The sequence below is a fragment of the Streptomyces sp. NBC_00090 genome (assembly GCF_045160815.1).
Classification (GTDB): domain Bacteria; phylum Actinomycetota; class Actinomycetes; order Streptomycetales; family Streptomycetaceae; genus Streptomyces.
On record NZ_CP108224.1, the window covers coordinates 6,098,898 to 6,156,568 of the forward strand.

General features: G+C 72.1%; 42 protein-coding genes (1 of these 42 only partly in view). 26 read left to right on the forward strand and 16 right to left on the reverse strand.

Going from position 1 to position 57,671, the window contains the following annotated elements:
• On the reverse strand, positions 1-1,647 hold the 5' portion of the coding sequence (locus OG361_RS27535; protein WP_405857710.1) for an ATP-binding protein. It extends 198 nt beyond the left edge of the window; the window shows 1,647 of its 1,845 coding nt (coding positions 1-1,647); it begins with the start codon at positions 1,645-1,647; the stop codon falls past the left edge of the window.
• A 163-nt stretch (positions 1,648-1,810) separates the two neighbouring features.
• Between OG361_RS27535 and OG361_RS27540 the strand changes: the two genes are divergently transcribed.
• Positions 1,811-3,220 carry a cation:dicarboxylate symporter family transporter gene (locus OG361_RS27540; RefSeq protein ID WP_405857712.1) on the forward strand — a complete coding sequence of 470 codons (1,410 nt, stop codon included), beginning with the start codon at positions 1,811-1,813 and terminating at the stop codon, positions 3,218-3,220.
• 87 nt (positions 3,221-3,307) lie between these two features.
• Here OG361_RS27540 and OG361_RS27545 read toward each other — a convergent pair whose 3' ends face one another.
• Together OG361_RS27545 and OG361_RS27550 are read right to left on the reverse strand one after the other, a co-directional pair.
• Positions 3,308-4,204, reverse strand: a complete 897-nt coding sequence (locus OG361_RS27545) for an aldo/keto reductase (protein WP_405857714.1) — start codon at positions 4,202-4,204, stop codon at positions 3,308-3,310.
• Positions 4,204-5,190, reverse strand: a complete 987-nt coding sequence (locus OG361_RS27550) for an NAD-dependent epimerase/dehydratase family protein (RefSeq protein WP_405857716.1) — start codon at positions 5,188-5,190, stop codon at positions 4,204-4,206. Before OG361_RS27550 ends, OG361_RS27545 begins: the two co-directional genes overlap by 1 nt.
• A 67-nt stretch (positions 5,191-5,257) precedes the next feature.
• On the opposite strand from OG361_RS27550, the gene OG361_RS27555 reads away from it, so the two are divergent.
• The 4 genes from OG361_RS27555 to OG361_RS27570 all read left to right on the forward strand — a co-directional run bounded on the left by OG361_RS27555 (position 5,258) and on the right by OG361_RS27570 (position 9,283).
• Complete coding sequence (locus tag OG361_RS27555; protein ID WP_405857718.1) at positions 5,258-5,788, forward strand: Lrp/AsnC family transcriptional regulator; 531 nt, start codon at positions 5,258-5,260, stop codon at positions 5,786-5,788.
• A gap of 294 nt (positions 5,789-6,082) precedes the next feature.
• Positions 6,083-6,523 (forward strand): MerR family transcriptional regulator, encoded by a 441-nt coding sequence (locus tag OG361_RS27560; RefSeq protein ID WP_405857720.1) that lies wholly within the window; start codon positions 6,083-6,085, stop codon positions 6,521-6,523.
• Positions 6,524-6,528: 5 nt separating this feature from the next.
• Positions 6,529-6,867, forward strand: a complete 339-nt coding sequence (locus OG361_RS27565) for a thioredoxin family protein (RefSeq protein WP_405857722.1) — start codon at positions 6,529-6,531, stop codon at positions 6,865-6,867.
• Positions 6,868-7,027: 160 nt separating this feature from the next.
• On the forward strand, positions 7,028-9,283 hold the full coding sequence (locus OG361_RS27570) for a HelD family protein (protein WP_405857724.1): 2,256 nt from the start codon (positions 7,028-7,030) through the stop codon (positions 9,281-9,283).
• On the opposite strand, the gene glgB is transcribed toward OG361_RS27570, so the two are convergent.
• The 5 genes from glgB to OG361_RS27595 all read right to left on the reverse strand — a co-directional run bounded on the left by glgB (position 9,270) and on the right by OG361_RS27595 (position 18,475).
• Complete coding sequence (gene glgB / locus OG361_RS27575) at positions 9,270-11,537, reverse strand: 1,4-alpha-glucan branching enzyme (RefSeq protein ID WP_405857726.1); 2,268 nt, start codon at positions 11,535-11,537, stop codon at positions 9,270-9,272. The two genes, OG361_RS27570 and glgB, sit on opposite strands and share 14 nt — an antisense overlap.
• A 213-nt stretch (positions 11,538-11,750) precedes the next feature.
• Entirely contained in the window at positions 11,751-13,100 is a 1,350-nt protein-coding gene (locus tag OG361_RS27580; RefSeq protein ID WP_405857728.1) for a maltokinase N-terminal cap-like domain-containing protein, read from the reverse strand.
• A gap of 233 nt (positions 13,101-13,333) precedes the next feature.
• Positions 13,334-15,028, reverse strand: a complete 1,695-nt coding sequence (treS, locus tag OG361_RS27585) for a maltose alpha-D-glucosyltransferase (protein WP_405857730.1) — start codon at positions 15,026-15,028, stop codon at positions 13,334-13,336.
• Positions 15,025-17,010, reverse strand: a complete 1,986-nt coding sequence (locus OG361_RS27590; RefSeq protein ID WP_405857732.1) for an alpha-1,4-glucan--maltose-1-phosphate maltosyltransferase — start codon at positions 17,008-17,010, stop codon at positions 15,025-15,027. Before OG361_RS27590 ends, treS begins: the two co-directional genes overlap by 4 nt.
• A 523-nt stretch (positions 17,011-17,533) precedes the next feature.
• Positions 17,534-18,475: an SDR family oxidoreductase gene (locus OG361_RS27595; RefSeq protein WP_405857734.1), complete on the reverse strand. Its 942-nt coding sequence runs from the start codon at positions 18,473-18,475 to the stop codon at positions 17,534-17,536.
• Between the two features lie 117 nt (positions 18,476-18,592).
• On the opposite strand from OG361_RS27595, the gene OG361_RS27600 reads away from it, so the two are divergent.
• From OG361_RS27600 to glgP, 6 genes are all read left to right on the forward strand, one after another.
• Positions 18,593-19,585 carry an AraC family transcriptional regulator gene (locus OG361_RS27600; RefSeq protein ID WP_384568322.1) on the forward strand — a complete coding sequence of 331 codons (993 nt, stop codon included), beginning with the start codon at positions 18,593-18,595 and terminating at the stop codon, positions 19,583-19,585.
• Between the two features lie 225 nt (positions 19,586-19,810).
• Positions 19,811-21,241 carry a 4-hydroxyphenylacetate 3-hydroxylase family protein gene (locus OG361_RS27605; protein ID WP_384568325.1) on the forward strand — a complete coding sequence of 477 codons (1,431 nt, stop codon included), beginning with the start codon at positions 19,811-19,813 and terminating at the stop codon, positions 21,239-21,241.
• Positions 21,242-21,291: 50 nt separating this feature from the next.
• Positions 21,292-22,845, forward strand: a complete 1,554-nt coding sequence (locus tag OG361_RS27610) for an MFS transporter (RefSeq protein ID WP_405857736.1) — start codon at positions 21,292-21,294, stop codon at positions 22,843-22,845.
• Between the two features lie 181 nt (positions 22,846-23,026).
• Positions 23,027-24,133: a monodechloroaminopyrrolnitrin synthase PrnB family protein gene (locus OG361_RS27615; RefSeq protein WP_405857738.1), complete on the forward strand. Its 1,107-nt coding sequence runs from the start codon at positions 23,027-23,029 to the stop codon at positions 24,131-24,133.
• 20 nt (positions 24,134-24,153) lie between these two features.
• The gene (locus OG361_RS27620; protein WP_405857740.1) at positions 24,154-25,485 is read left to right on the forward strand and encodes an FAD-dependent monooxygenase; all 1,332 of its coding nucleotides are present in this window, start codon (positions 24,154-24,156) and stop codon (positions 25,483-25,485) included.
• A 212-nt stretch (positions 25,486-25,697) separates the two neighbouring features.
• Complete coding sequence (gene glgP / locus OG361_RS27625) at positions 25,698-28,262, forward strand: alpha-glucan family phosphorylase (protein WP_405857742.1); 2,565 nt, start codon at positions 25,698-25,700, stop codon at positions 28,260-28,262.
• A 6-nt stretch (positions 28,263-28,268) separates the two neighbouring features.
• Here the strand turns inward: glgP and OG361_RS27630 are convergent, their stop codons facing one another.
• The 4 genes from OG361_RS27630 to OG361_RS27645 form a co-directional block, all read right to left on the reverse strand.
• Positions 28,269-29,789 (reverse strand): sensor histidine kinase, encoded by a 1,521-nt coding sequence (locus tag OG361_RS27630; RefSeq protein WP_405857743.1) that lies wholly within the window; start codon positions 29,787-29,789, stop codon positions 28,269-28,271.
• Positions 29,782-30,438: a response regulator gene (locus OG361_RS27635; RefSeq protein ID WP_405857745.1), complete on the reverse strand. Its 657-nt coding sequence runs from the start codon at positions 30,436-30,438 to the stop codon at positions 29,782-29,784. The genes OG361_RS27630 and OG361_RS27635 overlap by 8 nt, the downstream gene beginning before the upstream one ends.
• Before the next feature lie 103 nt (positions 30,439-30,541).
• A complete protein-coding gene (locus tag OG361_RS27640) occupies positions 30,542-32,572 on the reverse strand; it encodes a M4 family metallopeptidase (protein ID WP_405857747.1) in 2,031 nt (676 codons plus the stop codon).
• A 203-nt stretch (positions 32,573-32,775) separates the two neighbouring features.
• Positions 32,776-33,330 carry a TetR/AcrR family transcriptional regulator C-terminal domain-containing protein gene (locus OG361_RS27645; protein ID WP_405857749.1) on the reverse strand — a complete coding sequence of 185 codons (555 nt, stop codon included), beginning with the start codon at positions 33,328-33,330 and terminating at the stop codon, positions 32,776-32,778.
• 376 nt (positions 33,331-33,706) lie between these two features.
• Between OG361_RS27645 and OG361_RS27650 the strand changes: the two genes are divergently transcribed.
• Complete coding sequence (locus OG361_RS27650) at positions 33,707-35,080, forward strand: RNA-guided endonuclease InsQ/TnpB family protein (protein ID WP_405857751.1); 1,374 nt, start codon at positions 33,707-33,709, stop codon at positions 35,078-35,080.
• Positions 35,081-35,149: 69 nt separating this feature from the next.
• Here OG361_RS27650 and OG361_RS27655 read toward each other — a convergent pair whose 3' ends face one another.
• Positions 35,150-37,006 (reverse strand): ABC transporter ATP-binding protein, encoded by a 1,857-nt coding sequence (locus tag OG361_RS27655; RefSeq protein ID WP_405857753.1) that lies wholly within the window; start codon positions 37,004-37,006, stop codon positions 35,150-35,152.
• Complete coding sequence (locus OG361_RS27660) at positions 37,003-38,835, reverse strand: ABC transporter ATP-binding protein (RefSeq protein ID WP_405857755.1); 1,833 nt, start codon at positions 38,833-38,835, stop codon at positions 37,003-37,005. Before OG361_RS27660 ends, OG361_RS27655 begins: the two co-directional genes overlap by 4 nt.
• A gap of 167 nt (positions 38,836-39,002) precedes the next feature.
• Between OG361_RS27660 and OG361_RS27665 the strand changes: the two genes are divergently transcribed.
• Genes OG361_RS27665 through OG361_RS27680 form a run of 4 tightly spaced genes read left to right on the forward strand, consistent with a single transcriptional unit; the run spans position 39,003 to position 42,679 of the window.
• A complete protein-coding gene (locus OG361_RS27665) occupies positions 39,003-39,908 on the forward strand; it encodes an ABC transporter ATP-binding protein (protein ID WP_405857757.1) in 906 nt (301 codons plus the stop codon).
• Entirely contained in the window at positions 39,905-40,684 is a 780-nt protein-coding gene (locus OG361_RS27670; RefSeq protein ID WP_405857759.1) for an ABC transporter permease, read from the forward strand. The genes OG361_RS27665 and OG361_RS27670 overlap by 4 nt, the downstream gene beginning before the upstream one ends.
• 43 nt (positions 40,685-40,727) lie before the next feature.
• The gene (locus tag OG361_RS27675) at positions 40,728-42,038 is read left to right on the forward strand and encodes a sensor histidine kinase (protein WP_405857761.1); all 1,311 of its coding nucleotides are present in this window, start codon (positions 40,728-40,730) and stop codon (positions 42,036-42,038) included.
• Entirely contained in the window at positions 42,035-42,679 is a 645-nt protein-coding gene (locus tag OG361_RS27680; protein WP_405857763.1) for a response regulator, read from the forward strand. The genes OG361_RS27675 and OG361_RS27680 overlap by 4 nt, the downstream gene beginning before the upstream one ends.
• Positions 42,680-42,687: 8 nt before the next feature.
• Here the strand turns inward: OG361_RS27680 and glgX are convergent, their stop codons facing one another.
• The gene (gene glgX, locus OG361_RS27685) at positions 42,688-44,889 is read right to left on the reverse strand and encodes a glycogen debranching protein GlgX (protein WP_405857765.1); all 2,202 of its coding nucleotides are present in this window, start codon (positions 44,887-44,889) and stop codon (positions 42,688-42,690) included.
• Between the two features lie 153 nt (positions 44,890-45,042).
• On the opposite strand from glgX, the gene OG361_RS27690 reads away from it, so the two are divergent.
• From OG361_RS27690 to OG361_RS27725, 8 genes are all read left to right on the forward strand, one after another.
• Positions 45,043-46,281: an Ig-like domain-containing protein gene (locus OG361_RS27690; protein WP_405857767.1), complete on the forward strand. Its 1,239-nt coding sequence runs from the start codon at positions 45,043-45,045 to the stop codon at positions 46,279-46,281.
• 232 nt (positions 46,282-46,513) lie between these two features.
• A complete protein-coding gene (locus OG361_RS27695; RefSeq protein WP_405857769.1) occupies positions 46,514-47,782 on the forward strand; it encodes an Ig-like domain-containing protein in 1,269 nt (422 codons plus the stop codon).
• A gap of 85 nt (positions 47,783-47,867) precedes the next feature.
• Entirely contained in the window at positions 47,868-48,635 is a 768-nt protein-coding gene (locus OG361_RS27700) for an enoyl-CoA hydratase/isomerase family protein (RefSeq protein ID WP_405857771.1), read from the forward strand.
• Between the two features lie 71 nt (positions 48,636-48,706).
• Positions 48,707-49,213: an ATP-binding protein gene (locus OG361_RS27705; RefSeq protein ID WP_405857773.1), complete on the forward strand. Its 507-nt coding sequence runs from the start codon at positions 48,707-48,709 to the stop codon at positions 49,211-49,213.
• Between the two features lie 441 nt (positions 49,214-49,654).
• A complete protein-coding gene (locus OG361_RS27710; protein ID WP_405857775.1) occupies positions 49,655-50,470 on the forward strand; it encodes a polysaccharide deacetylase family protein in 816 nt (271 codons plus the stop codon).
• A complete protein-coding gene (locus OG361_RS27715; protein WP_405857777.1) occupies positions 50,470-51,654 on the forward strand; it encodes a YncE family protein in 1,185 nt (394 codons plus the stop codon). The genes OG361_RS27710 and OG361_RS27715 overlap by 1 nt, the downstream gene beginning before the upstream one ends.
• 175 nt (positions 51,655-51,829) lie before the next feature.
• Positions 51,830-52,045, forward strand: coding sequence for an EF-hand domain-containing protein (locus OG361_RS27720; protein WP_405857779.1), 216 nt, complete (start codon positions 51,830-51,832; stop codon positions 52,043-52,045).
• A 67-nt stretch (positions 52,046-52,112) separates the two neighbouring features.
• Entirely contained in the window at positions 52,113-53,021 is a 909-nt protein-coding gene (locus tag OG361_RS27725; protein ID WP_405857780.1) for a CopD family protein, read from the forward strand.
• 22 nt (positions 53,022-53,043) lie between these two features.
• Here OG361_RS27725 and OG361_RS27730 read toward each other — a convergent pair whose 3' ends face one another.
• A complete protein-coding gene (locus OG361_RS27730) occupies positions 53,044-53,607 on the reverse strand; it encodes a hypothetical protein (protein ID WP_405857782.1) in 564 nt (187 codons plus the stop codon).
• 434 nt (positions 53,608-54,041) lie between these two features.
• Here OG361_RS27730 and OG361_RS27735 point away from each other — a divergent pair, with 434 nt between their 5' ends.
• On the forward strand, positions 54,042-56,171 hold the full coding sequence (locus tag OG361_RS27735) for a family 20 glycosylhydrolase (RefSeq protein WP_405857784.1): 2,130 nt from the start codon (positions 54,042-54,044) through the stop codon (positions 56,169-56,171).
• A 639-nt stretch (positions 56,172-56,810) separates the two neighbouring features.
• Positions 56,811-57,317 carry a hypothetical protein gene (locus tag OG361_RS27740; protein WP_405857786.1) on the forward strand — a complete coding sequence of 169 codons (507 nt, stop codon included), beginning with the start codon at positions 56,811-56,813 and terminating at the stop codon, positions 57,315-57,317.
• Positions 57,318-57,671 lie beyond the last annotated feature (354 nt).

The following is a 57,671-nucleotide window of genomic DNA, read 5'->3' on the forward strand; positions in this document are numbered from 1 at the left end:
GTCGTCGGCCCCGGCCCCGGCGGTCGCCCTCCCGCCGGCCGGCGGGAGCGCCGTGTCCTCGCGCGGCAGGGGCAGCCGTACGGTGAACTCCGCGCCGCCCTCCTCCGCGTCCGTGACGTCCAGGGTGCCGGAGGCGCGGGAGACCGCCTGACCGACCAGGGCCAGGCCGAGGCCCCGGCCGGGGCCGCGGGTCGACCAGCCGCGGCCCAGGACCGCGTCCCGGTCGGCCGGGCGGACGCCGGGGCCGTTGTCCCCGACCCGCAGCAGCAGCTCGCCGTCGCCCGTCCGGGCCGCGACCGTGACGGTCACCCGCGCGTGCGGGGTCCCGCCGGCCGCCTCGACCGCGTTGTCGATGAGGTTGCCCAGGATCGTGACCAGGTCGCGGGAGGGCAGGGCCGCCGGCATCCGGCCGTCGTCGATCCGGCTCTCCTCCGTCAGGACGAGCTCCACGCCCCGCTCGTTGGCCTGCGCCGCCTTTCCGAGCAGCAGCGCCGCGAGGACCGGTTCGCCGACCGCGTCGACGACCCGGTCGGTGAGCGCCTGCGCGAGCTCCAGTTCCGCCGTCGCGAACTCCACCGCCTCGGCCACCCGCCCCAGTTCGATGAGCGACACCACCGTGTGCAGCCGGTTCGCCGCCTCGTGGGCCTGGGAGCGCAGCGCCTCCGTGAACCCCCGCTCGGAGTCCAACTCACCGGACAGCGCCTGGAGTTCCGTACGGTCCCGGAGGGTGACGACGGTGCCGCGCCGTTCCCCGCCCACCACCGGGCGGGTGTTGACCACGAGCACCCGGTCGGCCGTCAGATGCGTCTCGTCCACCCGTGGCTCGGAGGAGAGCAGCGCGCCCGTCAGCGGCGCGGGCAGGCCGAGTTCGGCGGCCGGGCGGCCGACGACCCCGTCGTCCAGACCGAGCAGCTCCCGCGCCCCGTCGTTGATGAGGGCGATCCGCCGCCGCCCGTCGAGCATCACGAGCCCTTCCCGTACCGCGTGCAGGGCCGCCTCGTGGTAGTCGTGCATCCGGCTCAGCTCGGCCGCGTTCATGCCGTGCGTGTGGCGGCGCAGGCGCGCGTTGACGACGTACGTGCCGGCGCCGCCCAGCGCGAGCGCCGCGCCCGCCATGCCGAGCAGGGCGGCGACCTGCTCCCGTACCTGCTCGCTGATCTTCTCGATCGTGATGCCCGCGCTGACGAGGGCGACGACCCGGCCGTCGTCGTAGACGGGAGCCACGGTCCGTACGGACGGGCCGAGGATCCCCAGGTGCGTCTCGGAGAAGGTCCGGCCCCGCGCCGCCTCCTCGATGTGGCCGAGGTACGTACGGCCGATCTGCGCCGGCTCGGGATGCGTCCAGCGGGTCCCGTCGGGGGCCATGATCACCACGAAGGCGACGCCCGCGTGGCGGCGCAGCGACTCCGTGTACGGCTGGAGCACCGCGGTGGGGTCGGCCGAGCGGGCCGCGGCCACCACGGAGGGGGAGTCGGCGACGGCCGCGGCGGTCGCCGTGGACTGGCGCCGCGCGGTCTCCTCGGCCTGCGCCCGGTCCGTGACGTACGCGAAGGCCGCGCAGCCGGCCACGACGACGGCCACGAGCACGACCTGCATCGCGAAGAGCTGGCCGGCCAGGCTGCGGGGGCGGGGACGGGGAAAACGCATGCGGGTAAGTGTGCACGGCGGAATTTGCGCCGGGGCATTGCGTTCCCGAATCGTTCTCTTGCCACACCGGGCCCCGACCTCGGCCCTGCCGCCCCTCCCCGGACCGGCGTGATGTTTCGGTCGTGAACGAAACGTACGCAACCGTGACCCCGGTCACAGGCTGATGGATAGTCGCGGAGTCCACCGGGACGTGGACACCCATCAGCGCGAGGAGGACCCCGTGGCCGCACGACGGGACCGTACCCACTATCTCTATCTGGCCGTCATCGGCGCCGTACTGCTCGGCATCGCGGTCGGCTTCCTGGCGCCGGGCGTCGCCGTCGAGCTCAAGCCGCTGGGCACCGGCTTCGTCAATCTGATCAAGATGATGATCTCGCCGATCATCTTCTGCACGATCGTCCTCGGCGTCGGTTCGGTCCGGAAGGCGGCGAAGGTCGGCGCCGTCGGCGGCCTCGCCCTCGGCTACTTCCTCGTGATGTCGACCGTCGCACTCGCGATCGGCCTGGTCGTCGGCAACCTCCTGGAGCCCGGTTCCGGCCTCCACCTCACCAAGGAGATCGCCGAGGCGGGCGCCAAGCAGGCCGAGGGCGCGAGCGAGTCCACGCCGGAGTTCCTGCTCGGGATCATCCCCACCACCCTCGTCTCCGCCTTCACCGAGGGCGAGGTCCTCCAGACCCTCCTCGTCGCGCTGCTCGCCGGCTTCGCGCTCCAGGCGATGGGCGCCGCCGGTGAGCCGGTGCTGCGCGGGATCGGCCACATCCAGCGGCTCGTCTTCCGCATCCTCGCGATGATCATGTGGGTCGCCCCGATCGGCGCGTTCGGCGCGATCGCGGCCGTCGTCGGCGCGACCGGCGTCGACGCCCTCAAGTCCCTCGCCGTCATCATGATCGGCTTCTATCTGACCTGCGGGCTCTTCGTCTTCGTCGTCCTCGGCGCGATCCTGCGACTGGTCGCCGGTATCAACATCTGGACCCTCCTGAAGTACCTGGGCCGGGAGTTCCTGCTGATCCTCTCCACCTCCTCCTCGGAGTCCGCGCTGCCGCGGCTCATCGCGAAGATGGAGCACCTGGGCGTCAGCAAGCCGGTCGTCGGCATCACCGTGCCGACCGGCTACTCCTTCAACCTCGACGGCACCGCGATCTACCTGACGATGGCCTCGCTCTTCGTCGCCGAGGCGATGGGCGACCCGCTCTCGCTCGGCGAGCAGATCTCGCTCCTCGTCTTCATGATCATCGCCTCGAAGGGGGCGGCGGGCGTCACCGGCGCCGGCCTCGCCACCCTCGCGGGCGGCCTCCAGTCGCACCGGCCCGAACTGGTCGACGGGGTGGGCCTGATCGTCGGCATCGACCGCTTCATGAGCGAGGCGCGCGCCCTCACCAACTTCGCCGGCAACGCCGTCGCCACCGTCCTCGTCGGCACCTGGACGAAGGAAATCGACAAGGCACGTGTCGCGGAGGTCCTCGCCGGACACATCCCCTTCGACGAGAAGACCCTCGTCGACGACCACGCCCCCGCCCCGGTCCCCGACCAGCGGACCGAGGAGGGCGAGGAGAAGGCCCGCGCGGGCGTCTGACCCCGACCGGGGGGGCCGCGTCCTGCCGGATCCCGGGCCTTGAGCCGGATCCGGGCTCCGGGAGGACGCGGCGACATCCCGTGCGGGTCAGCCGGAGGCCGGCGGCGCGCCGTCCAGCTCCGCCAGCTCCTCCGCCCCCAGGTCGAGACCGGCCGCCGCGGCCGAGTCCCGTACCGTCTCCGGCCGGCTCGCTCCCGGGATCGGCAGCACCGTCCCCGACCGGCTGAGCAACCAGGCGAGCGCCACCCGCTGCGGGCTGACGCCCCGCTCCCGCGCCACCCGGTGGAAGCCCCCGAAGTCCGGGTCCTCCTCCAGCGCGGACGCCCCGTCCAGCGAGCTGCGGGAGATCCCGCCCAGCGGACTCCACGGCAGGAAGGCGAGACCGAGCTCCGCGCAGAGCCGCAGCTCCGCCTCGCTCTCCCGGACCGCCGGCGAGTAGCGGTTCTGTACGGAGGCCAGCCCGTCGCCCAGGATCTCGCGGGCCAGCAGGATCTGCTCCGTGTCCACGTTCGAGATCCCGGCCAGCCGGATCGTGCCGGCGTCGAGCAACTCCCGTATCGCACGCAGTGATTCGGCGTACGGGACGGCCGGGTCCGGCTTGTGCAGCTGGTACAGGCCGATCGGGGTGGAGCCGAGCCGCCGGGCCGAGGCCTCCGCCGCCCGCCGCAGGTGCGCCGGCCGGCCGTCCACGGTCCAGCCCCCGTCCGCCGTCCGCCCGCGCCCGCCCTTCGTCGCGACCAGCACGTCGTCCGTACGGCCCCCGTACGAGGCCAGGGCCCGGGCGACGAGCAGCTCGCCCTCGCCCGGCGAGCCGTCCGGCGGGTGGTAGGAGTCGGCGGTGTCGAGAAGCGTCACGCCCGCGTCGAGGGCCGCGTGCAGGGTGGCCGCGGCCCGGGCCGCGTCGGGGCGGCCCTCGATGGAGAGCGGCATCGTGCCGAAGCCGATCGCCCCGACCCGTACGTCCCCCAGCGTCCTGAGCCGCATCAGCGCGCCGCCGCGGAGTCCGCCGCCCCGACGTCCGCCGCCCCGAGGTCCGTCGCCTCGGAGTCCGCCGTCTCAACGTCGGCCGCCTCGAAGCGCATCGCCCCGACCGTCTCGGAGAGCGCCCGCGGAAGCCACTCGGCGCAATGCCGGAAGGAATAGCCGAGTGCGGTGGCGCGGGAGTTGTCCATCCCGTACGAGCGGGCGAAGGAGAAGGGCGAGACCTCGCCGACCTCCACCTCCCGGAAGACCGTCCGGCCGCCCGTCAGCTTCTCGATCTCCGCGCAGATGTCGGCCGTGGAGAGCAGACCGTGGGAATGGGCGTTCACCGGCCCGGTGAATTCCGCCTCGACCGCCCAGGCGAGGAACGCGGCGATCTCCTCCACGTACACATAGGTCGCCGGGTGGTTCACCACGGGCACGGTGATCGGTTCGCCGGCCCGGATCCGCCGCGCGTAGTGGTCGATCCGGCCCGTGAAGTCGTCGTCGCCGCCCACCACGTGCGCGACCCGCACCGAGGTCCAGGCGAACGGGGACCCGGCCGCGAACACCGCCTCGGCCTGCCGCTTCCCCTCCCCGTAGTGCTCCTCGCGGAACTCCGGATCCTCCCAGGCCAGGCCCGTGTCGACGGTGACCGCGGCCAGGTCGAGGACGGACTCGGCGACCGGTACGGGCGAGTCCTCGTACCCGTACACCTCCACCGTCGACGTCATCACGTAGCGCCCGGTACGCGTCCCGAACACCCGCAGGGCGATCTCCGCCTGGCGCGGGGTGTAGCAGACCTGGTCCAGGACGACGTCGAAGGAACGGCCCGCCAGAACGGATTCCAGGGCGGCCTCGTCGTCACGGTCGGCCACGAGGTGCTCGATTCCCCCCGGGGTGCCGGAAGAACCCCGGTTGAGCACCGTGATCCGATGTCCGGATTCCCGCAGCAGGGCGATGACCCGCTTTCCGAAATAGCGATTTCCGCCGATGAGCAGAATGTCCATCACTCTCAACTCCCTTGATTCGCAGGACAAGTGTTACGTTGTCCGCTCGCTGCCTGAAGGGGGAATCATGGGAGTCCTGGCCGCCGCACCGAAGGAACCACGGCCTGCGCGCCCCGCCGCCCACGAATCCTCGGCTGCCGCTTTCGACCCCATCGACCGGCAGATACTGGACCTCCTGCAGAGCGACGGCCGGATCAAGCTCAGCGAGCTCGGCCGCCGCGTCCGGCTCAGCCCCGCGGCCGTCACCGAGCGGGTCCGCCGGCTGGAGGCGAGCGGGGCGATCACCGGCTACGGCGCCCATGTCTCCCCGGCCCGGCTCGGCTACGGCATCCAGGCCTTCATCCGGGTCGACCCGCACGGCGGCTACACCCTCAAGCACCCGCGGACCCTGGAACTGACCGCGCGCCCCGAGGTCCTGGAGGTCCACCACGTGGTGGGCGAGGACTGCTGGATCCTCAAGGTCGCCGTCACCGACACCGTCCACCTCGAAGACGTCCTGGAGCAGACCTCGGCGCTCGGCAGGACCACGACGTCGATCGTGCTGTCGTCCCCGGTGGAGCGGAAGCCGCTGCTGCCGCCCGACGGAACTCGTCCTTGACAGCCCCGAGGGCCTGCGGTTGAGATGGAGGAACTCGCGTCGCGTGTCGGTCCGTGCCGGAAAGCGGAGACATGGAGGCAAGAGGACGGTTGGGACGGCTTTGCCTCTCCACTTCACCACACAGATCATCGATGAATTCCGCACCGGCGCCGGGAAACCCGGCGGCCCCTTCGAGGGACGGGTGCTTCTCCCTCTGACCACCGCCCCGCCCGAGGCCGGCGACCGGGTGGCCCGGTGAGCCCTTCGAGGTCACTTCTTGCCTTGACGTCGGCGTCAAGGCTTACGTTCGGGGACATGCGCATCGGAGAGCTGGCCGAGCGGGCGGGAACCACCACGCGGACTCTGCGGTACTACGAGTCCCGTGGCCTGCTGCCCGCGCGGCGCACGGAGCAGGGGTACCGCACGTACGACGAGGACGACCTGCGGCTCCTCCAGCAGATCAGGACCCTGCAGGACTTCGGGTTCGAGCTGGAGGAGACGCGGCCGTTCGTCGACTGTCTGCGGGCGGGGCACCCCGCGGGGGACGCCTGCCCCGCGTCGATCGCCGTCTACCGGCGGAAGGTCGCCGAGCTGGACGGGCTGATCGCAGAGCTCCGGGCGGTACGCGCCCAGGTGGGCGCCCAGCTCCTGCGGGCCGAGGCGGAGTTGCCGCACGGCCCGGAACCCCGGTGCGAGCTCGGTTCGGAGTGGGACACGGAGACGGATCCGGAGACGGGTCCGGACAGGGAGGGGTGACGGGGATGACGACGCACACGCAGGGCGTGGCCGAGGTCACGGACGCGGACTTCGGCACGGAGGTGCTGGGCGCCGGGCTGCCGGTCCTGGTGAAGTTCACCGCGGTGTGGTGCGGGCCGTGCCGGCAGCTGACGCCGGTGCTCGCCGCGATCGCCGCGGAGGAGTCGGAGCGGCTGCGGATCGTCGAGATCGACGTGGACCGCAACCCGGAGACCACGACGAGGTACGGGGTGCTCGCGACCCCGACGCTCATGGTCTTCCGGGCGGGCGAGCCGGTGAGGTCGATCGTCGGGGCCCGCCCGAAGCGCCGCCTCCTGGAGGAGCTGGAGGACGTGCTCGCCTGACCGGGCCGGTCCGCGAGACTTTCGCCAGGGCATACAGAAATACCCCGACTAGAATTGACAGTCGGGGTATTGCCTCGCGTATATTAATGGATTCCGTGCCCGGACATACCGAAAGCACGGAGAAGTTCAATAAACGCACTGTATCGCGCCGGGAGTCGAATTGTCAACCGAGGAATTTCGGAACGAGCAGCAATTCATCACCGATCTGTACGCACGACTCGACGACCTGAGGGACCGGGCCGAGGCGGCCGTCGCCCAGGCCCTGCGCACCCCCGGGGTGGGCAGCAACCAGGGCCGCCTCGAACGGGACGTGACGGTCGCCGAACAGTCCGGGCTGCTCGCCGCGTTCGACGCGGGGGAGAGCGGGCTCTGCTTCGGCCGGCTCGTCTTCCGCGACGGCCGCGACCACCACATCGGACGGATCGGCATCCGCAGGGACGACCCGAACCGCACCCCCCTCGTCGTCGACTGGCGCGCCGAGGTCGCCCGGCCCTTCTACCTCGCCACCGGGTACGAGCCCATGGGCCTCTCCCGCCGCCGGCACATCAGCACCCGGGGCCGCGAGGTCACCGCCCTCCACGACGAGGTGCTCGACCTCGCCGACGCCACCCGCACCGGGCACGAGAGCCGCGACGCCGACGAGGTGCTGCTCGCCGCGCTCGACGCCGCCCGCACCGGCCGCATGCACGACATCGTGCAGACCATCCAGGGCGAGCAGGACGCCATCATCCGCTCCCCGCACCACGGCGTCCTCGTCGTCGAGGGCGGCCCCGGCACCGGCAAGACCGCCGTCGCCCTGCACCGGGCCGCGTACCTCCTCTACGCCCACCGCGAGCAACTCGCCAAGCGGGCCGTCCTCATCGTCGGCCCCAACCCCGCCTTCCTCGGCTACATCGGCAACGTCCTGCCCTCCCTCGGCGAGACCGGCGTCCTCCTCGCCACCCCCGCCGAACTCTTCCCCGGCGTCCGCGCCACCGGCACCGACACCCCGCGCGCCGCCGCCGTCAAGGGCTCCGCGGCCATGGCCGGGGCGCTCGCCGCGGCCGTACGGGACCGCCAGCAGGTCCCCGAGCGCGGCGCGCCCCTCGTCGTCCCGCACGAGGACGGGGACCTGGTCATCGACTGGGACATGGCCCTGGAGGCCCGCCACAAGGCCCGCGAGACCGTCCTCCCGCACAACCTCGCCCGCCCCTACTTCGTCTTCCGCGTCCTGGACGCGCTCGCCGAACAGCTCGCCGACCGCATCGGCGCCGACCCCTACGGCGGACCCAACTTCCTCGGCCCCGACGACCGCGCACTCCTCGCCAAGGGCATCGCCGCCAACCCCGACGTCCACGCCGCCGTCGACACCCTCTGGCCCGCCCTCACCCCCCAGGAGTTCCTCGCCGACTACCTCGCCGAGCCCACCCACCTCGACGACGCGGACGCGGCGGCGATCCGGCGCGACTCCGGGGAGTGGACCCCCGCCGACGTCCCCCTCCTCGACGAGGCCGCCGAACTCCTCGGCGAGGACGACTCGGCCGCCCGCGCCGCCCAGGAGGCCGAGCGGCAGCGCCAGATCCAGTACGCGCAGGGCGTCCTCGACGTCTCGTACGCCTCGCGCACCTACGAGTTCGAGGACAAGGAGGAGCTGGACGAGGACGCCTCCGAGGTCCTCTCCGCCCACGACATCATCGACGCCGAGCGCTTCGCCGAACGGCACGAGGAGGCCGACCACCGCACCGCCGCCGAACGGGCCGCCGCCGACCGCACCTGGGCCTTCGGCCACATCATCGTGGACGAGGCCCAGGAGCTCTCCGCGATGACCTGGCGGCTCCTCATGCGCCGCAGCCCGACCCGCTCCATGACCCTGGTCGGCGACCCCGCCCAGACCGGCGACCCGGCCGGCGTCGGCGCCTGGGAGCGGATCCTCGACCCGTACGTGCAGGACCGCTGGGAGCACGTACGCCTCGGCGTCAACTACCGCACGCCCGCCGAGATCATGGCGGTCGCCGCCGAGGTGCGAAGGACCGCCGACCCGGGCTTCGAACCGCCCCGGTCGGTGCGCTCCACCGGCGTGGAACCCTGGGACCGGACCGTCGACGACCCGGTCAAGGAGGCCGCCGACGCGGTCGCCGCCGAGCTGCGGTCCGAGGGCCGGCTCGCCGTGATCGCCCCCGAGGAGCTGCTCCCCGGCCTGGTCGCCGCCCTTCCGGACGCCGCCCACGGCACCGCCCCGGACCTCACCCGGCCGGTGGTCCTCCTCGACCCCCGGCAGGCGAAGGGCCTGGAGTTCGACACGGTCCTCGTCGTCGACCCGGAGGGGATCGTGGACGGCGCCCCGCACGGGGTCAACGACCTGTACGTGGCGCTGACCCGGGCGACCCAGCGACTGGGTGTGATCAGGAGGGCCGCCCCGGCCGTCACGCCGGCCTGAGCCAGACCGTCGCCAGCGGCGGCAGCGTCATCCGCACGCTCGACGAACGGCCGTGCCACGGCACCGACTCGGTCTTCACCGGGTCGGTGCCCACCACGTCCCCGCCGCCGTACCGGGCGGCGTCCGTGTTCAGGACCTCCGCCCAGGCGGCGAAGGTGTCCGGCACCCCGAGCCGGTAGTCATGCCGGACGACCGGCGAGAAGTTCGACACGGCGAGCAGCGGCGAACCGAAGCCGTCGAAGCGCAGGAACGCGAAGACGTTGTCCTCCGCCGCGTCCCCGGCCACCCACTGGAAGCCGTCCGGGGCGGTGTCCCGCTCCCAGAGCGCCGGGTGCGCCGCGTACACCGTGTTCAGGTCCCGCACCAGGTCCCGGACGCCCCGGTGGTCGGGCTCCGCCCCGTACGCCGGGTCGAGCAGCCACCAGTCGGGCCCGTGCTCCGCCGACCACTCCGCCCCCTGCGCGAACTCCTGACCCATGAAGAGGAGTTGCTTGCCGGGATGGGCCCACATGAAGCCCAGGTAGGCCCGGTGGTTGGCCCGCTGCTGCCACCAGTCGCCCGGCATCTTCGAGACCAGCGACCGCTTGCCGTGCACGACCTCGTCGTGCGAGATCGGCAGGATGTAGTTCTCGCTGTACGCGTACACCATCGAGAAGGTCATCTCGTGGTGGTGGTACTTGCGGTGCACCGGCTCCTTCCCCGCGTAGCCGAGCGAGTCGTGCATCCAGCCCATGTTCCACTTCATGCCGAAGCCCAGACCGCCGAAGCCGCCCGGCCCGACCTGGTCCGTCGCCCGGGTCACCCCGTCCCAGGCCGTGGACTCCTCGGCGAAGGTGACGATCCCCGGGCAGCGCCGGTACACGGTCGCGTTCATCTCCTGGAGGAAGGCCACCGCGTCCAGGTTCTCCCGCCCGCCGAACTCGTTCGGCAGCCACTCGCCGTGCTCCCGCGAGTAGTCCAGGTAGAGCATCGAGGCCACCGCGTCCACCCGGAGCCCGTCGAGGTGGAACTCCTGGCACCAGTAGACCGCGTTGGCGACGAGGAAGTTCCGCACCTCCTTGCGCCCGTAGTCGAACTCCAGGGTCCCCCAGTCGGGATGGTGCGAGCGGCGCGGGTCCTCGTGCTCGTACAGCGGACGCCCGTCGAACTCGGCGAGCGCCCAGTCGTCCTTCGGGAAGTGCGCCGGGACCCAGTCCATCAGGACCCCGATCCCCGCCCGGTGCAGGGCGTCGACCAGGTGCTTGAAGTCGTCGGGAGTGCCCAGCCGGGCCGTCGGCGCGTAGAAGCCGGTGACCTGGTAGCCCCAGGAGCCGCTGAACGGATGCTCGGCGACGGCCATGAACTCCACGTGCGTGAAGCCGAGGTCGCGGACGTAGTCGGGCAGCTGCTCCGCCAGCTCGCGGTACGTCAGCCCCGGCCGCCAGGACGGCAGGTGGAGCTCGTAGACGGAGAGCGGGGACTCGTGGTGCGGGCGGGCGCCGCGCCGGTCCATCCACTCGGCGTCGTCCCACGCGTGGTGCGAGGCGGTGACGACCGACGCGGTGTTCGGCGGGCACTCGGTGCGGCGGGCCATCGGGTCCGCCCGCACGGTGTGCGAACCGTCCGGGCGGGTGATGTCGTACTTGTAGACGGCGCCCTCGCCGATGCCCGGCAGGAACAGCTCCCACACGCCCGTCGATCCGAGCGAGCGCATCGGCAGCCCCGTGCCGTCCCAGTGCGTGAAGTCACCGGTGACCCGGACTCCGCGCGCGTTCGGCGCCCAGACGGCGAAGCGGGTGCCGGTCACGCCCTCGTGGGTCAGCGTGTGGGAGCCGAGCGCCGTCCACAGCTCCTCGTGCCGCCCCTCGCCGATCAGGTGCAGATCGAGCTCACCGAGGGAGGGCAGGAAGCGGTACGGGTCGACGACGGCGAGCTCGTCGCCACCGTCCTCGTAGCGGACCCGCAGCTCGTACGCGGGCACCTTGCGCAGCAGCGGCAGCAGGCACGAGAAGAGCCCGTCGCCGTCGTCGTGAAGCGCGACGCGACGACCCTTGGCGAGGACGGCGACCTCCTTCGCCCACGGGCGCAGCACACGCACCACGACCCCACCGCGCACCGGGTGCGCACCGAGAACGCCGTGCGGATCGTGGTGCTCACCGGCGAGCAGCCGGGCGCGGTCGCCCGGATCGAGGGGTGGCGCCTTCCGCACGGCGGTCCGGTCCGATGCGGGCGTCTTCCTGGCGCGCGACGTCTTGCCTGCGGATCGGGCGGTCACGGGGGTGCCTCCTGGAGGGCGAGGGGAACAGGGGTACGGGGTAGGCAACGGTGGGGTGCGGGTACGGGACACTCGGCCGAACGGGGCGCGTGGCGGTCGCCGCAGGCGAGAGCGGTAGGGGAGAGGGCGACGATTGGGCCGAACGGGTCGCCCCCGCCCGGCCGGTGCCCCCGCCGGCCGTCGGGCGCGGGCGGGGCGGGGGCTCGTGGTGGGTCATGGTGAGGTCGCGAGGCGTTCGATCGCGGACATGGGGACCGGGAGCCAGTCCGGTCGGTGGCGTGCCTCGTAGACGACCTCGTAGACCGCCTTGTCGGTCTCGTAGGCGCGGAGGAGCGCCGGGTCCGTGCGCGGGTCGGCGCCCGACACCTCCGCGTAGCCCGTGCAGTAGGCGGCCCGGCAGCGGGCCGCCCAGTCCGCGTTCCACGGACGGTGCGTGCGGGCCGCGTAGTCGAAGGAGCGGAGCATTCCGGCGACGTCGCGGACCGTGGGCTGGGGACTCCGCCGCTCGTCCAGCGGCTTCGCCGGTTCGCCCTCGAAGTCGATGACCGCCCAGCCGCCGTCGGAGCCCCGCAGGGTCTGCCCCAGATGGAGGTCGCCGTGGATGCGCTGGAGGGCGCCCGCGCCGGGGGCGTCGCCGGCCGCCGCGAAGACGGCCCGCAACCCCGGTACGTACGGCAGGAGTGCGGGCACCGCCTGCGCCGCCGCGTGCAGCCGCCGGTCCATCGCCGCGGCGAGGTGCTCGGTCTCGGACCGCCGCAGTCGCCGGGTCGGCAGCGCGTCGGCGAGCGCGAGGTGCACCTCGGCCGTGGCCCGGCCGAGGGCCCGCGCCTCGGTGGCGAACTCCCGCCCGTCGGCGAGCGCGTCGAGCGCGAGCCGCCAGCCGTCCCGGGAGTCCCGCAGATAGGGCTGGAGGACGCCGAGGGTCGCGGCCCCCGACTCGAACCAGGCGACCGGAGCCGGTACGCGGGCGCAGCCGGCCCGGCTCAGCGCGAGGGGCAGTTCCAGGTCGGGGTTGGCGCCCGGACTGACCCTGCGGAAGATCTTCAGGATGTACGAATCGCCGTACACCAGCGATGAGTTGGACTGCTCTGCGTCGAGCACCCGGGGGGCGAGCGCGGGTGGCAGGGCGGTGGTCGCGTGGAAGCGCAGCGGGCCGGTCCGGCCCGGGGCGCGCAGCCGCTCGTAGAGGAGTCCGGCGAGCCGCGGGTCGCGCAGCCCTTCGTAGACCGCGCGTCCGGCGAGCGGGCCCTGTCTGATCCGCCCGATCAGGGCGGGGGCGAGGCGGGGCGGCAGCTGGGTCCGTACGCCCAGGAGCAGTTGGTAGCAGTCGGCGGGTGTTCCGGCCGGGCGGCCGGGCTGTTCGACCCGTACGAGCAGATGGAGGAGACCGGGTCCCGTGCCGTCCAGGGGCAGCAGCTCGGTGGCCGCTTCCAGCGTGAATCCGGTGACCCGGCGGCCCTTGCCCGCGAACCAGCGCTGCCGGGGCAGCCATTCGTGGAGCAGGGGGGCGAGGGACGGAAGGAGGGCGTCCGAGGCCCGGGTGGTGGATGCGGTCTCCGGCATGGCATCGCGTCCTTTCCCCGGGGCGCGCAGTTGGCTGTTGTAGGCGTTCAAATGCGCAGAGTGTCCCGGATGGCGGCTTGGACTGTCCGGAAGTGCGGGACGTGTCGGAAGGGGAAGATCCGTATGGGCCCGGCAAGAAGGCCCGTATGGACCTGAATCGTGTGTGGGACACAGTGCCCAGAGGGGGACGGGGGAAACCGTCCCACCCCGGACGAATCCGAACTGACCGTCGGTCAGTGCTTCTTGAGACGGAACCAGTAGAACCCGTGTCCCGCAAGGGTCAGGAGGTAGGGCAGCTCGCCGATGGCCGGGAACGTCACCCCGCCGATCAGCTCCACCGGCTGGGTGCCGGCGAAGCGCCGCAGGTCGAGCTCGGTCGGCTGCGCGAACCGCGAGAAGTTGTTCACGCAGAGGACGAGATCGTCACCGTCCTCCCTCAGGAAGGCGAGCACCGCCGGGTTGGACGCCGGGAGTTCGGTGTACGTCCCCGTGCCGAAGGCCCGGTTCTGCTTACGGATCTCGATCATCCGCTTCGTCCAGTGCAGCAGCGAGGACGGCGAGGCCATGCCCGCCTCGACGTTGGTCACCTGGTAGCCGTGGACCGGGTCCATGATGGCCGGAAGGTAGAGCCGCCCCGGGTCGCAGGAGGAGAAGCCCGCGTTCCGGTCGGGAGTCCACTGCATCGGGGTGCGGACCCCGTCCCGGTCGCCCAGCCAGATGTTGTCGCCCATGCCGATCTCGTCGCCGTAGTACAGCACCGGCGAACCGGGCAGCGAGAAGAGCAGCGCGGTGAAGAGCTCCATCTGCTTGCGGTCGTTGTCGAGGAGCGGGGCGAGCCGCCGCCGGATGCCGATGTTGGCCCGCATCCGCGGGTCCTTGGCGTACTCGGCGTACATGTAGTCGCGCTCTTCGTCCGTGACCATCTCGAGGGTGAGCTCGTCGTGGTTGCGCAGGAAGATGCCCCACTGACAGCCGGAGGGGATCTCCGGGGTCTTCGCGAGGATCTCGGAGACCGGGTACCGCGACTCGCGCCGCACCGCCATGAAGATCCGCGGCATGACCGGGAAGTGGAAGGCCATGTGGCACTCGTCGCCGCCCGAGCGGAAGTCGCCGAAGTAGTCGACGACGTCCTCCGGCCACTGGTTCGCCTCGGCGAGCAGGACCGTGTCCGGGTAGTGGTCGTCGATCTCCTTGCGGACCCGCTTGAGGAAGCCGTGGGTCGCCGGAAGGTTCTCGCAGTTGGTGCCCTCCTGCTGGTACAGGTAGGGCACCGCGTCGAGGCGGAAGCCGTCGATCCCCAGGTCCAGCCAGAACTTCAGCGCGGAGAGGATCTCCTCCTGCACGGTCGGGTTCTCGTAGTTGAGGTCCGGCTGGTGCGAGAAGAAGCGATGCCAGTAGTACTGCTTGCGGACCGGGTCGAAGGTCCAGTTGGAGGACTCGGTGTCGACGAAGATGATCCGCGCGTCCGCGTACTGCTTGTCGTCGTCCGCCCAGACGTAGTAGTCGCCGTACGGACCGTCCGGGTCGCGCCGGGACTCCAGGAACCACGGGTGCTGGTCGCTCGTGTGGTTCATGACGAAGTCGATGACCACGCGCATTCCGCGCTGGTGGGCGGCGTCGACGAACTCGACGAAGTCGGCCAGGTCGCCGAACTCGGGGAGCACCGAGGTGTAGTCGGCGACGTCGTAGCCTCCGTCCCGCAGCGGGGACTTGAAGAACGGCGGCAGCCAGAGGCAGTCCACGCCCAGCCACTGGAGGTAGTCCAGTTTGGACGTGATGCCCTTCAGGTCGCCGACGCCGTCGCCGTTGCTGTCCTGGAAGGAGCGGACGAGGACCTCGTAGAAGACGGCCCGCTTGAACCAGTCGGGATCGCGGTCCTTGGCGGGGGTGTCCTCGAAGGTGTCGGGGACGGGCTCGTTGACAGTCATGTTGTGGGTGACCCTCCGGTCTGCGGGGACGGTCGCAGGACGAGGACGTGCGCGGGTGTGACACCCGGCTCTAGGCGCACGTAGCTGGCCCTGCCCCAGTGATAGGTCTCGCCGGTGAGCTCGTCGCGCACCGGCACGGTCTCGTGCCAGTCGAGGCCGAGTTCCGGCATGTCCAACGAGACCGTCGCCTCCTGGGTGTGGTGCGGGTCGAGGTTGACGACCATCAGAACGGTGTTCGAACCCGATCGCTTGCTGTACGCGATCACCTGCGGGTTGTCGGTGTCGTGGAAGGTCAGGTTCCGCAGCCTGCGGAGCGCCGGGTGACGGCGCCTGATCCGGTTCAGGGCGGTGATGAGCGGAGTGATCGTCGCCCCGGCCCGCTCCGCCGACTCCCAGTCACGCGGCCGCAGTTCGTACTTCTCCGAGTCCAGGTACTCCTCGCTGCCGTCACGCAGCGGGGTGTTCTCGCACAGCTCGTACCCGGCGTACATGCCCCAGGACGGCGAGAGCGTCGCGGCCAGCACCGCCCGCGCCTCGAACGCGGGCCGGCCACCGTCCTGGAGGTAGGCGTGCAGGATGTCGGGGGTGTTCACGAAGAAGTTCGGCCGCATCTGCGCGGCCGTCTCCCCGGACAGCTCGGTGAGGTACTCCGTCAGCTCCTCCTTGGTGTTGCGCCAGGTGAAGTACGTGTACGACTGCTGGAAGCCGATCGCGCCGAGGGTCCGCATCATCGCGGGCCGCGTGAAGGCCTCCGCCAGGAAGATCACGTCCGGGTCGGCGCCGTTGATCTCGCCGATCACCCGCTCCCAGAACACCACCGGCTTGGTGTGCGGGTTGTCGACCCGGAAGATCCGCACGCCGTGGTCCATCCAGTGCCGCAGCACCCGCACGGTCTCCGCGACGATCCCGTCCATGTCGGCGTCGAAGGCGATGGGATAGATGTCCTGGTACTTCTTCGGCGGGTTCTCCGCGTACGCGATCGAACCGTCCGGGCGGTGGTGGAACCACTCCGGGTGCTTCTCCACCCACGGGTGGTCCGGCGAACACTGGAGGGCGAAGTCCAGCGCGATCTCCAGACGCAGCTCCCGGGCGCGCGCCACGAACGCGTCGAAGTCCTCGAAGGTGCCCAGGTCCGGGTGGAGCGCGTCGTGCCCGCCCTCGGGGGAGCCGATCGCCCACGGCACGCCCACGTCGTTCGGAGAGGCCGACAGGGAGTTGTTCGGGCCCTTGCGGTGGGTCTCGCCGATCGGGTGGACCGGCGGCAGGTACACCACGTCGAAGCCCATCGCCGCGACCGCCGGGAGCCGTTCGGCCGCGGTCCGGAAGTTCCCCGGAACCGTACGGCCCTTCACCTTCCGCACGCCCTCCGAGCGCGGGAAGAACTCGTACCAGGAGCCGAACAGGGCCCGCTCCCGCTCCACCTGGAGCGGCAACGCGGGCGAGGAGGAGAGGAGTTCGCGCAGCGGGTACCGGTCGAGGGAGTCGACCACCCGCGGGGCGAGCGCCGCCGCGAGCCGGACGGCGGCCGGACGGGCCACGTCACGCAGCGCGTCCGCGGCGGCGAGCACGGCCTCCCGGCCGCCGCCCTTCTTCGGGACGCCCTTCGCGGCCCGCTCGTGCAGCTCGGCCCCCTCGGCGAGGACCAGTTCGGAGTCGATCCCGGCCGGGATCTTGATCTTCGCCGTATGGCGCCAGGTGGCCAACGGATCGCTCCACGCCTCGACGGTGTACGTCCATCGGCCCTCGGCGCCGGGGGTGACCTCGGCACCCCATCGGTCGGTACCGGGGGCCAGTTCACGCATCGGGGTCCACGGGCCGGGGCGGCCCGACGGGCCACGAAGTACGACATTGGCGGCGACCGCGTCGTGGCCTTCGCGGAAGACGGTCGCCGTCACCTCGAAGGACTCTCCGGCCACCGCTTTCGCGGGGCGCCGGCCACAGTCGACCAGCGGGCGTACGTCCAGTACGGGAATGCGTCCCATGAGCGGATTCACGGCATCACCTGACGGGTTACGGGGGTGCGGGTGGTGGTGCGCTCTTTTTAGCTCCGTCGACGGCCGGCGGGTTGCGGGCATGGCCGCTCCTGTCCGCGTTCACTCGAATGGCGGGTCCACAGGGAGTACGGGGTCCGATACGGGGTTCACGGGGGACGGTTTCGGGGGTGTACCGGAGGAGCCTTCCCCCGGTTCCCGGGTGAGCAATCCGGCGCCTTGTTAACTACTCGGACGTAGCCGTGCGGGCAAGTGCCCGGACGACCGGAAACGAGCCCCGCTTGCCGTTCTTTGGGGCTCGGTTCGCCTCCGGGGCACCCCTTTTTTCGGGCTCGGTTCGCCTCCGGGGCGCTCCAGCCGGGCTCACGGGGTCGACCGTGCTCGAATCGCTCGTTCCTCACGATCCTCCGCGCGCTCGACCCCGTTCCCCCGGCGCGCCCCTTCGGCTCACTCGCCCTGGCGGACGCCAAGCGGCCCCGTCCGAGGGGGACGGGGCCGGTTCCCGCGCGGCGGGTCAGTGGCGCGAGGACGTGTCCGGCTCCTCCGAGTCCGTCGACCAGACCTGCCAGGGCTGGCGGGCCACCCACTCCTCCACCGGGGCCGGTTCGAGCGCGAGCACCTCCGCCGACACCCCGTCGTCACCCGCCATGAGCAGCGGGTCCGTCTCGCTCGCCATGAAGTGGTAGACCCCCGCCACCCCGGCCGCCGCCTCCGGGCCGACGAGTTCGGCCAGTCCGTGCTCGAAGTCGACCGGATCCAGCTCCTGGTACCGCACCGTCCGGCCGAGGCCCCGGCCGAAGGCGGCCGCGAGTTCGCCACCGGTCAGCGCCGTCGAGCCGCCGATGTCGAAGGTGCGCCCCTCCAGGCCCTCCCCGGTCAGGGCCGCGAGGGCCGCCTCGGCAAGACCCCGGTGCGAGAGCCACGCCGTCCGCGCGGACTCCGGCAGCGGATAGGCGAGCACCCCGTCGTCGACGAGCGCGGGACCGTTCCACGGCGAGAAGAGGTTGTCGAGGTAGACCGGCGGCCGGATCACCACCAGCGGCACCCCGCTGTCCCGCAGCACCTCCTCCGCGAGGCGGCGCGTCTCGAACGCCGCGTACTCCGTCGGCCCGTGCGGGATACGGGTGTTGGTGTTGAAGACCAGCCGGAGGACACCCGCCTCCAGGGCCGCGTCCGCGACGTTCCGCGCGTACGCCTCCACCCGCTCCGGGGCGTACACCAGCGGCATCGTGACGAACGCGTGCGTCGCCCCCTCGAAGAGCCGCCGCACCTCGGCCCGCCGCCCCAGGTCGCCGGCGAGGAAGAAGGCGCCGGGAAGCGGCGGCCGGTCGGCCTCCGGGCGCCGCGTCAGGGCGCGCACCCGGTGGTGCCGCTCGACCAGCAGGCGGGCCACCGCGCCGCCCTGGAACCCGGTCGCGCCCACGACCGCCACCCGCATCGGAATCTGACTGGACATGTGTTTCTGAGGCCCTTCGATAGGCTGTCGCTGCTGTCGTGTCGGCTGCTTCCAGGCTCGCCGCGACGGCTTCGGCCGTTCAATTAACAAACCGGGGCGGAAGTTGAAGGATCGTCCATGGAAACCGTGGGAACCGACCGTCACGACCAGTGCGCGCGGCACGACACCAGTGCCGAGCGCGAGGACCTGCTGAGCGAACTACTGAAACCCCTCCGGCTCACCGGAGTCTTCGACAGCCGCTGGCACGTCCGCGCCCCCTGGGCCATCGAGGGCGACGCCGAGCGCAGCTGCGCCGTCCTCCACTACGTCGTCGAGGGCGACTGCTGGATCACCACCGACGGGGAGGCCTCCGTCGAACTGCACGCCGGCGACCTCGTCGTCTTCCCCACCGGCACCGCGCACCGCCTCTCCGACCGGCCCGAGCGCCAGGGCGTCCCCCTCAAGGCCGTCCTGCCCGAACGGCAGCCCGGCACCTCCGGCGAGATAGTCATCGAGGGCACGGGACCCGAGGCCCGGCTGCTCTGCGCCGGACTCCACTACGACGCCAGCGCCGCCACCGGCCTCTACACCTCGCTGCCCTGGGCGCTCGTCCTCGACGGCGCCCAGGTCGACCGCGAACCCCTGCTCCGCGACACCCTCCGGCTGCTCGCCGCACCCGACCGGCCCGTCGGCCCCGGCGACCGGCTCATCACCCTGCGCGCCTTCGAGATGGCACTCGTCCTCGCGCTCCGCCCGCTCCTCCGCGAACTCGCCGACAACCCGGCCTCGCTGCCCCTGCTGCGCCACCCCGGCATCAGCCGGGCCGTGGTGATGATGGCGACCCGCTTCGCCGAACCGTGGACGATCGACTCCCTCGCCCGGGAGGTCGGCATGTCCCGCTCCGCCTTCACGGCCGCCTTCCGCGACCTGGTCGGCGAGTCCCCGGCCCGCTACCTCGCCGCCCGCCGCATGCAGGAGGCCGTACGGCTCCTCTCCGAGACCTCGCTCCCGCAGTCGGCCCTGCCCGCCCGCGTCGGCTACCAGAGCGCCGTCGGCTTCCACCTCGCCTTCCGCAAATGGTTCGGGGTGACACCGGGCGAGTACCGCGCGGGGGTCGTCAGGGCCGCCTGATCCCGGTAGCGCGCCGCCCGATCCCGGTGGCGCGCGCCTGCTCCGGGGGCGCGGCCCGGACCGGGCGCGTGCCGCCCGGTCAGGCCGGCGCCGCCGGGTCCAGGCGGCGCGCCGGGGCTGGCCGGTTCTTAAGAACCCCTGGACGGACGTTCATTGCCCGGACGGACCTCGCCGGACAGGCTCGGGACGGCAGAGCCGTGACACCCGAGGAGAGGCGAGCGACCGGTGACGAGGTCCGGGCAGGAGTATCTGGAGGCGCTGCGGGACGGGCGCGAGATCTGGCTCGACGGGGAACGGGTCAAGGACGTCACCGCACACCCCGCCTTCCGGGCCTCGGCGGCCTCCTTCGCCGGTCTGTACGACCTCGCCGACGACCCCGTGCACCACCCCGTCCTCGTCCAGGGCGGAGTGCGCCGCGCCTACGCCGTGCCCCGCTCGTACGAGGACCTGGTGGCCCGGCGCCGGGCCTTCCGTACGACGGCCGAGGCGAGCTACGGCTTCCTCGGCCGCACCCCCGACTACATGGCCGCCGGCGCGGCCGGCTTCGCCGCCACGCCCGCCGTCTTCACCGGCGAGACCTACGACGGCGCCGGGCAGGCCCTCGCCTTCCACCGCCGGCTCGCCGAGGGCGACCTGCACGCCGCCTTCACCCTCACCAACCCGGCCTCGGGCCCCGGCGAGGACGACCTCACGCTCCGGATCGTCGAGGAGCGCGACGGCGGGATCGTCGTCCGCGGCGCCAAGACCATCGGCACCGGGGCGGTCTTCGCCGACGAGATCCTCGTCGGCACCATCGAGCCGCTGGCCGACGACGACACCGAGCACGCCGTCACCTTCTCCTTACGGCTCGACACCCCCGGCCTCAAGCTCATCTCCCGCACCTCCTACGAGGAGCGCTCCCGGTCCGTCTTCGACCACCCGCTCTCGTCCCGGTACGACGAGAACGACGCGATGCTCGTCTGCGAGGACGTGTTCGTGCCCTGGGAACGGGTCCTCACCTACCGGGACCCCGCCACCACCGGCGCCATCTGGTGGCGGACCCCGGCCTACCTGAACTTCGTCCACCAGTCCGCCACGCGCTTCTGGACCAAGCTGGAGTTCCTCACCGGCCTCGCGATCCTCGTCACGCGCTCCCACGGCACCGAGAAGCTGCCGGCCGTCACCCAGGCCCTCGGCCGGCTCCTCGGCATGGTCGCCCAGGCCAAGGCCTTCGTGCTCGCCGCCGAAGCCTCGTACGAGGAGGTCGACGAGGGCCGCGGCGGGGTCCGGCCGGGCCAGGAGATCTCCTTCGCCCAGCGGATCATGGCCGGCGAGCTCTACCCGCGCGCCGTCCAGGACATCAAGCTCCTCGCGGGCGGGGCCCTCGTCCAGCTGCCGGCGAGCGGCCGGGACCTCCTCCACCCCGAACTCGGGCCGCTGGTCCGGCAGTACTTCCGCACCCCGGGACACCCCGCCGAGGACCGCCTCAAACTCCTCAAGCTGGCCTGGGACGCGCTCGGTTCCGAGTTCGCGGGCCGCCACGAACAGTACGAGCGCTTCTACCACGGAGCCCCGCACGTCTACCTGACCATGCAGACCTGGGCGGGCTCCGCCGGGGCGTGCGAGAGACTCGCCCAGACCTGTCTCGACGGCTACGGCCTGGGGACGACCCGGTGACGACACCGCGACCACGACCACGACCAGGGGGGCCGCGGCGCGGGGCGCTCGTGCTCCTCGCCGCCACCCAGCTGCTGCTGATCACGGACACCGCGATCGTCAACGTCGCCCTGCCCTCCGTCGGCGCGGACCTCGGCTCCGGCTCCGCCGGCCTCTCCTGGGTCGCCAACGCCTACCTGATCACCTTCGGCGGACTGCTCCTCCTCGGCGGCCGCGTCGCCGATCTCCTCGGCCACCGGCGGGTCTTCCTCGCCGGCCTCGCCCTGCTCGCCGCGGCCTCCGCCGCCGGCGGCCTCGCCCCCGGCGCCGCCGCCCTCGTCGCCGCCCGGGCCGCCCAGGGCGTCGGCGCCGCCCTCGCGGCGGCCGCCGCCTTCGCCCTGCTGCTCCTGCTCTTCCCCGACGGCCCCGCCCGGCACCGGGCGCTCGGCGCTTTCGCCGCGATGGGCGGCCTCGGCGGCGTCCTCGGCACGGTCCTCGGCGGCGTCCTCACCGATCTCCTCGGCTGGCGCGCCACGTTCTGGCTGAACGTCCTGCTCGCGGCCGCGCTCGCCGCCCTCGCCCTCCGCCTCCTCGACGACCACGCCGGACGCGGCGGCCACACCGGTCGCGGCGGCCACACCGGTCGCGGCGACCACGCCGGTCGCGGCGACCACGGTGGGCGCGGCGACCACGCCGGACTCGACGACCACGGCGGGCGCGAAGACCACGCCGGACTCGACGACCACGGCGGGCGCGAAGACCACGCCGGTCGCGACGGCTTCGACCTCGCCGGGGCGCTCACCGCGACCGCCGGACTCGGGCTCGTCGCCTACGCGCTCGTCGGCGCGGCCGAGTCCGGCTGGAGCTCCGCCCGCACCCTCACCGCCGGGGGAGCCGGACTCGCCCTGCTCCTCGCCTTCGCCGCCGTCGAGACCCGCGCCGCCGCACCCCTCGTCCCGCCCGCGGTGCTCGCCCGCCCCGCGCTCCGCCTCGCCAACATCCTCGCCGCGCTCGCCCAGACCACGCTGTTCCCGATGTTCTTCCTGGTCAGCCTCTACCTCCAGAGCGTCCTCGGATACGCGCCCCTCGGCGGCGGCCTCGGCCTGCTGCCGCTCTCGCTCGTCGTCGTCGCGGTCGCCCCGCAGACCGGCCGGATGATCTTCCGCATCGGCCTGCACCGGACCATGACCCTCGGCTTCGCACTGCTCTGCGCCGGCACCCTGTGGCTGGCCCTCGCGCTCACCGCCGACGGCACCTTCGCGACCACGGTCCTCGCGCCCAGCCTGCTCCTCGGCGCCGCGCTGCCGCTCGTCATGGTCACCACCAACGTGGCCGCCACGGCCGAGGCCGCGCCCGAGGAGACCGGACTCGCCTCCGGCCTCGTCAACACCAGCCAGCAGTTCGGCTCCGTCCTCGGCCTCGCCGTCCTGGTGGCCGTCGCCGCCTCCCGTACCGGGGCGGGGGAGGCCGCCCGCGCCACCGCCGAGACGGCCGGCTTCCGCGCCGCGCTGCTCACCGGCGCCGCCCTCGCCGCCCTGGCCGCGCTGCTCTCCGTACGCCTCCACCTCCCGGAGCGGGCCCCGGCACCGGAGGACGCCGGTGCCGGTGTACCGGAGCGACGCTGACCGGCACCACCTTCCGAACGATGCCCACGACCACCAGGCGAGTGAGCCGAAGGGGCGCGCGGCTGTCGAGAGGGAGAGCGCGCGGAGGTCCCGAGGAACGAGGGACCGAGCACGGTCGACCGTCGACAGTCGCACGAGCGCCCCGGAGGCGAACCGAGCCCCAAACGAAGAGGAGCGAACCTTGTTCGGCGATCCGCGTCATCGGACCGAGGACATACGTGCCGCCGACCCGCTGGGAGCCGACGCCCTGCTCGCCGCGGTGCCCGCGATGAACGCCCGGGGCGACACCGCCGCCCTGACCGTCGCGCTGCGCGCCCTGGTCCCCGATCCGGACCGGGCCGCGCAGTGGTGCGTCGGGTCCGCGCTGGCGGCGATGCGGGACCTCGGCATCCTGCTCGGTTCGCTGAAACGGCACGGGGTGCAGCCGCTCGCGGCCGTACCGGAGGTGCTGCCGGTGCTGGAACTCCTCGGCCGCCGCACGGACATGGTGCCGCGGGACACGGTCCACCACTACACGACCTGGAACCCGGTCGGCCGGCGCCGCCGCTCGTACACCGGCCATCCGACGGAGGCCCGCCTCCAGGAGGCGGTGCGGATGGTCTTCCCCGGCCTGGTCGCGGCGCTCGACGACTGCTCCCGGATCGCCCGGCTCGAACCGTACGACCCCGGGTTCGCCGCGGCCCTGGACCGGGTCGCCCGTCATCTGCGGGCGATGGTGGACTCGATCGACCTCACGGTCGCGGAGGTCTCCCCGGAGTACTTCGCGCTGACCCTGCGGCCGTACTTCGAGGAGGTCGAGGTCGCGGGCCGGGACTACCTGGGGCCGGCCGCCGCTCAGGTCCCGCTGTGGCTGGTCGATCTGACGCTGTGGCAGTGCGACCGCTCCGACCCCGCGTACGACGGCTTCGTGGCCGAGTCCCTGCCGTACGCGCTGCCGGCCTGGCGGGAGTTCCACGCCCGCCACCGGGGCGGGGTGTCGGCGGTGAGCAAGGTGTCGGCCGCGGCCTCCTGGGAGCAGGTGGACCGGCTGCCGACCCCGCTGGCGGCCTCGGCGGCGGCGCTCGGCCGGGTGCTCCGCGTGCTCAAGACGTTCCGGGCCCGGCACATCGGCATCGCCCGCAAGGCGTACAGCGACGACCTGCGCCTGTACGAGGAGGGCAGCGGCGGCGCCCCGGTCGCGCTGCTGCGCTCGATCCTCGACCTGACCAGGGAGAACGAGACCATGGTGCGCCGCGCGACCGTGCGGCGCAGTCCCGCCGGGGCGCCTGTCGGGCCGACGGCCGCGTAGCGGCGCGAAAGGAGCAGTCGATGTCCCTCCACGCTTCCGCCCTGTACGGACAGGGCCCGCACGTCGTGATCGCCGGCGGCGGTGTCGCCGGGCTCACCGCCGCGCTCTCGCTGCACGCCGCCGGATTCGAGCGCATCACCGTCGTCGAGGCGGCGCCCGCGATCCGCCCGGTGGGCGCCGGGCTCAACCTGATGCCGAACGCGGTACGCGAACTGGCCGCCCTCGGCCTGCTCGACGCGCTGGAGGCGGGTGCCCTGCCCACCCGCGAGCTGCGCTACTACCACCGCTCGGGCAGCCTGATCTCCCGGGAGCCGCGCGGGCTCGGCGCGGGGTACCGCTGGCCGCAGCTCTCGGTGCACCGCGCGCACCTCCAGCAGGTCCTGGCCGGGGCGGTACGGGCCCGGCTCGGCGCGGCGGCGCTGGTGACCGGGGTCCGGGTGACCGGGGTGGAGCCGCTGCCGGACGGCCGGACCCGGCTGTGCCTGGAGCACCGGTCGGGGGCCGTCAGGGGCCGGGCCTCGCTCGAACCGGACGTGCTGGTGGGGGCGGACGGCATACGTTCGGCGGTCAGGGCCGCGCTGCATCCGGGCGAGGGCGGGCCGCCGTGGAACGGGATGCTGGTGTGGCGGGGGGTGTCGCGGATGCCGGCGCGGGCGGTGGGTTCGTTCATGCTCATCGCGGGCGACGACCGGCAGAAGGCGGTGGTGTACCCGATGAGCCGGCCGACCGGTCCAGGCCGGGAGGTCCTGGTGAACTGGGCGCTGGCCCGCCCGGCGGACTCCGGATGCGTGTCCGCGGAGGAGCCGTCGCGGGGCGACTGGAACCGTTCCGTTCCCGTGGAAACGTTTCTCCCCTTCTACGAGGGCTGGGAGTTCGACGGGGTCAGCGTCCCCGACGTACTGCGCGCCGCCGACACCGCGCACGAGTACCCGATGGTCGACCGCGAACCCCTGGACCGCTGGACCCACGGCCGCACCACCCTCATCGGCGACGCCGCCCACGCCATGTACCCGATCGGCTCCAACGGGGCCACCCAGTCGATCGTCGACGCGCGCGCCCTCGCCCACGCGCTGGCCCGGCACGACGACCCGGCCGAGGCCCTCGCCGCGTACGAGCGCGAGCGCCGGCCCGCCATGACGGCGCTCCAGCGCGCCAACCGCCGGCTCGGCCCCGAGGTCGTCATCAACCTCGCCCACGAGCGCGCGCCGCACGGCTTCACCGACATCCACGAGGTCATCCCCGCCGAGGAACTCGCCGCCATCGCCGGGCGGTACGCCGCCACCGGGGCCTTCGACCCGGCGACGGTCAACCGGGGCTCCCCGTACGAGGTGCCGCTCCCGGCGATCGGCTGAGGCGCTCGGCCGTCGCGCTGTGGCCGACCCGCCATGTGCCCCGACCGGCCCTGGCCGACACGCCACATGCCCGACGCGCCCCGGCCGACACGCCACGCGCCCCGACGCGCCGTGGCCCGGCGGGGCGCCGTGCCCTAACGTCGGAGCGGAACGACGGACGCACAGCGTGGTGCGTCCACTCCGCTCCGTACTCGCCTGCGAAGGTGGAACGCGTGAAGGCAATCCGTCGATTCACCGTGCGTCCCGTCCTCCCCGACACCCTTCGACCCCTCGCCGAGCTCGCGCACAACCTGCGCTGGTCCTGGCACGAGCCCACCCGCGCGCTCTTCGCGTCCCTCGATCCCGAGGGACGGACCGGCGCCGACCCCGTCCGGATCCTCGGCGCCCTCGAAGCCCCCCGGCTCGTCGCGCTCGCCGCCGACCCCGACTTCCTCGCCCGGCTGACCGCCGCCGCCGAGGACCTCGACACCTACCTGCACGCCCCCCGCTGGTACCAGCAGGCCACCGGGCACGCGGCCGAACCGCCGGCCGCCCTCGCCTACTTCTCGCCCGAGTTCGGCGTCGCCGCCGCCCTGCCCCAGTACTCCGGCGGCCTCGGCATCCTCGCCGGCGACCACCTGAAGTCCGCCAGCGACCTCGGCGTCCCGCTGATCGGCGTCGGCCTGCTCTACCGGCACGGCTACTTCCGGCAGTCCCTCGGCCGCGACGGCTGGCAGCAGGAGCACTACCCCGTCCTCGACCCCGGCGAGCTGCCGGTGACCCTGCTCCGCGAGGCCGACGGCGCCCCCGCCCGGATCACCCTCGACCTGCCCGGCGGGCGCAGCCTGCACGCCCACATCTGGATCGCCCAGGTCGGCCGCGTCCCGCTGCTCATGCTCGACTCCGACGTCGAGGAGAACGCCCCCGGCGAACGGAGCGTCACCGACCGGCTGTACGGCGGCGGCAGCGAGCACCGGCTCCTCCAGGAGATGCTCCTCGGCATCGGCGGGGTCCGCGCGGTCCGGACGTACACCCGGCTCACCGGTACCCCCGACCCCGAGGTGTTCCACACCAACGAGGGCCACGCCGGGCTCCTCGGCCTCGAACGCATCCGCGAACTCCAGGAGGAGGGGCTCGACTTCGACAGCGCCCTGGAGACCGTCCGGGCCGGAACCGTCTTCACCACCCACACCCCCGTCCCGGCCGGCATCGACCGCTTCGACCGGAGCCTGGTCGCCCGCCACCTCGGCGAGGACGGCGCGCTCCCCGGCGTCGACACGGGCCGCGTCCTCGCCCTCGGCGACGAGACCCCGCTCGGCGGCGAGCCCGGCGTCTTCAACATGGCCGCCATGGGTCTGCGCCTCGCCCAGCGCGCCAACGGCGTCTCCACCCTCCACGGCGCCGTCAGCCGGGCCATGTTCGCCGGACTCTGGCCGGGCTTCGACACCGAAGAGGTGCCGATCACCTCGATCACCAACGGCGTCCACGCCCCCACCTGGGTCGCCCCCGAGGCCGCCCGGCTCGACCGGGACGTCACCGACCGGGAGCTGTGGGAGGTGCGCCGCACCCTGCGCGAACGGCTCGTGACCGACGTACGGGAACGCCTCCGCGCCTCCTGGCGGCAGCGCGGGGCCGCGGCGGCCGAGCTCGGCTGGACCGACACGGTCCTCGACCCCGACGTCCTCACCATCGGCTTCGCCCGCCGGGTCCCCTCGTACAAGCGGCTCACGCTCATGCTGCGGGACAAGGACCGGCTGCGGGCGCTGCTGCTCCACCCCGAGCGGCCCGTGCAGCTCGTCGTCGCGGGCAAGGCGCACCCGGCCGACGACGGCGGGAAGCGGCTCGTGCAGGAGCTGGTCCGCTTCGCCGACGACCCCCGGGTCCGGCACCGGATCGTCTTCCTGCCCGACTACGGCATGGAGATGGCCCGCGACCTCTACCCCGGCTGCGACGTCTGGCTCAACAACCCGCTCCGCCCCCTGGAGGCCTGCGGCACCAGCGGCATGAAGGCCGCCCTCAACGGCTGCCTCAACCTCTCCGTCCTCGACGGCTGGTGGGACGAGTGGTTCGAGCCCGAGTTCGGCTGGGCCATCCCCACCGCCGACGGCGCGGCCGCCGCCGACGAGGAGCGCCGCGACGACCTGGAGGCCGCCGCCCTCTACGAGCTGATCGAGCGCCGGGTCGCCCCCCGCTTCTACGACCGGGGCCCCGACGGGGTGCCGGCCGGCTGGACGGCGATGGTCCGGCGCACCCTCGCCGACCTCGGCCCGAAGGTGCTCGCCGACCGGATGGTCCGCGAGTACGTCGAGCGGCTCTACGTCCCCGCGGCCGCCGCCCGCAGGGCCCTCACCCCGGCCCGGGCGCGGGAGCTCGCGGCCTGGAAGTCCCGGGTCAGGGAGGCCTGGCCCAAGGTCTCCGTCGACCACGTCGAGGTCGGCGACGGGCTCGCGGACGAGCTGGAGCACGCGGAGCTCGGCGCGACCCCGGTCGTCCGGGTCCGGGTCGCCCTCGGCGCGCTCGGCCCCGACGACGTCGAGGTGCAGGCGGTCACCGGCCGGGTCGACTCCGACGACACCCTCGCGGACACCCGTACCGTCTCACTGAAGCCGGCGGGCCGCCCGGACCTGGAGGGACGGCAGCCGTACGCCGGCACCCTGGAGCTCGACCGGACCGGCTCCTTCGGCTGCACGGTCCGCGTCCTGCCCGCACACCCGCTCCTCGCCCACCCGGCCGAACCGGGCCTCGTGGCACTGCCGGAGGAGACGACGGGGGAGGGAGCGGGCGTCCTGCTGCGGTAGCCGGCGTCAGCGCACCTCGGCCTTGTCGGCGAGGTGCCCGTCGACGAAGCAGAGCCGGTACACCGGGACCGCGGCGAGCAGCGTGGAGCGGTAGTACCGGCACTCGTCCATGCCGGGCGGCTCCGTCGGAACGCCCTTCGGCGGGCCGTCCAGCGGGTGGTCGGGCAGGTCCTCGGCGTCGGTGATGGCGGTGAGGGTCTGGCCGATCCGCATGTGGCCGTAGTCGTCCGGTTCCAGGTACGACTGGTGCTGGGTCCACAGGGCGACCCCGGCCATGAGGAGGCCGAGCGCGGCGAGCAGCGCGAGCGGGATCCAGATGGCCTGGGCGAGGCCCTTGCGGACCTGGCGGCGGACGCGGTCCAGCTCCCGGGCCGAGGTGGGCGCGGCGGGGGAGGAGGTCGGGGCGCCGGAGGGCGCCCGGCGCGGCAGGGCCGCCCGGACCGCGAAGCCCCCGTCGGACGTGGGGCCGTGGGTGAGGACCCCGCCCGCGAGCCGTACCCGCTCGTCGAGGCCGACGAGTCCGGTGCCGCCCGAGGCGAGCGGCGAACCGGCGGTTCCGGGGCCGCTCACGACGTCCACGGTGACGCGCTCGGGACGGGCGTCGACCCGGACGTCCACGCTGCCGCCCGGCGCGTGCTTGGCCGCGTTGGTGAGCGCCTCCCGGACCACCCGGTGCAGCGCCCACCCGGCCATCCCGTCCGGTTCGTGCCCCTCCCCGGCCACCGTCAGGGTGACCGCGAGGCCCGAGGCGCGGGCGCGGGAGACGAGCTCCTCGACCGGCTCGCCGCCCGGCGCCGTGGGCGCCGGGTCCTCGTCGGGCTGGCGCAGGACGCCGATGACGTCCCGGAGGCGGGCCGTCGCGTCGGCCGCCGCGCGGCGCAGTTCGCCGGCCGCGTGCTGCTGCGCGGGGCCGAGGGCCGGGTCCACCTCCAGGGCGCCCGCGCGGACGGCGATCAGGGCCAGGTCGTGGCCGAGCGAGTCGTGCATGTCGCCGGCGATCCGGGAGCGTTCCCGCAGCCGCTCCCGGTCGGCGACGGCGGCCTGCTCGCGCTCCATCCGGTCGGCGAGCTCCCAGCCGCTGTGCACGAGGCGGTCGTACTGGCGTACGTAACGGCCGATCAGCCAGGGTGCGACGATCGCGAGCGCCAGCGCGAGCAGCAGGGTGAACCACTGGCCCAGCGAGGTGCCGGTGAGCCGGGTGAGGAACAGCCCCACCGCCGCCACCGCGACGAAGAGCCACAGCGCGCCCCGGGTGTGCTCCTGGCGGCGTCCGGCGAGGTAGCCGAAGGCGATGAGCGCCAGGCTGTACGAGGGGGTGAACAGCTCCAGGGTGGCGGGGAGGCTCAGCGCGACCGTGACCGTGATCGGCGCCAGCGGCCACCTCCGGCTGATGGCGACGCAGCCGCCGAGCACCACCACGCCGACGGCGACCTGGGTCCAGCTCCCGCCGTCGTTGGGGTCCGACCTCAGCAGGACCGGGACGCAGAGCAGCAGCCACAGCCCCAGGTCGAAGAGGCGTTCACGCATCGGGGACCACGCCCGCCTCGTACGCGAGGACCGCGAGCTGGACGCGGTTGCGGAGCCCCAGGCGGCCGAGGACGGCGCTCACGTGCGCCTTGACGGTGCCCTCGACGACGTACAGGCGCTCGGCGATCTCCTGGTTGGAGAGCCCCGCGCCGAGGAGGGCGACGACCTCCCGCTCCCGGCCGGTGAGCGGGGCCAGGCGGGCCCGTGCCTCGGCGGCGCGGCCGAGGCGTTCGCCGCCCAGGGTGTCGATGACCCGGCGGGCGACGGCGGGGGAGAGGGCGGCGCCGCCCCCGGCCACGGCCCGGACCCCGGCGATGAGTTCGCGCGGGTCCCCGGACTTGAGCAGGAAGCCGCTGACGCCGACGGCGAGCGCCCGCGCGATGTAGGCGTCCTCCGAGAAGGTGGTGAGCACGACGGCGGCCGTGTCCGGGACGGTCCTGCGCAGCTCCTCGGCGGCGCCGAGCCCGTCGAGCCGGGGCATCCGGATGTCGAGCAGGGCGACGTCGGGCCGGTGGACGCGGGCGAGTTCGACGGCCTCGTGGCCGTCGCCGGCCTCGGCGACGACCTCGATCCCGGGGTCGGTGGTGAGGATGGCCCGGACCCCGGCCCGGATCATCGTCTCGTCGTCCGCCAGCAGCACCCTGATCATGCGCCCCAGGGTATGCAGACGCGCGGACGCCCGGAGGGAACGTTCCCTCCGGGCGTCCGTCACTTCACTTCAGGCGGTGCGCTTCAGGCAGGGCCTTCTCGGGTTACGGGAAGGTCAGCTTGAAGTTGTTGATGTAGCCGGTGTCGATCGAGGCCTTGTCCTGGACGCGGAGCTTCCAGGCACCGTTGGCGACCTCGGACGAGGCGTTCACGGTGAAGGTCTGGAGGATGTTGTCGGCGCTGCCGCCGGACCGGTTGCTCAGGCTGTAGACCGAGCCGTCGGGAGCGACGAGGTCGACGACGAGGTCACCGCGGTAGGTGTGGACGATGTCCACGTCCACCTTGAGGGTGGAGGGCGCGTTGCCGGTGATCCCGGTGACGTTGACCGTCGAGGTGACCGCGGCGCCGTTGTCCGGGATGGAGACGTCGGCCGCGTTCTCGAAGACCGTGCCCGTGGGCGGCTCGGTGCCGCCGGGGCGGGTACCGACGTTGACACCGGCCCAGGCGTGCTGGACGGCGAGAACCTCGGGGCTGCCGGCGCCGTACAGCTCCGTGGCCACCGCGACGGTGCCCGTGCGGGCGCCGGCGTAGTTGGTGGAGGAGTTGAACTTGGTGGTGAGCGCCTTGAACCAGATCAGCGAGGCCTTGTCACGGCCGATGCCGGTGACGGGCAGGCCGTCGGAGGTCGGCGAGTCGTAGTTCACGCCGTTGACGGTCTTGGTGCCGCTGCCCTCGGAGAGCAGGTAGTACCAGTGGTTCGCCGGACCCGAGGAGTAGTGGACGTCGACGCTGCCGATGCCGGAGTACCAGTAGTCCTTGGACGAGCCGTCCTTGCTCGGCTTGTCCATGTAGCGCAGCGGCGTGCCGTTGCCGCGGATGTCGATCTTCTCGCCGACGAGGTAGTCGCCCTTGTCCTGGGCGTTGTTGGCGTAGAACTCGACGGCCGCCGCGAAGATGTCCGAGGTCGCCTCGTTGAGGCCGCCGGACTCGCCGCTGTAGACCAGGCCGGCGGTGACGGAGGTGACGCCGTGCGTCATCTCGTGCGCGGCCACGTCGATCGAGGTGAGCGGCTTGGCGTTGGCCGAGCCGTCGCCGTACGTCATGCAGAAGCAGGAGTCCTGCCAGAAGGCGTTGACGTACGCGTTGCCGTAGTGGACCCGGGAGTACGCGCCGGCGCCGTCACCGCGGATGCCGGAGCGGCCGTGCACGTTCTTGTAGTAGTCCCAGGTGACGGCGGCACCGTAGTGCGCGTCGGCGCCGGCGGTCTCCAGGTTCTGCGGGGTGCCGTCGCCCCAGACGTCGTCCGAGCCGGAGAAGAGCGTCCCGGTGCCGGACGTACCCCGGTTGAGGTTGTACGTCTTGTGGTTGCCGCGGGTCGTGTCGGTGAGCGTGTACGAGGGCGCGGTGCCGAGGGTCACCTGGCCGCTGTACTGGGTGTTGCCCGTGCCGGTGTGCACGGCCTGCCACTCGTACAGCTTCGCGCCGGTCTTCGCGTCCGTCACGACGTGCAGCTCGTTCGGGGTGCCGTCGTGCTGGAGGCCGCCGACGACGGTCTCGTACGCGAGGACGGGGGCGCCCGAGGCCATCCAGACGACCTTGCGCGGGGCGCGCTCGGCGTCGGTCTCCTTCGAGCCCTCCGCCTTGGCGAGGCCGAGGGCCTGCTTCTCGGCGGCGGCCGGGGCGACGGTGGCCGCGAGGTCGACGTTCTTCAGCTCCGCGCGGGAGGACTTGGTGACCCCGGTGGTCGCGCCGGCCTTGGTCTCGGCGACGATCAGGTCACCGCCCAGGACGGGCAGCCCGGCGTAGGTGCGCTCGTAGCGCGTGTGGGTCGTGCCGTCGCGGTCCTGCACGACGTCACGGACGACCAGCTTCTCCTGGGCGCCGAGGCCGAGGGACTTGGCCGTGGCGGCCTTGTCGGCGTCGGCCGCCTTGATGAGCGCGGTGCGCTCGGCGGGAGTGAGGTCGGCCGGGAGCTTGCCGGGGTTCGCCGAGGTGCCCTGCTGGGCCTTCGGGGCGATGGTCCAGGGATCGTCGGCCGCGGTGGCGGCACCTGCCTGGACGCTCACGGCGAGCATGGCGGCGGCAGCGATCAGAGCGCCGGTCGCGGTGGCGCGACGGCTGGGCGTGGATCTCACGCAGACTCCTTATGCGAGGGGGGTACCGGCGGACTGGGTGGGCCCGACCGGGCGGAGCAAGGAGAGCTGTGGAGCACGTACGGGTGAAGCACTGAACATTGATGCGAAGAGCCGGGGAGAGAGTGACAGGAATGACGGGGACCTGTCATGAGTGCGTCGGCAAGTTGGCCAAAAATCGTTCGCTGCCCGGAAGTCGGTGTTCGTTAACCGGACGTTTCGTCGATCATGGACGCGATGCCGTCCAGCGTTCGCCGGAGCCCGAATTCGAAGAGCGCGTCCAGGTCCAGACTGAAGTCTCCGCCGCTGGTCACCAGGTTCAGCTCGGGGTACGAACCGCCCGCCTGAATCGCGTCGAAGCGTGGCTCATTCTGTTCCATCCACTCGCCGTCGGAGATCCCCGTGTCCTGGCGCGCCTGCTCCTCCAGATCGGCCGCCATCGACAGCCCCTGGACATAGGCGAAGACCAGCAGATGGACGTGGATCTTCTCCGCCTGCGTCAGCGGAGTGCCCCGCAGCGACCGCAGCACCCACTCCATGTACGCCATCGCGTTCGGCGCGGCGACCGGCCGCGTGAACGAGGCCATCGCCTGCGCCATCCACCGGTGCCGCTCGTACACCCCGCGCAGCCAGCGCGCCCCCCGCTCCAGGCCCACCCGCCACTCCGCCGGCACCGGCCCCAGCGGCACCTCGCCGCAGGCCGCGTCCGCCATCAGCCGCACCAGCTCGGCCTTGCCCGGCACATGGCGGTACAGCGCCATCGTCGAGACCCCGAGGGGGTGTCCGGCGGATCATGGCCGGGGTCGTGGCGTGACGACCACCGTGCCCACCCCCGGCTCGGGCCGCACCAGACCCTCCTGGCGCAGCACCGCGAGCGCCTTCGTGGCCGTCGCCACGCCCCACTCGCGCGTGACGGCCCGCGTCGACGGCACCCGTCGCCCGAGGGCGGGGACTGTCAATCATCGCGGGGCAGGGAGGCGCCCGTATGTCCAGGGCGGATGTGTACGTTGCTCATCGGTGATCACGCTGCGCTGGCGCTTGGGTATGGAAGCGAACTGTGTGTGCAGGCTTCCGTCAATATCAGTCGATTTGTGGAATCGTGGTCATGGGCTTGCCCGTGTGATCTAGCTTCGAGGTGTGAGTGAACGTGCGATGGTCAAGCGTCAGTTCGGGCATCGGGCCCGACTCACGCTGACGCCTGTGCAGATTCGGCTCATTGACAATCAGGCACACGCTGCCCGGACGATGTGGAACCTGCTGCACGACTGGTGGACGATGATCCCCAAGTCCCAGCGCTCTCTGGCGGCTGCTGATGCGGCGATCCGGCAGGGCCGCAAGGACGTCGAATGGCTCGGTGTCCTGCCCGCGCAGGCCGCGCAAGCGGTGTTGAAGACGTACTTCCAGTCGTGGAAGAACTGCTGGGACGGCCGGGCGGATGCGCCGAACTTCAAGGCCCGATTCCGCACGGTGATGTCGGTGGACATTCCGCAGGGTCGGGACCTGCATGTCATCCGTGTTCACCGCCGTTGGGGCCTGGTCAACATCCCCAAGGTCGGCCGTGTCCGGTTTCGCTGGACCAAGGAGCTCCCGGTCGGCAAGCGCTCCAGTAACGACAACCGGATCACCGGAGCCCGGCTGGTCAAGGACGTGCTCGGCTGGCACATTGCTTTCCGTGTCCAGACCCTGGAATCCCGGCCCGAGGCGCACACCGGTCCTGAGGTTGGCGTCGATGTGGGCGTCAACCTCTCTCTCGCCCTTTCGGACGGGCAGTCCTACGACCATGACGAGTGGCTGACTCGGCAGGAGGAAGCGAAGCTTTCCCGACTGGAGCGGCGGGCCGCACACCGCAATAGCTTCCGTAAGCGTGGGGAGAAGGCCTCTCGGCGTCTGCGGGGTACGTATGACCGGATCCAGGCACTTCGTGCGAGAGCCAAGCGCAGGCACCCGGACTGGCAGCATCAGATCACCGCCGACATCTCCAAGAAGTACGGCACCGTCGTGGTGGAAGCACTCACCGTCACGAATATGGTCAAGTCCGCCAAGGGAACCATCGATCAGCCAGGGAAGAACGTCGCCCAGAAGTCCGGCCTGAACCGCTCTATCAGCCAGGAGGCGTGGAGCCGCACGTTCGAGCTGCTGACGTACAAGACAGTCCGCAACGGCGGCACGCTGGCGAAGGTCCCCGCCCCTGGCACCTCCCAGCGCTGCTCGGCATGTGGTCGCACCACGCCGGGCAGCAGGGAGAACCAGGCCACGTTCGTGTGCAAGAACCCCGACTGCGGCTGGTCAGGCAACGCCGACCACAATGCATCCAGGAACGTCTTGCACCTGTACCGGATGGGCCTCGCGCTCGTCCCGGCTGCCGGAAGGGCAGTCGCCAGGCGCGCCCGACGCGTCAAGCCCACCGCCGCGAGGCAGGGGGGAATCTCCTGGCGCGAGCCAGGAGACCACTTCAATTCGCCATCCCCTCCATCAACGCCACGGCACCGGAAAACGCGTGGCGAGCGATAAGGGCGCGGCCCGAATGCCTCCACCTGGTCCTGCCCACGGGCGCAACCAGGGCCCGGCAAGCCAAGGCCCTCAGCCCACCAGGCTGTCGCGCCACGCTCGGTGCAGGCCCGCGTAGTGGCCCTCGCCCGAGACCAGGCTCTTCGGAGTGCCGTCCTCGACCACCCGGCCCGACTCCATCACCAGGACCCGGTCCGCCACCTCGACCGTCGAGAGGCGGTGGGCGATGACCACCGCCGTACGGCCCGCCAGGACCGTGTCCATCGCCCGCTGCACCGCCCGCTCGCCCGGCACGTCCAGCGAGCTCGTCGCCTCGTCCAGGATCAGGACCGCCGGGTCCGCGAGCAGCGCCCGGGCGAAGGCCACCAGTTGGCGCTGGCCGGCCGAGATCCGGCCGCCGCGCTTGCGTACGTCCGTGTCGTAGCCGTCCGGGAGGTTCGCGATGAACTCGTGGGCCCCGATGGCCTTCGCCGCCTCCTCGATCTCGTCGCGGGTCGCGTCCGGTCGGCCGATCGCGATGTTCTCCGCCACCGTGCCGGAGAAGAGGAACGCCTCCTGGGTCACCATGACCACGCCTCGTCGCAGGTCCGGTGTGGTGAGATCCCGCAGGTCGATGCCGTCGAGCAGTACCCGGCCGTCCGTCGGGTCGTAGAAGCGGGCCAGGAGCTTGGCGAGCGTCGACTTGCCCGCGCCCGTCGCGCCCACCACCGCCACCGTCTGGCCCGCCGGGATCGTCAGGTCGAAGGCGGGCAGGACCTCGCCGCCCGTCCGGTACGCGAAACGGACCTTCTCGAAGACCACCTCGCGGCCGGGTGCGTCCGTGCGGTTGGGCAGTTCCCGGGGGGCTGTCGTCTCCGGGACTCCCGGCTCCTGGGCCAGGAGGCCCGCGATCTTGGCGAGGCTGGCTGCCGCCGACTCGTACGAGTTGAGGAACATGCCCAGGCGGTCGATCGGGTCGTACAGGCGCCGCATGTACAGCACGGCCGCCGCCAGGACGCCCAGCTCCAGCGTGCCGCCCGCCACGCGGTACGCGCCCCACAGGCACATGCCCGCCACCGCCGTGTTCGCGACGAGCCGCGAACCGACGACGTAGCGGGCCATCTCCAGGAGCGCGTCGCCGTTGCTGCGCTCGTGCCGGTGGTTGAGCACCGCGAACTCGGCGTCGTTGGTCTCCTCGCGGCGGAACGCCCGGACCGGCCGGATCCCGTTCATCGTCTCCGCGAACTTCACGATCACGCCCGCGATCGCCGTGGACCGCTCGGCGTAGACCGCGCCCGCCCGGCGGCGGTAGAGCCGCACCAGGAGGTACAGCGGGACGAAGGAGGCCACCGCCACCGCACCGATGCCGAGGTCCAGCCAGAGCAGGACGGCGGCGATGGAGACGAAGGAGAGGACCACGCCGATCAGTTCCTGGAGGCCCTCCGAGAGGAGTTCGCGGAGTGACTCCACGTCCGTCGTGGAGCGGGAGATCAGCCGGCCCGAGGTGTAGCGCTCGTGGAAGTCCACGCTCAGGACCTGGGCGTGACGGAAGATCCGGCCCCGGAGGTCCAGGAGCACGTCCTGGTTGACGCGGGCCGCCACCCGTACGAACGCGTACTGGAGGACTCCCGAGAGCGCGGCGCAGAGCAGGTAGCCGAGCGCCACCGCCGCCACCGGGCCGTGGTCCCCGGCCCGGAACGCCGGGACGCCCCGGTCGATGGCGTACGCGACGAGCAGCGGGCCCGCCTGGACCGCCGCCTCCTTGACGAGGAGGATCAGCGCGGCGGCCGTGACCCGCAGGCGGTGGCTGGCGAGCAGGGAACGCAGCAGCGCGCCCGTCGCCCCCTGGGGTGTCGGCAGGTCGTCGCGGTCGAAGGGGTCCGCGGGCGGTGTGCCGGGGAGGGGAGCCTCCTGGGCCTCGTCCCTTGTCGCGACGGTGGTGTCCGTCATCGGTTCTCGTTCCCCTCGTCGTCGGACCTGTCCGCGCCGGACATCAGCCAGGCGTACTCCTCGCTGCTCCGCAGCAGTTCCTGGTGCGTGCCCACCGCCGTGATGCGGCCCCGCGAGAGCAGCGCGACCCGGTCGGCCAGCATCACCGTCGACGGGCGGTGCGCCACGACCAGCGCCGTCGTCTCGCGCAGGACCTCCCGCAGGGCGGCCTCCACCCGCGCCTCCGTGTGCACGTCGAGCGCCGAGAGGGGATCGTCGAGGACCAGGAAGCGGGGCCTGCCGACCACCGCGCGGGCCAGCGCGAGCCGCTGCCGCTGACCGCCCGACAGGCTCAGGCCCTGCTCGCCGACCTGCGTCGCCGTCCCGTCCGGCAGCCGGTCGACGAAGCCGTCCGCCTGCGCCACGCCCAGGGCGCGCCGCAGCTCCGGCTCGCCGGCCCCGGCCCCGGCGCCCATCAGGACGTTCTCCCCGACGCTCGCCGAGAACAGCGTCGGCTCCTCGAAGGCCACCGACACCAGGGTCCGCAGCCGGTCCCGCTCCATCAGCGCGATGTCCTCGCCGTCCAGCAGGATCCGGCCGCCGGTCGCCTCGTGCAGACGCGGTACGAGCGCGGTGAGCGTCGTCTTGCCGGAACCCGTGCCGCCGACCAGGGCCAGCGTCTCGCCGGGCCGGATGTGCAGATCGATCCCGTCCAGGACGGGCGGTGTGCCGTCCGGCGCGTCCGGGTAGCGGAACGACACGGATTCGAAGCGCACCCCGTCGGATCCGTCCGCCGGGGTCGAGGAGGCGGCCGTCTCCGCCTCCTCCTCCGCGTCCATCACCTCGAAGTACCGCTCCGTCGCGGTCGCCGCCTCCTGGCTCATCGCGAGCAGGAAGCCGATCGACTCCACCGGCCAGCGCAGCGCGAGCGCCGTCGAGAGGAACGCGACGAGCGTGCCCGCCGACAGATCGCCGTCCGCCACCTGCACGGTGCCGAGGACCAGAGCCGCCCCGATGGCCAGCTCGGGGACGACGGTGATGACGGCCCAGATCATCGCGAGCAACCGGGCCTTGGTCAGCTCGGTGCCCCGCAGCAGCTCCGCGAGGGACCGGAAGGCCCGGGCCTGGCTGCGGTGCCGGCCGAAACCCTTGACGATCCGGATGCCGAGGACGCTCTCCTCCACGACCGTCGTCAGGTCGCCCACCTGGTCCTGGGCGCGGCGCGCCACCACCCCGTACCGGCTCTCGAAGAGCGAGCAGACGATCACCAGCGGCAGGACGGGAGTGAGCAGCACCAGGCCGAGGGACCAGTCCTGGGCGAGCAGCAGCACGTATCCGGCGAGGATCGTCACGGCGTTGACCAGCAGGAAGGTCAGCGGGAAGGCCAGGAACATCCGGACCAGCATCAGGTCGGTCGTCCCGCGCGAGAGCAGCTGCCCCGACGCCCACCGGTCGTGGAAGGCGATCGGCAGCCGCTGGAGCCTGCGGTACAGGTCGGACCGCATCCGTGCCTCGACCCCGGAGAGCGGCCGCGCCACCAGCCAGCGCCGGTACCCGAAGAGCACGGCCTCGGTGATCCCGAGGAGCAGCAGGTACAGCGCCCCCAGCCACACCCCGCCCGGATCGCGGTCCGCGACGGGCCCGTCGACCATCCACTTCAGGACGAGCGGAATGACGAGCGACAGACAGGAGGCGACGATCGCGACGAGCGCGGCCGCGAACAACCGCGCCCGCACGGGCCGGACGTACGGCCACAGCCGCAACAGCGTGCGCACCGCCGAGCGGTCGGGGGAGGAGGTCACGGGGGAATCCTCGGTGGACTGGTCCGGGGGCAAGGGTTTCTCGGGCATCAGGTCCGACCATACGGTTCACCACTGACACGTCTCATCCGTTTTTCGGCCGTACGCGCACGCTCCCGCGGCCCCCGGGGTCGTACCGGCCGTCAACCGATCGGTTGATGCCGCTTCGAGCGCGATGGCCGATACCGACGGCCGGGCCGGATCGACAGGCTGGGGCCATGACAGCGATCGAGGTGCGGGGACTGCACAAGGCCTACGGCGACCGGAAGGTCGTCGACGGGGTCTCCTTCGAGGTCGGCGAGGGCGAGATCTTCGGGATCCTCGGACCCAACGGCGCCGGCAAGACCACCACCGTGGAGTGCGTCGGGGGACTGCGGACCCCCGACGAGGGGCGGGTGCGCGTCTGCGGGTACGACCCCGGCACACAGCGCGACGAGGTCACGAGGGTCCTCGGCGTCCAGCTCCAGGAGAGCGAGCTCCAGCAGAAGCTGACCGTCCGTGAGGCGCTCGACCTGTACGCCTCCTTCTACGAGCGGCCCGCCGACCGGCACGCGCTCGCGGAGCGGCTCGGGCTGCTGCCCCACCTGAGGACCCGCTTCGGAAAGCTCTCGGGCGGACAGAAGCAGCGGCTCTTCATCGCCCTCGCGCTGATCGGCAGGCCCAAGGTCGTCGTCCTCGACGAACTCACCGCGGGCCTCGACCCGCGCGCCCGCCGCGAGGCCTGGTCGCTCGTCGAGTCCGTCCGGGCGGACGGGGTGACCGTCCTGCTCGTCACCCACTTCATGGAGGAGGCACAGCGTCTCTGCGACCGGATCGCCGTCATCGACCGGGGCCGGGTCGCCGCCCTCGACACCCCCGACGGGCTGATCGGGCGGTCGGCCGCCGCCAAGGAGATCTCCTTCGCCGCGGCCACCCCGCTCGACCCGGCGGAACTCGGCGCGCTGCCCGGGGCCACGCGCGTGGCGACGAGGGACGGCCGGACCGTCGTCGACGGCACCGACGAGACCGTCGCCGCCTTCGTCTCCCTCCTCGCCCGCCGGGGCGTCACGGCCGGCCAGCTCCGGGTCACCGACGCCACCCTCGACGACGCCTTCCTCGACCTGACAGGAGCCGACCCCCGATGAGCGCCACCGTCACCACGACCGCCACCACGAAGGCCACCCGCGCCACCCGCGCCGTCCTGCGCACCGAGGCCCGGCTCTTCACCCGGGAGCCAGGCGCCCTGTTCTGGGTGATGGTCTCGCCGACCGTCCTGCTCGTGATCCTCGGCCTGATCCCCTCCTTCCGCGAGGCCTCCGCCGACCTCGGCGGACGCCGGGTCATCGACCTCTACGTCCCCGTCGCCGTCCTCTTCGCCCTGATCATGTCCGGGCTCCAGGCCATGCCCCCGGTCCTCGCCGGCTACCGCGAACGCGGCATCCTGCGCCGGATGTCCACCACCCCCGTACGCCCCGGGGCGCTGCTGACCGCCCAGCTCGCGCTGCACGCGGCCGCCGCGCTCGTCTCCTCGCTGCTCGTGATCACGGTCGGCCGCCTCGCCTTCGGCGTCGCCCTGCCGGCGAACCTCCCCGGCTACGCCCTCGCCCTGCTCCTCGCCGTCGCGGGCGGTCTCGCGCTCGGCGCCGCCGTGTGCGCGGTCTCCCGTACGCAGAAGATCGCCACCGCCGTCGGCTCGGTCGTCTTCTTCCCCACCATGTTCACGGCGGGTGTCTGGGTGCCCGTCCAGGCGATGCCCCGTACTCTGCAGCAGTTCGTCCAGCTCACCCCGTACGGCGCCGCCTCCAGGGCGCTGGACACGGCCATGTCCGGCGGCTGGCCCGGCTGGGCCGCGCTCACCGTGATGGGCACGTGGACGGTCCTGCTGACCGCCGCCTCGGTGCGCTGGTTCCGCTGGCAGTGACCGTCCGCGAGTGAGAGCGGAAGAGGGAGAAGGAGAGGGCCCGATGCCCACCACCGTCGAGGAGCGCTGGCGCCAGTTCTTCCGCTGGGGGCCCTACGGGCTGCTCGCCGTCGCCACCGTCATCTCCGCCGCTGCGGCGGAGATGCTGATGAGCGGCGGGGAGGAGGTCGCCGCCGGGGCCCTGGTACTCGCCGCGCTCGTCCTCCAGGCGGGGTGGAACCGCCACTGCGCCCGGGCCGCCCGCGCGCGGGACCGGGAGCCCGGCCCCGACGCCGAACCGCCCGGTACGGCGCCCGTGCTCGTGTTCGGGGCGCCCGGGCCCGCCTCCGTCGGCTACTTCACCCTCCGTACCGCCCTGGCCTTCGCCCTCACCTGGCTCAACCCCTTCTTCGCGATCTACGCCTGCATCGGCTACTTCGACGCCGAGCACCTCCTGCCCCGCCGCGCCTCCCGCGTCGGACTCCTCGTCACCGCCGTCACCATGGCCGGCTCCCAGTCCGGCGGACTGCCGCCCGCCGCCCTCGTCAACTGGCTGGCCTTCGGCGGACTGTTCGCCCTCAACCTCTCCCTCGTCGCCGTCTTCTCCCACCTCGGCGGCAAGGAGGCCGAGAAGGCCGCCGAACGCGCCACCACCATCGCCGAACTCGGCCGCACCAACGCCCGCCTCGAACAGGCCCTCGCCGAGAACGCGGCCCTCCAGGCCCAACTCCTCCTCCAGGCCCGGGAGGCCGGGGTCGCCCACGAGCGCCGCCGGCTCGCCGCCGAGATCCACGACACCATCGCCCAGGGCCTCACCGGCGTCATCGCCCAGCTCCAGGCCGCGGCCGCCATCCCCGACCGCGAGCGCGCCGACGTCCACCTCCGGCGGGCCGCCGACCTCGCCCGGGACAGCCTCGGCGAGGCCCGGCGCTCCGTGCGGAACCTGAGCCCCGTCGCCCTGGAGCACGACACCCTGCCCGAGGCCCTGCGCAAGACCGTCGCCGAATGGGCCGAACGCACCGGCGTCGACACCCGGTTCACCGTCACCGGCACCGAGCTCCCGCTCCACGGCGAGGTCGCCGCCACCCTCCTGCGGATCGCCCAGGAGGCCCTGTCCAACGCCGCCCGCCACTCCGGCGCCTCCCGGGCCGGCGTCACCCTCTCCTACATGGACGACGAGATCACCCTCGACGTACGGGACGACGGCCGCGGCTTCGACCCGCTCGCCCGGCCCGGACACGACGCCACGGGCGGCGGGTTCGGCCTCGACGGCATGCGGTCCCGCGCCGAACGGCTCACCGGCTCCGTCACCGTGGAGACGGCCCCGGGCGAGGGCACGGCGATCTCCGCCCGCGTACCGTGGGGCGCGCCATGACTGACATCACCCTTCTCATCGTCGACGACCACCCCGTCGTCAGGGACGGCCTGCGCGGCATGTTCACCGCGGCCGGCTCCGGCTTCCGCGTCCTCGGCGAGGCCTCCGGCGGCGTCGAGGGCGTCGAACTCGCCCTGCGCCTCGACCCGGACGTCGTCCTCATGGACCTGCGCATGCCCGCGGGCAACGGCGTCGACGCCATCGCCGAACTCACCCGCCGCGGCGCCCGCTCGCGGGTCCTCGTCCTCACCACGTACGACACGGACACGGACACCCTCCCGGCGATCGAGGCGGGCGCCACCGGCTACCTCCTCAAGGACGCGCCGCGCGAGGAGCTGTTCGCCGCCGTACGCTCCGCCGCCGAGGGCCGCACCGTCCTCTCCCCGGCCGTCGCCACCCGCCTGGTCACCGCCGTCCGCACGCCCGTCGCCGTCGCCGACACCACCCTGTCCGCCCGCGAGAGCGAGATCCTCGGCCTCGTCGCGAAGGGCACCGCCAACCGCGCCATCGCCGCTGAGCTCTTCATCAGCGAGGCCACCGTGAAGACCCATCTCACCCACATCTACGGCAAGCTGGGCGTCAAGGACCGCGCGGCCGCCGTCGCCGCCGGCTACGACCGCGGGATCCTGGGCCGTTCCTGACCGCCCCCTCAGGCCTTCACCCGCAGCAGCACCGTCGAACGCGCGCCCACCGTGATCGGCTCCCCGCCGCGGTACTCCGTCCCCGGTGCGCCCGACTGGTCCTCCCGGGCGGTGTCCACGACGAGCTCGTACGACTCCGCCCACGGCGGTCCCGGCAGCCGGAACTCCAGCGGCCGGGATCCGGCGTGCAGGACGGCGAGGAAGCTGTCGTCCGTGATCTGCTCCCCGCGCTCGTCCCGGCCCGGGATGTCGCGGCCCGAGAGGTACAGACCGAGCGTCGCCGTCGGCGCGTACCAGTCCCGCTCCGTCATCTCGCCGCCGTCCGCGCCGAACCAGGCCAGGTCCCGCAGCCCGTCCGCGCCCTGCGGCCGTCCGGAGAAGAACGCCCGGCGGCGCAGCACCGGATGGCGGTGGCGCAGGGCGAGCAGCCGCCGGGTCAGGGCGAGGAGCTGGGCCCGGCCGGGGTCCTCCGGCAGTGACCAGTCGAGCCAGCTGATCTCGTTGTCCTGGCAGTAGGCGTTGTTGTTGCCGCCCTGGGTGCGGCCCATCTCGTCGCCGGCGACGAGCATCGGCACCCCGGTCGACAGGAGGAGGGTGGTGAGGAGGTTGCGCTGCTGCCGGAGCCGCAGCCCCTCGATCCCCGGGTCGTCGGTCTCGCCCTCGGCCCCGCAGTTCCAGGAGCGGTTGTCGTGGGTGCCGTCCCTGTTGCCCTCGCCGTTGGCCTCGTTGTGCTTCCGCTCGTACGTGACGAGGTCCCGGAGGGTGAAGCCGTCGTGCGCGGTGACGAAGTTGACGGAGGCGTACGGCCGCCGCCCGCCCCAGGCGTACAGGTCGCTGGAGCCGGAGAGCCGGTAGCCGAGGTCCCGCACGTCGGGCAGCGCGCCCCGCCAGAAGTCCCGTACGGCGTCCCGGTAGCGGTCGTTCCACTCCGTCCACAGGGGCGGGAAGGCGCCGACCTGGTAGCCGCCGTTGCCCACGTCCCAGGGCTCGGCGATGAGCTTGACCCGCCGCAGCACCGGGTCCTGGGCGATGACCGCGAGGAACGGCGAGAGCATGTCGACGTCGTGCATCGAGCGGGCGAGCGCCGCCGCCAGGTCGAAGCGGAAGCCGTCGACGCCCATCTCCGTCACCCAGTACCGCAGCGAGTCGGTGATGAGCCGCAGCACCTGCGGCTGGACGACGTGCAGCGTGTTGCCGCAGCCCGTGTAGTCGGCGTACCGGCGCGCGTCGGACTGCAGCCGGTAGTAGCCGCGGTTGTCGATGCCCTTGAGGGAGAGGGTGGGGCCGAGCTCGCCCGCCTCCGCCGTGTGGTTGTAGACGACGTCGAGGATGACCTCGATCCCGGCCGCGTGCAGCGCCCGCACCATCCGCTTGAACTCGCCGACCTGCTGGCCGGTCGTCCCGGAGGAGGAGTAGGCGGCGTGCGGGGCGAAGTAGCCGAGGGAGTTGTAGCCCCAGTAGTTGCGCAGACCGCGCCGGAGCAGATGGTCCTCGTGCGCGAACTGATGGACCGGCAGCAGCTCGACCGCCGTCACCCCGAGCCGTACGAGGTGCTCGATCGCCGCCGGGTGCGCGAGCCCCGCGTAGGTGCCGCGCAGCCGCTCCGGGATGCCGGGGTGCTGCTGGGTGAAGCCCTTCACGTGCAGCTCGTAGATGACCGAGTCCTGCCAGGGCGTCTTGGGCCTGCGGTCGTCCGACCAGTCGTCGTCGTCCTGGACGACGACCCCCTTCGGCACGTACGGGGCGGAGTCCCGGTCGTCGCGGACGGTGTCGGCCACATGCTGCTGCGGCCAGTCCCGCACGTGCCCGTACACCTCCGGCGGCAGGGCGAAGTCACCCTCGACGGCTCGGGCGTACGGGTCGAGGAGCAGCTTCGCCGGGTTCCAGCGGGCTCCCGTCCACGGGTCCCAGCGGCCGTGCACCCGGAAGCCGTACCGCTGTCCGGCGCCGATTCCGGGCACGAAGCCGTGCCAGATCTCATGGGTCAGCTCGGTCAGCGGCAGCCGCAGCTCCGTGCCGTCCCCGTCGAAGAGGCACAGCTCCACCGCCTCCGCGCCCCCCGCCCACAGGGCGAAGTTGGTGCCCCTCACCCCGTCGGGGCCGACCCGGCAGCGGGCACCGAGGGGCGTCGGCGCCCCCGGCCACACCGGTGGCCCGGCCCGCTCCAGGGCATGCTCCTGTACCGCCTCCTGCTCGGCTGCGCTCGACACCGTCCCGGCCTCCTGCGGCTCGTGGGCCCGCACCCCGGGGAGCGGCGGCGTCCCGGCCGCCGCTCCCTCGCGTCGCTCTTTCCCGTCGTCCTCCCTGTTCTGCCCGCACGGCCGTGCTCCCAACATGGCCCGCACGCACGTTTCCCCTGGAGGGTGGGGATCGTTGGGCCGGGAGTGAAACGTGTATGGAAGCGGGCGAGGTACGCCCTGGCGGTGGCGGGACTGATGGCGGGCCTCGCGGGATGCACAGGAGCGGACGGCGGCGGGGGCATCGACATCTCCCTGCCGGGTAAGGCACGGGCTCCCGGGGACGTCATCCGGATCAGCCCGGAGGACGGCAGCCGGGGGGTGCCGGCCGAGGGTCCCGTCGAGGTGAGGGTGGACAGCGGACGGCTCGAACGGGTGACGGTCGTCCAGGTCGAGGACGCCCAGCGGACCCGGGTCGCCGGCGAGATCTCGGCGGACGGGCTGCGCTGGCGTCCCCGGGCGGACGCCCGGCTCGCGCTGGCCGCCAAGTACAGCGTGGACGCCGTCGCGCTCGACGCGCACGGCCGGCGCTCCGCCCGGCACACCACCTTCACCACGGTGGTGCCCGAGAGCCGGTTCATCGGCTACTTCAAGCCGGAGAACCGTTCCACTGTCGGCGCCGGCATGATCGTCTCCTTCTCCTTCAACCGGCCCATCGAGAACCGGGACGACGTCGAGCGGGCCATCCGGGTCACCTCGGACCCGCCGGTCGAGGTGGTCGGCCACTGGTTCGGCAAGGAGCGGCTCGACTTCCGCCCCGCCGCGTACTGGCAGCCGGGCACGGAGGTCACCGTCGAGCTCGCGCTCCGCGACGTCGAGGGGGCGCCCGGCGTGTACGGCATCCAGCGCAAGAAGGTCGGCTTCACCGTCGGCCGCTCCCAGGTCTCCGTGGTCGACGCCGCCGCGCACACCATGGAGGTCCGCAGGAACGGCGAGGTCCTGGCGACCGTGCCGATCACCGCGGGCGCGCCGAAGACCACCACGTACAACGGGAAGATGGTCGTCACCGAGCTGTACGACGTGACGCGGATGGACGGGCGGACGGTCGGCTTCGGCGGCGAGTACGACATCAAGGACGTCCCGCACGCGATGCGGCTCACCGAGTCGGGGACCTTCCTGCACGGCAACTACTGGGCCTCGCCCGACACGTTCGGCTCGGCCAACGTCAGCCACGGCTGTGTGGGGCTGCGGGACGAGAAGGGCGGCAGCGCGGATTCCCCCGCGGGCTGGTTCTTCGAGCGGACGCTCATCGGCGACGTGGTGGAAGTGGTCAACTCGCGTGACCGGAAGGTCGCTCCCGACAACGGGCTCGGTGGATGGAACATGGACTGGATCCGTTGGAAGGCCGGTTCGGCGCTGCGCTGAGCCCTCCGTGTCCGCTCGCGCTCCCGAGGCGCTCTCTCCCTCGCGTTCCTCATGTCCCCCTCGTCACCAGGCCACCTCTGCTCTCCGTATCACTTTGATCGGGACGGAACGGTGACATTCGCGAGGATCTTTCGTGTCCTGCGGTGTGATTATCTAGCGCCGTGTGCGCGAGCGGATGCGCACGGGGGTGGGGCCGTGGCGTTGCCAGGCCGTGTGAGGGGAGACGACCACAGTGAACGGGCAGCCGATATCGGGGGCATCGGTAGGAGCGACCGGCCGGCGCGGCCGACGGCGCGGGGGCGTCCGTCTGCAGGCGCTGGCCGCGGGGGCACTGCTCCTCGTGCTCACCGCCTGCGGCGGCGGTGAGACGGCCACCGGCGGTGGCAAGGGGGGCCAGGACCCGGCGTCGCAGGGGAGCGGCAAGCCGGACAACGCCGCCTCCCAGGCGGTCGTGACGGTCCTTCCGAAGGACGGCGCCGACTCGGTCGCCACCAGCGGTGCCCTCAAGGTCACCGCGGAGCAGGGCAAGCTGACGACGGTCACGGTCGCCGACTCCAAGGGCGCCGCGGTCGAGGGCAAGATCGCGACGGACGGCGCCAGCTGGACGCCGACCGCCCATCTGTCCGCGGGGACCCAGTACAAGGTCCACGCGATCGCGAAGGACGCCGAGGGCCGTGAGTCGGCGAAGGACACCACCTTCACGACCCTGGTCCCGAAGAACACCTTCATCGGCCACTACACGCCGGAGGACGGTTCGACGGTCGGCGTCGGCATGCCGGTCTCCGTCAACTTCACCCGGGGCATCACCGACCCCGAGGCCGTCGAGAAGGCCATCAAGGTGACGGCCGAGCCGGCCGTGGAGATCGAGGGGCACTGGTTCGGCAACGACCGCCTCGACTTCCGCCCGGAGAAGTACTGGGCCGCCGGCACCAAGGTCACCGTGCACCTCAACCTGGACGGCGTCGAGGGCCGCCCGGGCGTCTACGGCAAGCAGAAGAAGACGATCACCTTCACCATCGGCCGCCGTCAGGTCTCCACCGTCGACGCGAGCGCCAAGACGATGAAGATCGAGCGGGACGGCACGATCATCAAGACGCTGCCGATCACCGCGGGCGCCCCGTCGACGACCACGTACAACGGTCAGATGGTCATCAGCGAGAAGTTCAAGGTGACCCGCATGAACGGAGCCACGGTCGGCTTCGGCGGCGAGTACGACATCAAGGACGTCCCGCACGCGATGCGTCTCTCCACCTCGGGCACCTTCGTGCACGGCAACTACTGGGCCCCGAAGAGCACCTTCGGCTCGTCCAACGTCAGCCACGGCTGCGTCGGTCTGCAGGACGCGCGCGGTGCGGGCGACAGCTCGATGCCAGCGGCATGGTTCTACGACAGCTCGATCATCGGCGACGTGGTGATCGTGAAGAACTCCAAGGACAAGCAGATCAAGCCGGACAACGGCCTCAACGGCTGGAACATGGACTGGTCGGAGTGGACCAAGTAGTCCACCGCTCGTACGTCTGAAGGGCCCGGTGCTGTGAGCAACAGCACCGGGCCCCTTGCCGTTAACGGCCACTAACCTTCCTTCCATGACTGTGAACCTCGAAGTCGCCGATGGCGTCGGCACGATCCGCCTCGACCGCCCCCCGATGAACGCCCTCGACATCGCCACCCAGGACCGGCTGCGCGAGCTGGCCCAGGAGGCGACCGACCGCGACGACGTGCGGGCCGTGATCCTCTACGGCGGCGAGAAGGTGTTCGCGGCCGGCGCGGACATCAAGGAAATGCAGGTCATGGACCACGTGGCCATGGTCAAGCGCTCGCGCGCCCTCCAGGACTCCTTCACCGCGATCGCCCGCATCCCCAAGCCCGTCGTCGCCGCGATCACCGGCTACGCGCTGGGCGGCGGCTGCGAGCTCGCGCTCTGCGCCGACTACCGGATCGCCGCCGACAACGCGAAGCTGGGCCAGCCGGAGATCCTCCTCGGCCTGATCCCGGGCGCCGGCGGCACCCAGCGGCTCTCCCGGCTGGTCGGCCCCTCCCGGGCCAAGGACCTCATCTTCACCGGCCGGATGGTGAAGGCCGACGAGGCCCTGACCCTCGGCCTGGTCGACCGGGTCGTCCCGGCCGCCGAGGTGTACGAGCAGGCGCACGCCTGGGCCGCCAAGCTGGCGCAGGGTCCGACGGTCGCCCTGCGGGCCGCGAAGGAGGCGGTCGACCAGGGTCTGGAGGCCGACATCGACACCGGTCTCGCCATCGAACGCACCTGGTTCGCGGGGCTGTTCGCCACCGAGGACCGCGAAATCGGCATGCGCAGCTTCGTCGAGGAGGGCCCGGGCAAGGCCAAGTTCGCCTGAGCCGTCTCCGAGGGGGCCGATTCCACCGGAACGGCCCCCGCCGACGGCTCCGTGCGGCCATGATGGGGGGCATGGCGGGCCTGGATGGTAGGGAACAACCGTGGCAGCGCGGCAGCGCCGCCGCCGAGCGGTGGCCACCGGCCGCGGATGACGAACAGGTCGCCGACGTACTGGAGTTGTACGGCAACCCGGCCGAGGAGGATGTGCGGCTGCCGTCCCGCCCGGAGTCCGCGTGGGTGGCCCGCCGGCTCACGCAGGCCGTGGTCCTGCGGCAGTGGGGGCTGGGCGCGCAGATCGCCGAGCACGCGGTGCTGCTCGTCTCCGAGCTCGTCGGCAACGCCGTCCGGCACACCGGCGCCCGGGTCTTCGCGCTGCGGATGCACCGGCGGCGCGGCTGGATCCGGATCGAGGTCCGCGATCCCTCGCGCGGGCTGCCCTGTCTGATGCCCGTGGCCGAGCTCGACACGAGCGGCCGGGGGCTCTTCCTCGTCGACAAGCTCTCCGACCGCTGGGGCGTGGACCTCGCGCCGCGCGGCAAGACGACCTGGTTCGAGATGCGGGTCGTCGACCGCGCCTGAGGGTGCCTCCGTACGTACGAATGCCCCGTTCGCACGCCCCTGGTACGTCCCCCCGTACGCGCCCCCGGCATGCACGAAAGCCCCCGTCCGCCGTAGTGCGGCGCCAGGGGGCTCTCGTGTGGTGCACCGTGGACGGGGGGGGTGTATCCACGGCTGCTATGTCGACCTGGCCCGGGTCAATGGGGGTCGTGGCTCCGACTATGGCAGACAGGGGGCCTTGCCGCCAAAAGTCCCTACCGGGGCAGAGTCGGACAAAGCGGGATTGATCGTCGATGAATCATTGGTGATCTATGGCACCCGCCTTGCAAACATTGAATGGCTATGCGGTTCATCGGGTGTTTCCTGGGCTCGTCCGCATGCTGGACGCCCCTGCGTGATCGCCAAACGTCCTGAATCGGCCTAATCATCACGATTCGGTCGAGATCCTTCTTTACTGGTCGGGTGAAGCAGACCGACCGCCGCGGGGCCCTCCGGGCGGGCGCGGCCGCCGCCCTCGCGGGAGCCCTCGCCACCGCCTGCGGTACGGAGCCCCGCCCCGCCCCCGACTCCCGGCGCTCCACCCCCACCCCCACGTCCCCGCGCCCGGCCCCCGCCTCCCGAGGCGCCGGCCCCGCCCCCGCGCCGGTCGCCGCCCCGGCCCCCCGCCGCTTCCCCGGCCTGCCCGAGGAGATCGTCCACGGCCCCCGCGACCGGCCCCGGGTCGCCCTCACCTTCCACGGCCAGGGCGACCCAGCCCTCGCCCGCACCCTCCTCGCCCAGGCGGAGGAGGCGGGCGCGCGCGTCACCGTCCTCGCCGTCGGTGCCTGGCTCGACGAACACCCCGACATGGCCCGCCGCGTCCTCGACGGCGGACACGACCTCGGCAACCACACCCAGCACCACACCGACATCAACACCATGACCGAGGCCGAGGCCCACGCGGAGATCCGGGCCTGCGCCGACCGGCTCCGCCGCCTCACCGGCTCCGTCGGCAGCTGGTTCCGGCCCTCCCGCACCCAGTACGCCGCCCCCACCGTCCTGCGCGCCGCCCACCGCGCCGGATACCCGCACACCCTCTCGTACGACGTCGACCCCCTCGACTTCACCTCGCCCGGCGCCGCCGCGATCGTCCGCGACGTCGCCGGATCCGTCCGGCCCGGATCGGTCGTCAGCCTGCACTTCGGCTACCCGGACACCGCCGCGGCCCTGCCCCTCCTCCTCGCCGACCTCGACCGCCGCGGACTGCGCGCGGTCACCACCACGGAGCTGCTGACCTGATGGCACACCCCACCCGGAGAACCAGGACCCTCCTCGCCGCCGCCCTGCTCGTCACCCTCGCGGGCTGCGGCATCGCGAACCAGGGCGAGAAGGGCGCCACCGGGGTGAAGAAGGCCGCCGCCCCCGCCGTACCGAAGCCCGCGGCCGCCCCCACCGGGCTCCCCGGCATGCCGCCCCTCCTCGACCCGAACGACGTCTACGCCGCCGACCGGCCGAACAAGCTCTCCCCGGTGGTCAGGAACTTCCCCTCCCGGGTCTACGTCCCCAACACCAACTCCAACACCGTCTCGGTCATCGACCCCGCGACCTTCCAGGTCGTCGAGACCATCCCGGTCGGCGTCCAGCCCCAGCACGTCGTCCCGTCCTGGGACTTGAAGACCCTCTGGGTCAACAACAACCGGGGCCACACCCTCACCCCCATCGACCCCGCCACCGGAGTCGCGGGCAAGGCGGTCGAGGTCCACGACCCGTACAACCTCTACTTCACGCCGAACGGCAAGTACGCCGTCGTCATGGCCTCCCTCGACCGCGAACTCGTCTTCCGCGACCCGCACACCATGGAGCGGAAGAAGACCGTCCCGGTCAGCTGCTACGGCGTCAACCACGCCGACTTCTCCGCCGACGGACGGTACTTCGTCGTCTCCTGCGAGTTCTCCGGCGAACTCCTCAAGGTCGACACCGAGAAGATGGAGGTGATCGGCCAGCAGAAACTGCCCTTCGAGGGCGCCATGCCCCAGGACGTCAAGATCTCCCCGGACGGGAAGACCTTCTACATCGCCGACATGATGGCCCACGGCATGTGGGTCCTCGACGGCGAGAAGTTCACCACCCCCACCCTGCTGGCCACCGGCAAGGGCGCCCACGGCCTCTACGTCAGCCGGGACTCGCGCGAGATGTACGTCCCCAACCGCGGCGAGGGCTCCATCTCGGTCTTCGACTTCGAGCAGAACAAGCTCACCAAGAAGTGGTGGCTGCCGGACGGCGGCTCCCCCGACATGGGCGGCGTCTCCGCCGACGGCAAGGTCCTGTGGCTGTCCGGCCGTTACGACTCCGAGGTGTACGCGATCGACACCACCAGCGGCAAGCAGCTCGCCCGCATCCCCGTCGGCGGCGGCCCCCACGGCCTCGCCGTCTACCCACAGCCCGGCCGCTACTCCCTCGGCCACACGGGCGTCTTCCGGTAGGGCTCGGTTCACCTCCGGGGCGCTCGAGCCGGGCGAGCGGGAGCCGGCGGGGGAGCCCCCGGCAGGGCGTCGGCCACCGTGAGGAGGCCGATCGTGTTCATACCGCCATCATCCGGCAGCGGCGGGCCAGCTAATCTGACCACCGTCAGAGAAGCACCGAGAAGGGGCGGAAGCAGTGGCGGACATCGAGTCGGCACGCACGGCATTCAACAAGTTCGACGTGGACGGGGACGGCTTCATCACCGCCGCGGAGTACAAGAGCGTCATGGCGCAGCTCGGCGACTTCAACGTCACCGAGACGGTGGCCGAGGTCCTCATCAAGCAGCGCGACGCCAACGGCGACGGCGTCCTGTCCTGGGACGAGTTCTGGGCGCACTTCAGCAAGGCCTGACCCGCCCACCCGGGCGGGCGGCTCAGTCTGAGTTGCCGCCCGCCCGGGGCTCGGTGACGATCGTCCGGTGACGCTTCCCGGACCCCTCGGTACCCCGAGCCGTCTGACGGCGGCGGTCCTCGCCGCGGTCGCCGTACTCACCGTCGCCCTGCTGGGCGCCGGCCTCGCCCAGACGGGCACCGGCGAGCTCCGGATTCCCGCGGCCGGCACCACCACGCTGCTGCGCCTCCTCGTCCTCGCGGGCCTCGCCGTCCACGCCGGCGAACTCGTGGGGCACCGCCTCGCCGGGGAGGGGCCGCGCCCCCGTGCCCTCTCCGTGCCCGCCGCGCTGCTCGCCGCGGCCGCCTCCGCCGGACTCCTGCTGCTCCTCGCCGCCGTCAGCGGACTGAGCCTGCCCGTCGTCTACGGGCTGCGTGAGGGCCGTCTCCTGCTCGTCACCACCAACGCCTTCGCCCTCGCCGCCCTGTGCGCCGCCTCCCGGCGCCCGGCCCTCGCCGCCGCCCCGCTCGCCGTCGCGGTCGCGGCAGAGGCGATGCGCGCCCACCCCGAGGCGTACAGTCCCGCCGTCGGCGTCGGACTCGCCGTCGTCCACCTCACGGGCGCCTCGCTCTGGTTCGGCACGCTCCTGTACGTGCTGCGCACCATGCGGCTGCGGCGCGGCGGGCGGGAGGTCCTCGTCCGCTACGCCCGGATGGCCGCCTGCGTCTACGCCGCCCTCGCGGTCACCGGCACCGTCTCCACCCTGCGGAGGCTGCCGCTGGACGCCGTCCTGACCACGGCCTACGGCCGGGTCCTGCTGGTCAAGCTGGTGCTGTTCGGCGGGGTCAGCCTGCTGGCCCTGGTGGCCAGGAGCCGGATGGTGTCCGGCGGCGACGCCGAGACACCGGCCCGGACGGAGGTGGCCGTGCTGGCAGCGGTCATGGTCGTCTCGGCGCTCCTCACCGTCGTGCCGGACCCGCACTGGATCGCGCCCTGAGGGATTCGTCCGGAGAGGGCGCTCAGCCCCGCAGGGCCACGTGGAAGGACGAGGCCCACAGCACGGCCGCCGCGCCCAGGCCCACCACCGCACGGACCGTCTCCGCCGGGGCGCCGGCCGCCAGGACGGCGAGACCCACCAGGGCGACCGCCGTCAGGAAGACCGCCGTCCACGTGTACTGCCCCTGGTCGAAGAGGCGCGCCAGCGGGAAGAAGTGCAGACCGACGACGAGGCAGATCCCGACCGGAACGAACTCCGGGTGGCCCGAGGCGTTCGACGCGGCGATCACCCCGAAGATCGCCACCAGTTCGGCCGCGTTGACCAGACCGACCCCGCGGTTCCACTTTTCCGGCAGCCGTACGGTCCGTGTCACCGGTCCGGCGGTGCCCCGGCGAGCCGCCACCACAGCACCGGCCGTCACGATGACCGCGAGGACGCTGACGATGCCCGACACCGGCTCCGACGCTATCCCGGAACCTCCCGCCAAGGCCCAGACGAGGGCGAACACGGCGAGGACGATCGCGCCGCGGCGGCGCAGGCTGCGCGTGAGGGCGAGGCACTCCGCGTCGGCGGTCTCCGTAGTCATGACGTGGACACTACAGGCGGCGCCTCGGCGGGGTGGCCCTTCGCGGGACAGCGTGATCCCTCTCCTTTCCTGTCCCCGGCACCGCGGGTGCCGTCGGGCGGCGCTCGCCCTCACCCGCGAGATGGATCGCGCCGTTCACGCCGCCCGAAGCGTCCGAGTCCCTCGTCGGGCCGGTGGTGCCGCCCGGTGTCCATCGCACGCGCACCGAGCCTTTGCGCGTAACGAAGCTACGTCCGGGTAAGCCTTGACGCTTCGACTCCTGCACTGCCACGGTTTGCTCGAAAGCGATCGGCATCGGGCTCGACTACGCATAACCGCGCACCATCAGTGTTCTCGGCTGCATTTCTCATGTCATCACCGCACCCCCTGACGGGATGCGGCATGCCCAGCCGCGCCCGTTGCCGTGCGTCCCCCTCCACCGTAAGGAGTCCCCCTTGCGCTCTTCGCGCCCACGGGGCAGAAGCTTCGCCGCTCTCGCCGTTCTCACCCTCGCTCTGGCCGTGCCTCTGCCGGCGACGGCCACGGCGGTCGAGCCCGCCCCGGCCATCGTGCCGCAGCCCGTCTCCCAGACGAACTCGACCGGCAGTGGCTTCACTCTCACCGCGCAGACGCCGGTGAACGTCATCTCCTCCAGCGATCCCGACGCGGCGGGCGTGGGCTCGTACCTCGCGGGGCTGCTGGCTCCGGCGACCGGTTACACGCTTCCGGTCACCACCACCTCCCAGCCCGCGAGCCAGGCCATCGTCCTGAACCCCAACGGTTCGTCCAGCCTGGGCGCCGAGGGCTACACCCTGGACTCGAGCAGCACCGGTGTGACGGTGACCGCGTACGGGGCGCAGGGCCTGTTCCGCGGGGTGCAGACCCTGCGGCAGCTGCTGCCGGCGGCGATCGAGTCCACTTCGGTCAAGCCGGGTCCCTGGACCGTGGCCCCCGTGCAGATCTCGGACTCGCCCCGGTACTCCTACCGTGGCGTCATGGTCGACGTGGCCCGCCGCTACTTCCCGATGTCCCAGCTCAAGCGGTACATCGACCAGGCCGCCACGTACAAGATCAACACCCTGCACCTGCACCTGACGGACGACCAGGGCTGGCGTATCGCGATCGGCGCGATACCGAGCCTGACGACGGTCGGCGCGAGCACGCAGAGCGGCTTCACCGGCGGCACGAACTGGTACTACACCGCGGCGGAGTACCAGGAGATCGTCGCCTACGCCAAGTCCCGCTTCATGACCGTCGTCCCGGAGATCGACGGTCCGGGTCACACCAGCGCCGCTCTCGCGTCGGTCGCCAACCTCAACTGCAACAACACCGCGATCAGCCCGTACTCGGGCTTCGACGTGGGCATCAGCCTCTACTGTCTGAGCGACGCCCAGCACGTCTCCAACGTCAGCGGCTTCCTCACCACCGTGATCGACACCGTGGCGGCGATGACGCCCGGACCGTACGTCCACCTCGGCGGTGACGAGACCCCGGCGGCCACCCCGTCCCAGTACGCCTCCTACGTCTCGGCCGCGACCGCGGCCGCGACCGCGCGGGGCAAGACGGTGATGGGCTGGCACCAGCTCGGCCAGTCCACGATCCCCGCGAACAGCATCATGCAGTGGTGGGGCGACGCCGACGACCGGGGCAGCATCGGCACCTCCAGCGAGACCGAGGATATCCAGTTCGTCCGCAACGCGGTCCAGCAGAACGCCAAGTTCGTCATGTCCCCCTCGGACCACGCGTACCTGGACATGAAGTACGACTCCTCGACGCCGTACGGCCTGTCCTGGCAGGGCTACGTCCCGCTGAGCAAGGCGTATGACTGGGACCCCACCACCTCGACGGCCAAGCTCAACGGCACCGGCTCACTCGTCCCGGCCGACAAGATCGCCGGCGTCGAGGCCGCCCTGTGGGCCGACCGCGCGTACGCCGGCAGCAACCAGCTGCCCACGTCCACGAGCCAGTTCCCCGAGCCGTACGTCTACGCCGAGCACATGACCTTCCCGCGCCTGCCCGCCATCGCCGAGATCGGCTGGTCGCCGCAGTCCACCCACAACTACACCGACTTCAGCAACCGTCTGGCCACCCACGGCGCACGCTGGACCGCGGCGGGAATCGCCTACTACGCGGCCCCGGACGTTCCCTGGTCCGGCGGTGGCGGCTCCGGCGGCGGCGTCTTCAACGGCGTCCACACCGTCGCCACCGGCGGTCAGGCCCTGACCGTCCCCAAGAAGGGGACCAACGGCACCCAGCTCACCACCTCGGCGCTGGTCGGCGGCAACAGCCAGAAGTGGACCTTCACCGAGCAGCCGGATGGCTCCTACACTCTGGTCAACGTCGCCTCCGGGCTCTGCGTCGACGTCAACGCCGGGTCCATGTCCGCCGGCGCCTCCGTCATCCAGTGGACGTGCAGCGGGACCACCAACCAGCGGTGGACGGTCGCGGCGGCCACCGGCGGCGGCCACACCCTGACCTCGGTCAAGAGCGGCCTCGTGATCACCACCGCCTCGACGGCCAACAACGCCCCCGTCACCCAGCAGCCCGCCAGTGGATCGGCGCTGCAGCGCTGGACCATCGGATGACACGTCAGGCCTGACGGTCTGATGACGGCCTGACGGCCCGGCGGTGCGGTCACCGGCTTCGACCGGTGACCGCACCGCCGCCTCCGCATACCGACGCGGCCGGTGTCGACGTCCCCGTGTCCGACTGCGGCCGGATCTCCGAGCGCGGACACGGACGGCAGGCGTGTGGCCGATTCGTCCCCGAGTCCTGGCGCGCGGCGGTCTCATGGACTGCCCGGCCTCGTCCTCGAAGACGGCCCAGGCTCCACGGGCCGCCGTGGCGCATTTGCCTGCGGCCAGACCTCCTTTCCACAGCTTGACCGCCGACTCGTCGCGCAAGTTCAGTACCCGGCTTCACCGACAGGCTGGAAATGGTCGCTGAAGCACGGTGGACAGACCGTGTTCGCGAGAATACAGTGAGTTCGGGGCCTGCGAGAGCAGGAAATAGGGGGCGGAGTGACATGAATGGCGGCTGCAATGCCGCCTTTTCTGCGATTCGGCGGACTTCCTTTCTACGGGAAGTTACTCATGGAGCCGATGAGGCCACGCGGTTCATCCCGATGCAATCCTCTATCTCGGTATTCAGTGCCACAAAGGATTCCGCCATCGGCACTGAATTCGACTCGCCCAAGACGCACTCACACCGCAGGAGAGGCAATCATGCACTTATCGGCAGCTGACCTCGCAAAGCTCGGGGACGCGCCCATCACGATCCAGTCGACGTTCTTCCCGAATATTCACCTGCGCATGGACGGGACCGGGGTGACCTCCTTCACCGGCTCCGGCGGCGGGACGGTCAACTGCCAGTACGGCACCGGCCCCTGGACCGGGTACAAGGTCCGGCCGCAGGAAGACGGGTCGTACGCCTTCGAGTCGGTGGCCTTCCCGAACGTGTTCCTGCGCTTGGACGGCGCCGAGGTCCCCGCCACCATGGCCGGCGGGGGGAAGGTCAACTGCCAATACGGCGCCCACCCCTACGAGAAGTACCACCTTCGCGCCCAGGCGGATGGTTCGTTCTCCTTCGAGTCGGCGGCCTTCCCGGGTGTCTACCTGCGCATGGTGACCGGCAGCGGGGTGACCACCGCCACCGGCCCCGGCGGAACGGTGAACTGTCAGGTCAACGCCAACGGCGGCGAGCACGAGAAGTTCTATCTCGACAGGGCCTGATGGCCGGGTCGCCGGGGAGAATCTCACGCCTGGTTTCGCAGGCGGTTTCTCGCGAAATCGTACGTGACGTGGGGTAGACCTCTCCGGAAACTCGAAAGTGCCTTCTCCGCCGGGAAGCGGGGAAGGCATTTTCCGCTGAGGCAATCGTGGCTCAGGTCGGTCGGTCGTCCTGTCCGGTACGTGATGGAGACTGAGAGATTCCAGGGCCTTTCCACCTCGTAAGCAGGGAAAGCCCTGACAGCGCTGAAAGATGGAAACGTGCTGTCAGAGCCTGAAGCCTCAGCACTCGATGATGTTCACCGCGAGACCGCCGCGTGCGGTCTCCTTGTACTTCACGCGTATGTCGGCCGCATG

What these genes read in the sequence shown, in the direction of transcription:
- OG361_RS27645 (WP_405857749.1), bottom strand. Translation starts at nt 33,330, where the DNA reads ATGGCGCTGTACCGCCATGTGCCGGGCAAGGCCGAGCTGGTGCGGCTG.
- OG361_RS27700 (WP_405857771.1), top strand. Translation starts at nt 47,868, where the DNA reads ATGACTGTGAACCTCGAAGTCGCCGATGGCGTCGGCACGATCCGCCTC.
- OG361_RS27740 (WP_405857786.1), top strand. Translation starts at nt 56,811, where the DNA reads ATGCACTTATCGGCAGCTGACCTCGCAAAGCTCGGGGACGCGCCCATC.
- OG361_RS27560 (WP_405857720.1), top strand. Translation starts at nt 6,083, where the DNA reads ATGCGCATCGGAGAGCTGGCCGAGCGGGCGGGAACCACCACGCGGACT.
- OG361_RS27680 (WP_405857763.1), top strand. Translation starts at nt 42,035, where the DNA reads ATGACTGACATCACCCTTCTCATCGTCGACGACCACCCCGTCGTCAGG.
- OG361_RS27550 (WP_405857716.1), bottom strand. Translation starts at nt 5,190, where the DNA reads ATGGACATTCTGCTCATCGGCGGAAATCGCTATTTCGGAAAGCGGGTC.
- OG361_RS27635 (WP_405857745.1), bottom strand. Translation starts at nt 30,438, where the DNA reads ATGATCAGGGTGCTGCTGGCGGACGACGAGACGATGATCCGGGCCGGG.
- OG361_RS27655 (WP_405857753.1), bottom strand. Translation starts at nt 37,006, where the DNA reads ATGACGGACACCACCGTCGCGACAAGGGACGAGGCCCAGGAGGCTCCC.
- OG361_RS27630 (WP_405857743.1), bottom strand. Translation starts at nt 29,789, where the DNA reads ATGCGTGAACGCCTCTTCGACCTGGGGCTGTGGCTGCTGCTCTGCGTC.
- OG361_RS27545 (WP_405857714.1), bottom strand. Translation starts at nt 4,204, where the DNA reads ATGCGGCTCAGGACGCTGGGGGACGTACGGGTCGGGGCGATCGGCTTC.
- OG361_RS27705 (WP_405857773.1), top strand. Translation starts at nt 48,707, where the DNA reads ATGGCGGGCCTGGATGGTAGGGAACAACCGTGGCAGCGCGGCAGCGCC.
- OG361_RS27580 (WP_405857728.1), bottom strand. Translation starts at nt 13,100, where the DNA reads ATGCCGGAGACCGCATCCACCACCCGGGCCTCGGACGCCCTCCTTCCG.
- treS (WP_405857730.1), bottom strand. Translation starts at nt 15,028, where the DNA reads ATGACTGTCAACGAGCCCGTCCCCGACACCTTCGAGGACACCCCCGCC.
- OG361_RS27565 (WP_405857722.1), top strand. Translation starts at nt 6,529, where the DNA reads ATGACGACGCACACGCAGGGCGTGGCCGAGGTCACGGACGCGGACTTC.
- OG361_RS27600 (WP_384568322.1), top strand. Translation starts at nt 18,593, where the DNA reads ATGGAAACCGTGGGAACCGACCGTCACGACCAGTGCGCGCGGCACGAC.
- OG361_RS27590 (WP_405857732.1), bottom strand. Translation starts at nt 17,010, where the DNA reads ATGGGACGCATTCCCGTACTGGACGTACGCCCGCTGGTCGACTGTGGC.
- OG361_RS27540 (WP_405857712.1), top strand. Translation starts at nt 1,811, where the DNA reads ATGGATAGTCGCGGAGTCCACCGGGACGTGGACACCCATCAGCGCGAG.
- OG361_RS27670 (WP_405857759.1), top strand. Translation starts at nt 39,905, where the DNA reads ATGAGCGCCACCGTCACCACGACCGCCACCACGAAGGCCACCCGCGCC.
- OG361_RS27595 (WP_405857734.1), bottom strand. Translation starts at nt 18,475, where the DNA reads ATGTCCAGTCAGATTCCGATGCGGGTGGCGGTCGTGGGCGCGACCGGG.
- OG361_RS27555 (WP_405857718.1), top strand. Translation starts at nt 5,258, where the DNA reads ATGGGAGTCCTGGCCGCCGCACCGAAGGAACCACGGCCTGCGCGCCCC.
- OG361_RS27620 (WP_405857740.1), top strand. Translation starts at nt 24,154, where the DNA reads ATGTCCCTCCACGCTTCCGCCCTGTACGGACAGGGCCCGCACGTCGTG.
- OG361_RS27730 (WP_405857782.1), bottom strand. Translation starts at nt 53,607, where the DNA reads ATGACTACGGAGACCGCCGACGCGGAGTGCCTCGCCCTCACGCGCAGC.
- OG361_RS27660 (WP_405857755.1), bottom strand. Translation starts at nt 38,835, where the DNA reads ATGCCCGAGAAACCCTTGCCCCCGGACCAGTCCACCGAGGATTCCCCC.
- OG361_RS27675 (WP_405857761.1), top strand. Translation starts at nt 40,728, where the DNA reads ATGCCCACCACCGTCGAGGAGCGCTGGCGCCAGTTCTTCCGCTGGGGG.
- OG361_RS27665 (WP_405857757.1), top strand. Translation starts at nt 39,003, where the DNA reads ATGACAGCGATCGAGGTGCGGGGACTGCACAAGGCCTACGGCGACCGG.
- OG361_RS27715 (WP_405857777.1), top strand. Translation starts at nt 50,470, where the DNA reads ATGGCACACCCCACCCGGAGAACCAGGACCCTCCTCGCCGCCGCCCTG.